This is a genomic window from Argonema antarcticum A004/B2, from assembly GCF_023333585.1.
In the GTDB taxonomy this organism is placed as follows: Bacteria; Cyanobacteriota; Cyanobacteriia; order Cyanobacteriales; family Aerosakkonemataceae; genus Argonema; species Argonema antarcticum.
Map to the genome: position 1 here is coordinate 1 of NZ_JAIQZN010000009.1, position 56,496 is coordinate 56,496.

The window sequence follows — 56,496 nt, forward strand, 5'->3', positions numbered from 1 at the left end:
TTACTTCCTTTCTGTTTTTTAGCCAGCTTTTGCTGCTTGCGTTTGAGGTTTTTCTCGTGTTTGGCTAGATGCTTAGGGTTGTCATACTTGGAGACTTTGCTGCCATTGCTCGTAATGGCAAAATGAGTCAATCCCAAGTCAATCCCGATTACTTTACCTTCAGTTGAAACAGCCGGATTGTCGATCTCGCTTTCCGTCAATATTGAGGCAAAGTATTTCCCAGAAGGTTCTAAGCCGATTGTTACGGTTTTAATTGTTCCTTCTATGTTCCTGTGCAGCTTGGCTTTAACTTTGCCGACCTTACCCGGAAACTGAACAAATCCATCAAGTATCTTGACATTTTGAGGATACTGAATTGATTGCTTACCGTGTTTTGACTTGTAACGCGGGAACTTTGCACGACCTGCAAAAAAGTTTTTATAGGCAGTTGTGAGGTTGAGCGTTGTTGCCTGCAAGATTTGGCTATAGCATTCAGATAGCCAGAGTGTTTCTTCGGCTTTTTTTAGTTTTGGTAAAAAGGCATTGAGTGCTGACTGACCAAGGCTTTTACCCGTTTCTTTATAAGTCTCTATTGACTTGTTTAGAGCATAGTTCCACCACCATCTGGCACAGCCAAAGTGCTGAGACAGTAGGGCTTGTTGCTCTAATGTTGGATAAAGTCGAACCTTGACGGCAGTATGCAGCATCTCCTTACCTCCTTACTGCATTATACACATTTCAGTAAAATATCCACAAAGATAAAGATTTGGAGATTTCCGTACCGTTCGGCTGAGGCGGACGGTGAGCTTGTCGAACTGCACGGCGAAGCCTACAATCTCCCTGCCTTTCTGTTACTGAGCCTGCCGAAGTATCCCGCCGCTAAACTGAGTACAGTTATAGCGGGGGACAACAGGCGAGTAGTTAAATGCCAGTTTTCCACAAAGTCGATGAGAAGTCGATGAGATCTCGAAGAAGTCAGTCAAAAACTCAGGTAATCACCAGTCTCAATAGTAAATAGCAAGGGTCTGCTTGGTGTGGATCTACTTTACCAGGAGGTAAATGTGTTGCTGAGTCCTACCCTAATTTGGTCAGTAATTGGGCCGTCCGTGTTCTGGTTCCTAACAGGAGTTATTCTTTGCCTGACTGAGTTGTTTCTAGGTAAAAGTTTGGGAACAAAACTTAAACTTGTACCCCTGATCGCGGGAGTTAGTTCTCTGATAGTAGGGCTGCTTTTATTGGGGCGAAATTCTCTGCCTCTGTTTAGGTTCCAAGTTATGTACTGGATGGCGGTATCCCTAGCTTCGGTTATCTGGTTACGTCCTATGTTTCTGAAGCGCAAAAAGTTTATCGTTCGTGATGCAACTGAGGCAAAGACGATTACGGAAATTTTGGCGGGACAAACAGGGCGAGTTATTTATGAAGGCTGTTTCTGGCAAGCCTGCTGTGAGGATCGCTCAATTGCGATCGCACCTAACCAAAAAGTTTACGTTCTGCGCCGCGAAGGAAACACGCTGATTGTAGCGCCAGAAAGTATTTTTCATTCGTAGGCTATAACTTTTCACCAAATTCGACCATTTTTACTTAACTAATCGGAGCATCACGATGGATCTATTCCAATTGATTTTTATAGCATTTTTAACGGCAAGTGGAACCACGATTGCCAATAGCGTCAAGATTATCAAACAAGGTGACGAAGCCTTAGTAGAAAATCTTGGTAAATATGATGGAAAAAAACTAGAGCCAGGTCTTACCTTTCTTACTCCATTTATCGAATATGTGGCTTATAAAGGAACGCTGCGGGAACAAATATTAGAGATTCCACCCAAACAATGTACCACTCGCGACAGGGTTTCCATTACCGTTGATTTTGTGGTGTACTGGCGGATTATGGACATAGAAAAAGCTTTTTACAAAGTGCAAGATCTGAAAGCAGCGATGATGAATTTGCTGGTGACTCAAATTCGGTCTGAAATAGCCAAAATGGAACTCGACGAAATTTTTACCGCTCGCGCTGAAATTAATGACGTGCTGGTGAGTGAGTTGGATATTGCTACTGAACCTTGGGGGGTGAAGGTGACGCGGGTGGAATTGCGCGATTTTACGATTGGAAATAAGGTGGTGCATGAAGCATTAAAAAATCCATCTAAAAGTTTAAACACGGTAGCTCATCGTTAGCTAAAGTAATTATGCGATCGCTCTGGTAAGTAAAGGGCGATCGCTTCGCTATATCATTCTCTAAACTCTAGCCTTTCTTAATGTTTGTCTTTAGCAAAGGAGAGTCAACATATATCACCCAATTCTCATCAATAAATTGCATACTTTCATCGTAAATGAGAATCAGTTCACCAATTTTTTCCGGCTTATCTTGAGAAGCAATCCCATCAGCTTGTAAGGCAAATTTCAGTTGAATCCAACGTTTTCTGCGCGTAACACCAATAGAACTGCTAATTAATTCAGCAGACAAAAAACGAGGCAAGGCAATCTCTTCATAGAATTCATCCGTTTCATCCCAGTAACCGCCTATTTTATAATTGCATGATTCTAGATGTTCTTGTACAAGTGCATCAGCATCTACATATTCTAAGATTTCATTCAAATCCTGCCAAAGTTGGTGAGTTTTTAATTCAATTTGAGTCATAATAGTTGTTTTATGTATGATTAATGTTCTGTTACGAAACCGGGAAAATGTAAAACTCCATCTATTATTTTTCCATGAAAACGGCGATCGCCTCCTTTCCCCAAAACTTTTGATTTCAAATCGTAACCCTCTACTTCGGAAGGAACAAGACCAATATTACCGCGAGGAGATACTTGTCCTTTTTCAATTGCTTTTAAATGCTTGTTATTTTGGTCATATTTTATTCCCAATTGGATTTACTCTTTGCCAAAACATACTATCTGACCATTTGTTGTTTGATATACAGTATCAGGCTGAATATCTGCCCAGCTATTGGGTAGAGTTTCCATTTATTTTACTGCTGCCCAGAGTGGTAAACATGATTATAACTCAATTCGTCTGCGATAGGCCGATCGTCCTACCGATGTTAAACTAAAGCACATCGAATTTGCACAACTCAATTTCCTAAAAGTCTTGTGGGATGGGCATCTTGCCCGTCCCATCGATTTTATCTGTCTGAGGTTATCCAAAAAGTCGAACAGAAGTCAGTGAAAAGTCGAAGAAGTCAGTCAAGAACTCAGTGAAGCATCTGTCTTAATAATAAACAGGAAGATGCAATTACCACCGATCTTTCAGGAGAATAGCCATGCAACTTAACCAAAAAATTGATTCATCCATCGTTACCGTGAATAATTCTGCACTTGCAATTCGCAGTTCGGGCAGAACTATACATCAGAAAAATTGGCAACCTTTAATCAAAGCTACTTTAGGTGCTTTTTACTTACTTCTGATTATTGCTTTACCAGCAACAGCTTGTGGTGGTGGATTTGCCAATACCAGCAAGTTTGAATTTGCTAATCAGCTTTTCTTCCTTCCCGCGATCGCAACAATTTTGCCTTATGGAATACCTCTCGTTGCAATCGTTGTCATCGAAGCTTATATTCTGTACAAACGAGAAGATATTCCTTACCTGAAAGCTTGTGCATTCACTACTTTAGCCAACATATTTTACCTAATTTCTTGCTCGATCAGCGCAGTGTGTTTCAGTATATTATTTCCGATTTCACTGATTGGTTCAGCGATATCTGCGGCAATGTGCGTTTCCTTTTTTCAGCGCTGGGGGTACTTAAGAAATATTAGCCAAAGAATGTTTATTTTCTTGGTTTATCTATTCTTCATGGGATTAGGTTTTGCCAGCTTATTTCTGGTGGAATCGATCAGTGGCTCAGCCGATCGCACTCTTCTTTATGCAGTCACATCAGGAATATTGCTGATTGGGTTTATCTTTGGATTTGTTGCTAAAGGTTTTGCGATCGCACGCCTTCTTCGAGAAAAACGTCCCACCCTTGCCAGCACTGTTATGTCAATGCACGTAGCTTCATTTCCGATTGTGGCGATCGCATATTCCCTGATGAAGTCTTACCGCTGGTTTTAGACTATCTGCCCTCAAAAGGAAAATTTAAAAATGCAGAATAAAAAGTTTAAAAAAGGCATCGATCGTTATTTACGCCCTTTACCAGTAATCCTTTTTATCAACATTGTCGGTGTTAGTTCTGTTACTTTAGCAGCAGTGGTTAATCACATGGATGTTCCAACCTTTATCGCCAGTTTGAGTGCCAAAAAAGTGACCGTTTCCGAATTGAAGCAGGGAAAATTGAAAAATGCGATCTTGATTGACGTGCGATCGCCAGAAGAATACGCCGAAGATCGTATTGCCAATAGCCAACTCGTACCCCTAACAGATATTCAGTCTGGATTCGGCGTGCATCAGATTCAGGTTATTGCCCAGAAGTATATCCAAACTAATCATACTCAGCCAACAATCGTACTTTATTGCACAAGAGGCCCGCGTTCGGTCAAAGCATACAAAAAATTGGAAAAAACCGGACTTAATTTGGTGTTTCTAGAAGGCGGTATCAAAGCATGGCGGCAACTTATACCTGTCTCAAAAGATGTAGAAACATTAGCACCTATTACCGCACCTGTGAAAAAGGTTGTCAGGGGTAAGTAGGTAGGCGTAAATAAAGTGAACAGCCAGAAACCCGGTTTCTTAGAGAAACCGGGTTTCTTGGAGCCCTTTCTTTGCGATCGCAAAAAGTTGATATACTGTTTTTGGTAGATAAATCAAACAATGGTTATTCTAGAAAACACAAAAAAACACCTAAAATTTCGACATCGACCCTATTCGCTTTGGCTAGGTACAACTGGCTGGATGGGAGGCACTTTTTTGCTCATCTTGCTAATTTACCACAAACTTGGATGGTTAACTTACGTCTTGTGGATACCACCTCTTCTTTTATTAAGTCTTGTGGCGAGTGGTTTAGTGCTAATTTTAGCCGGACGGGTGGTTATCTGTCATTTTGATAAAGATTACAACAGCTTCACTATCAAGCGATGCGGTTTGCTTAAGACTAAGGTGATTTGGCATTCCCTTACCGATGTTTTAGATGTGCAGCTTCAGTCACCAAGCTGGCATCATCAGGAAGCGGTTGATTATCAGATTACGCTCTTTTTGAAATCCGGTGAAAGCTTAAAGCTCAACTTGGGACTTAAGTCGAACGCACAAAAATTAGAAACTCTTAATCTGATTCGCGGCTTTCTGGGTATGCCGCCGGAAAAATGGGGCTAGGGAATCTAAACTCACATCTTGCACAATATGCTACTACAGACGCTGGTAACGCTAATTTTGGGTTCTTGGATGTTCGTTATAGGACAACGCATCGGACGAGTAATGTTGCGAAAAGGAGCAACTGCAAACGATATTTTTAAAGGTAAAACACACTTATTAATCGCATTTTTAATGGTTTACTTGGGTTTGGTATTACTAGCTCGTTTAATTCCGGAAATGCAAGCTTTACCAGTAGAGTGGCGTTTCTATAGTTTGCAAGTCACTTGGACAGTTATGCGCCTTTTGCTGCTATTTATTGGCGGGGTAGCTTTCACCATCAGTCGGCATACTTCCCGCATTCAGGTAGTATCTGTACTTTTGATTTGCTCGCTAGGATTGGGAAGTTTTACTGCTGCTGAAGCTTACTTTTTATCTCCTATTTACGCTTCTTTAGAAGATAACTTGCAACCCAACGGTGTTTTTAAACAAACTTCCAATAGCAGTTGTGGCCCATCCGCATTAGCTACTGTGCTGCGTGTTTGGGGAATAGATGCGACAGAATCAAGCATTGCTCGTTTGGCGGGAACGAGTCGGTTAGGCACTTCTATGGCGCAGTTGCTGATAGCAACTCGATCGGTTGGTATGGATGGAATTGAATTAGAAGCAACTTGGGAGCAAATGCAACTAATCAATCGTCCTGGTGTGTTGGGGGTTTGGTTTAGAGATGGGGTGAGCGTCATTCCTCATGCCGTAGCCTTGTTAGGTTTAAATGGCAATAATGCTATAATTGGTGAGCCAACTAGAGGGAAAATTTACTATGTCGCTCGCCAGCAATTTGAAAGAAATTGGCGCGGACAATATCTCCCCATTTTTCGCAGTCAAGATATCTCGATAACGGTTTCTCAAGCGGTGTCTTATCTTCAGCGATCAGGCCAAAAAATCCAAAATCACGCTGAGTTAGAGCCAGCTATCCAAGACTTTCAAAAAAAGTTGGGTTTGAAAGTTACTGGCAAATTAGACCGTCAAACAGTCTTGCTTCTTAGCGGTTCGTTTCTGGAAAGAGTACCTACTCTGAAAAGTAGATAAGTTAGATAAAATCCTTACATTTTCATGACAAATTATCTCTACCAAATCGGCGGAAGTTTACCGGAAGATGCACCAACTTATGTGGTGCGACAGGCTGACAATGAACTTTATGAAGGAGTGAAAAATGGCGAATTTTGTTATGTACTCAATTCTCGCCAAATGGGGAAATCCAGTTTGCTGGTGCGAACGATACAAAGGCTAAAAACTGAAGGAATCGCCTGTGCCACTATCGACCTTTCAGATATTGGCAACCAGCAAGTTTCTTTGGATAAATGGTATGGAGGCGTCGCCTACAAGCTACTGACAAGTTTCGATCTCTTTAATGCGATCGAGTTTATGACTTGGTGGCGAGACAGAGAATTAATACCCCCTGTTCAGCGCTTGGGTGAATTGATTGAAGAAGTGCTGCTGGCGAAAGTTTCTGAAAAAATTGTGATTTTTATCGATGAAATTGATAGCGTTCTCAGCTTCAAAGATTCCCTTGACGACTTTTTTACTCTGATTAGATCTTGCCATAACAAACGCGCCCAAAAATCAGAATATCAGCGACTTACATTTGCTCTGCTGGGAGTCGCCACACCAAGCGATTTAATTTCCGATCCAACTCGCACCCCGTTTAATATCGGTCGTGCAATTGAACTGCATGGTTTTGAATTGCCGGAAGCTCAAGCATTAGCAAAAGGATTAGAGGGAAAGGTAGATCGACCCCAAGAAATTTTCAAAGAAATATTGGAATGGACAGGCGGACAGCCATTTCTAACTCAAAAACTTTGTAAATTAGTAATTACTGATTCGCTCTTGACAAATGACCAAGGACAAATGACAAACTTGGTAAAATCCCAGATCATCGACAATTGGGAATCCCAGGATGAACCAGCGCATATCAAGACAATTCGCGATCGCATCCTGTCCAATCAGCAACGCGCCAGTAGATTGCTGGGATTATATCATAAAATATTGCAACTAGGAGAAATTCCAGCCGATGACACCCCCGAACAAACCCAATTAAGACTATCCGGTTTAGTGGTTATGCGATCGGGAAAATTAAGAGTTTACAACCGCATTTACGAGTCAATTTTTAGCGAAACTTGGGTAGAAAAAGCTTTCTTCGATTTGCGTCCCCATGCCGCAGCATTATTAGCATGGATAACCTCTAATTGTCAAGATGAATCGCGATTGTTGCGGGGGCAAGCATTGCAGGAAGCACTCAACTGGTCAACAGGGAAAAGTTTGAGCGATCGCGATTATCAATTCCTAGCAGCCAGCCAAGAAGCAGCCTTAATAGAATTACGCAACAAAGAACAACAAAGTCGCACTGAAATTGAGAGACTTAGTAGAGAAAAAGATTTACTCGAACAACTGAGTAACGAGCAACAGCGACGAAAATTAACAGAAGCAAAACTAAAGCACGAGCGACAAATGAAAGTCGCAATTAATATTAGAGCAGTTGTAGTTTTGGCGTTATTTTTCACCTTAATCACGGAGATATTTTGGCTAAAAGCGTGGACCGATCGCAGAAACATGGAAATCAACGCTCTCACTTTATATTCAGAAGAACTTTTTCAATCAAATCACAAATGGGATGCTCTGACACAAGGTATCCGGGCAGGCATAAGAATACAACGGTGGCCGTTTGGAATTAACTCCGATACGCGGATACGAGTTTTGATGGCATTGAATCTGGCAGTTTACTCTCTAAAAGAACCTCATTATTTGCAGCATAATCTCAGTAAAATTATTTTCCTAACTTTCAGTCCTCAAAGTAATACCTCCGCTTCCGAAATAAAACAAGGAAAAACTTTTACGATCGCCACGGCTAACGATGATGGATCTATTAAACTTTGGCATAGTGATGGCACTCTGAAAGCAAAATTTCCTATTGCTAGTAATATAATTAGGAGCCTCCATTTCAGTCCTGATAGTCAAACTCTTGCATCAGGTAGTGATGATGGAACTGTCAAACTTTGGCACAACAACGGTAAATTGCTCCTTTCTTTCAAGGCTCATACTGATAAAGTAACAAGCATAAGTTTTAACCCAGATGGCAAGACATTTGCCTCTGCAAGTGCAGATGGCACAGTCAAACTTTGGAGTTTCAACGGACAAGAACTGAGAACATTGAAGGGACATCAAGGTTCGGTGACTTGCGTGAGTTGGAGTCCCACTGGCAGAACGCTTGCTTCAGCTGGTGCAGATGGTACAGTCAAACTTTGGAGTCGCGACGGTGTGTGGCAAAAAGACTTGAAAGGACATAACGGTTCGGTTACTAGCGTAAGTTTCAGTCCAGATAGTCAAATGCTTGCCTCTGGGGGTGCTGACAAAACGGTGAAACTTTGGCAAATTGACGGCACGTTGTTGAGTATTTTAAGGCATAGGGGTAAAGTTACTAGCATTAGTTTCAGTCCTGACGGTCAGACGCTTGCTACGGCAAGTACAGATAAAATGGTGAGACTGTGGCATATTGATGGAAGTTTGCTAAAAATTTTGAAGAATCATCAGGGTGAGGTGTGGAGTGTATCTTGGTCGCCGGATGGTGAGATGCTTGCTTCAGCAAGTTCGGATAATAAAGTAATATTGTGGAATTTGAATCTCGACGATATGTTAATTCAAGCTTGCAATTCGGCGCGGAATTATTTGCAGAAAAACCAAAATGTTAGCCAGAGCGATAAACATATTTGTGATGGCATAGGAGAGGGTAAGGAAAAGTCAAAAGTCAAAAGTCAAAACTTATTGGAGAATATTTACAAGCTATCATTTCCCAAGGACTAAGGGTTTGTTATGCCTATTGGATTAGTGGCGAGTGAGTGCAATAATCAGGGCATCAACTTTAAGGATGGCCAACACTATGCCGCAAAATAGCGATCGAGATCGCCTCAGTCCCAAAGATGTAGCGCCGCACATCTATAAGTGGAGTCGTGAAGAGCTCGAACAAATGCAGGCTATGATCGCAGGGCAACTACAGACAATAAGACAATCTAGTGCATCAGAGGTGAAAAGGTGGCAAGACACGGATGAAGCTGCCGATCGAGGCCCAGTCGAGTGGAATCCTTTCTAAGATCGAAAGCTGGATAATGCGATCGCAGAAAATACCATACCACCGCTCAGATGTGTAATACCAAATTTGGTTGCTCAAAATAGAGAAAAAATCCGTCCCTTATGCTCTACAGCCCTCGTGTTGCTCTGCGATCGTAACGATTCCCAATGACCATAAACTATATAATTCTAGGGCTGCTGCTGCGTAGTTCCCTCTGACCAGCTTATAGCTAATTTGGCAAGCAGTTGACCCCTGAGCCGGTAAAACTTTCTCACAAATCTTAACTAAGAGCCTGATTGCTGTGCGAGTATTTCGCCAAACTGCAAGTTACGGGCAAAATCATCTTTTCTAGAAAAAAGCATCCTATTTCAGGGTAACCGTTCGCTCCTGCTGACGTTTTAACGGGTAACGGTAGTTTGGTTTTGAGGGGAAACCGTAGGAAGCAAAGCTTCCGAGCTACCCATGCGGTGGTGAGGAATTCGCCAACAAGAACTTATCCCTGCCGCTACATGAGCTACAATTACCAATCCAGAAAAGAGCAATATTACTTACAGGGCGTACTTGGCGAACACGATCGGTATTAGGCATTCCCAAAACAATTCAGTCTAGTGGTTGATATTTCATGAACGATATTATATGGTTCAATAATGCAAAAGAAGTTAAATTTAGTCAGAGGCAATTTTATGGCTGAAACTGCAACAGCGCCACTAACAGGGAAAGGACTACTACAAAAAGTCAAAGAGCTTTCCCATTTGTCGCGCCGGGAAACCGCTAAGGCTTGCGGGTACTACTCCAACACCAAAAACAACCAGACTCGCGTCAATCTGACAGACTTTTACGATGCTGTGCTGGCAGCTAAAGGTATTGCTCTGGAGCCAGAAAGTGAGAAAGATGGTCGGGGTCGGGAAGCGACTTACCGGGTGAGCGTTCATAAGAACGGTCAGATTGTGATTGGATCTGCCTACACTCAGGCAATGGGTTTAAAGCCAGGTGATGAGTTTGAAATCCGACTCGGATACAAGCATATTCGTTTGATTCAACTTGACCGCGATATCGATGCCCCCGAAGAAGAAGACGAAGAATAGATTGTACTTGTACAAGACAAGTTAGCTGTTCTGCTCTCTTAAGTAGCGCCAGACAGGGGAGGATGAAGGATAAAGGATTGAGGATATTGGATCGAGCGTGCGGATAGCGTATAGAATGAAAATTTCTCCCCGCCTCTTCGCATTCACCCCCCCATTACTGTTCGGATTTGGAACTTTCGTAGGTTGGGTTTTGTTACTTCAACCCTAACTCGCTCTTGGGTAGGTTGGGTTTTGTTATCTCTCAACCCAACCTACAATTGTTTTTAACCGAATAGTATTGCCCCGCTCTCCCATCCTCAGTTCCTTGCTGTGAAGCTTACTTTGCCCTGAACTTTTTTACCTTAATGTCGCAATTCATCTCCCGTTATAGTTCGTAGAACTTAACGGGAGAGTATGTCAAACTCCAGTTTGAGAATAAGCCCGATCGCTGTGGCCATCGAGTGCGATCGCATCTCCACTTTGCTCAATAGGAATGGCTACAACAAACTCCGACCCCTTTGTCAATGTTGAGTTGGCGTCTAGCGTCCCGCCGTGCTTTTCTACAACTATTTGATGGGCTATAGATAATCCCAGTCCAGTTCCCTGACCTACGGGTTTGGTGGTGAACAGATGGTCAAACACTTTTTCGAGAACTCGATCCGACATACCGATCCCGTTATCTTTAATCCGAACCAACACCTGCTTACTATCGCTCAATTGCTCGGTTCGGATGATAATTCGATTGGGATTGGTCTTAACTTCCTCAAAACTACGCCCCTGGTTGGACTCTTCTAAAGCATCAATGGCATTTGCCAGCAGATTCATAAACACCTGATTGATCTGTCCGGGAAAGCATTCAATGGGAGGCAGTTGACCGTAGTCTTTCTCCACAAGGATAGCGGGGCGCTTTTCATTTTCTTTCAAGCGGTGCTTCAAAATCATGAGAGTGCTATCAATGCCTTCGTGGATATTGAAGGGGGTTGGTCGATCGCAATCTCCTCTGGAAAAGGTGCGTAGACTGGTGCTGATATTGCGAATGCGATCGACCCCTTCCTTCATCGACGAAATCAGCTTGGGAAAATCGTCTCTCAAATAATCTAGCTCGATGGATGCGATCGCATCTTGAATTGCACCAACAGGATTAGGATAGTTTTGTTCATAGATCTCAATTAAAAAAAGTAAATCTTTCACATATTCTTCAACATAATCGAGATTGCCACTAATAAAGCCAACTGGATTATTAATCTCGTGAGCTACCCCTGCCACTAATTGCCCCAGCGCAGACATTTTTTCTTTCTGCACAAGCTGCACGTGAGACTCTCGCAAACTCTCTAATGCTTGGGAAAGTTCGGCTGTTCTGGCCAAGACTTTTTCTTCTAGGTTTTTTGTCAAAAACCGCAGCTGAAGATGTAGTTTGATTCGAGCTAATATTTCGGCTTCTTGAAACGGTTTTGTGATGTAATCAACTGCTCCTGAATTTAGTCCTTTAACCTTATTTTCTGGATCGGAAAATGCGGTCATGAAAATTACTGGTATGTCGCAGGTTTGAGGATTTACTTTTAACCGCTTGCAGGTTTCAAAACCATCGATTCCTGGCATCATCACATCTAGCAAGATCAGATCTGGTAAACTGTACTGGATTTGCTTAAGTGCGCGATCGCCATCCGTAGCGATCGCAACTTCATAACCTGCATCGGTCAATGCCTCAGAGATAACTTCCAAATTGGCAGGAGTGTCATCGACAACTAGGATTAAGGCGGGGTCTTGCATGAGTGGTATCTCAAATTCCTTTAAGAGCGAGGAGTTTAAAATTTTAGGATGCAAAAATTTTAGCAGCTTTTGCCAGTGCCTATTTTGATACTCAATCCTCAAACTCCTGCACTTCTAATTCTAAGCTTTTTAACGAATGTTTTTCACCTGTTTTGCTCATCTATGCACTTCTTGATTAAATCCTCAATTTTTTCGGCTTGAAATTTTTGGGCTAATGGGGTAACCTTTTCGATAAAAGAGGTATACTTTAGATCGAGCTTTTGAATTTTTTGCGCTTCCTCAATGAATTTTTTGAGACGCCCTTGTTGAACCAATAAAAGCAACTTTTCCAGATCTTCTCGATGCGGAACCGTAACTTCCTTATCTAACTCAGTTAGCTCTGCTTTTGTTGAGAATATCGAGGGAGTAGAGATTGTTTCTGAAGCCTTTCGCTCATATTGCCATGCGATCGCCAAATGTTTTTCTAACAAGCGGAACAACTCGTCTGCTTGGACAGGCTTTGGCAGAAAATCATCTGCTCCGGCTTTCAGGCTCTTTTGCCGATCGATCTGCGATACCGACGCCGATGAGACGACCACCCTTGTGGCTTTTAGCGTTTCTCTCTGGCGCAACTGCTGCAACAATTCATATCCATTCATCACAGGCATGAGGATATCCGTGATAATTAAATTGGGGTTCAACTCGATCGCTTTTGCCAACCCTTCCTGACCGTTCTCTGCTTCCAAGACTTTAAAGCCGAGCGGCTCTAACAAATTCACCAGCACCGATCGATTTTCCCACTTGTCATCCGCAACGAGGATCGTTCGTCGCGCCCCCTCGTAACCGAGAATTTTTTTTCCATTTGTCGTAATTGCGTCCTGTATCCACCCATCTGGTAGGGACAGATCCACCTCAAAGGAAAAGGTGCTGCCCACACCCGCTTGGCTTTGCACCCGGATTTGACTGCCCATGAGGTTAACGATCTTATTGCTAATGGCCAGTCCCAGACCCGTACCTTCAGCGCGATGCCTTCGATCTCCCACCTGTTCAAAAGGGAGGAAAATTTTTTCTACTTCTTCCGAGCCGATCCCAACGCCCGTGTCCTCGACTTGGAAGCAGACGCTACAAAAGTTTTGAATTTGTTCTGACTCCTGAGTCTGGAACTGTCGAACTCCCAAACTCCTGACTTCTACTTTGAAGGTAACACCGCCTTTTTGCGTGAATTTAATGGCATTGCCCAGGAGATTGATCAACACCTGGCGCAGGCGTATTTCATCAGCCTGAATGGCTGACGGTAGATTAGGTGCAGGCAAATAATTGAAATCAATTCCTTTTTGTTCGGCTCTGATGCGGCAAATTTCCTCTACGCATTGAAGGAAGGAAGGAAAGTGAAAATCGCTATTATCCAGTTCCATTTTCCGCGCTTCAATTTTAGACAAGTCTAAAATGTCATTGATTAAGGTTAGTAAGTGAGATCCGCACTCGTAAATAATATCCAAGCCGTCCTGTTGCTTGGCTGTCATATTGCGATCGCGTTGGAGAATTTGGGCATAACCCAAAATGCCGTTGAGGGGGGTACGCAGTTCGTGACTCATGTTTGCCAGGAATTCACTTTTTGCCTCGTTAGCAGTATCTGCTGCTTTTTTAGCCGCCTCAGCAATGAGCTTTGACTTTTTTAGTTGGGACTGCTCAAAGGATTGCACCTGCCAGAGAACGGCAATCATCGTGCCTGCCAGTCCTACCATAACTATTGCCATCAGGTCTAGGGGTCGCAGTTGCGCTTCAATATTTTGCCGAGGAATCACCAAGGCAACAGACCAGTTTGCTTCCTTAAGCGGGATGTAAGCAACATACTGCTGGGTACCCTCAATAGGGATTAGCTGGATGCCTCGTTCCCGGTTTACCATGTTTTGAGCGATCGCAGCCAAACTTCGATCTGGCAGTTTGAGAAAACTAGGGGCAGGTTTCTCCAAGGTAGACATCAAAGCTAAATTAGGATGAACAATTGCTTCTCCCTTAGAGTTGAGAGCAAAGGCATAGCTGCCGTCCCCATAGTGCAAGCCATTGACCACAGCAACAACCTGGTCGATACTAATCACGCCATTGATGACACCGATTACCTCTCCTAAAGGCTTTCCGGGTGCTGAAGATCCCGATCGCACAGGAACCGCATAGGCGACAACCCTCGCTCCTGGCGGGACACGGGCAATTAGCGGGTCAGACAAACTGCTCTTTCCGGCCATCGCCCCCTGAAAGTGTTGACGGTCTTTCAAGTTGATGCTTCCTTGGGGCTGATTCTTCAGAGTGGTGTACAGAAAACCATTAACATCAATCATCCCGAAATACGTAAATTCTCGCAGGCGCTGTTCTTCTGAAACCAGATACGGCTCTATCTTTGCCCAGTCCATCGTTCGGAATGTTGGGTTGTTAGCACTGGACTCTAAAGCAGCTTTGTATTTTCCAATCCAGTTATCAATTTCTTCAGCGCCTTGCTGCACCTGCAAAAACGCTTTGTCCTTCAGGTTCACCAACAGCAGCTCCCGCACTAGCTGATAGCTATAGTAAGCAGATAAGCTGACGATTAAGGTTGTACCGCCAATAATCAGCCGCACCAGGAAGTTTTGGCGCGAATACTCCGCGTTTGGGCGTTTTGGCTCTCGACGGTGCCACCATTGAGTGAGCCTCTGCCAATTTGTGAGTTGCTGAAGTTGCTCAGGTGCAGTCATAGCTTGTTGATTTGCCCATGACCATGATTATACCGACAGGCGCAGCCGGTCAATTTAGGGATGAGATTTCTAGCGATCGATCACTTAGCCGCTACCACTTCGATTTCCACCAACCATCCTGGTCCCACTAATTGCGTAACTTGGGTACGAGTCCGCACAGGAATTTCAGGCTGTTTGCTGTTGCCAAAAAACTCTGCGTATGCTTCCTGAAACGCTCCGAAATCGGCTTTACCGTTGAGAGCGGGATCGCCCACCAGGTATCCATGCACCTTGATGACATCACTCATGGAGTAGCCGCGCTTTTTAAGAATTGACTCGATATTTTTGAGGATGTTTCTGGTTTGAGTCTTTGTGTCCCCATACGCTTTGGGCGTATTGGGATCGGCGTTGGGATCGATCGCAGGCGGAACCATGCCGCTCAGAAATAATAAGTCTTTATTACCAGGAACTGCAACAGATTCTAAAAATTGGTTGACATAAGGCGAACTAGGGTCAAGCCGATAGCGTATAATGTCTGCTGCATCTACTCGCCACGCGAAAGTTACCAATATTGCAACTATTCCCAAAATTAGCAGAATTGGCTTAACTCTGGTGATGTTGTTCATTAGATAAATTCCTTATTGATTCAAATCATGATATCAATCAGTTTGCCCGTAAACTGCCACGCCCTAACGGTACGATGGATTAATCGCATATTTTGTTACAAAATATGTAATGGAACTTAATAATTAAGAGGTGTCAAAAGCTCGATCTGTGCTAAAACAGAAAGTGGATTGGAGCGAAAAAATTATCTATATCTTTATTAATTAGGGGATTATATCCTGTCCGGTTGCATCGGTATTCTATGCCTGTTCATGGTTCATAGTTCATGAATCTTCGATGAACTATGAACCATGAACAATCTAAGGACTGCCAAAACCACCCAAAGCGGCTTGACTGAAACTTGCCGCGCCAACGCTAGCACGTACAGCAGATTGGGAAAAGATTTGAAAAGCCTGACGAATTTCGGAAGTGCTGTTACTTGGCGTCAGTATCCACTCATCCCGCAATCCCATTTCTTGAAACACTTTGCGGAAATTTGTGCTGCCATTGTCAATACCCATTGCTGCGATAATATGGTTTTCGGCCATCAGCATATCTTTAACAATGGAAGCAACATTTTTGGCAGTAGCTTTTGTAGAATGTTCGTCAGCACCATCGGTAATAATTAAAGTGATAGTGCGAACGGGAACGCCGTTATCGGCAAATTGCTGAGACTTAGCTAAAACAGTTCCCAACAACACAATAGTTTGGTCATATAAAGGTGTACCTTCGTTGGGTTGGTAGTTACCCGCATCCATTCTCACCGCTCGATCGATCGGACAGTAAGGATACAAAACATGACCGTTTAGATATCGATTGTGAGCTAAAATGTTGTCTCGCTGTTTGGAATTTTTGAGAGCGTCGAGTACAGCATTATGACCGTCTCGCACGGCTTGAGTATTGCCAGAATAAGCAATAGAACCGGAATCATCGGGCATGATGGTTAGGAGTACAACTTCGCTCGCCATTACATCATCTACACTCACTCCCAATCCTGCTTGGATTTGTGTACCGATGTCAATCACATTTAATGCTTGTAAGGATGCGGAGGAAAGCAATCCTTCTTCTTGAGCTGTTTGGAAAAGGTTGTTGAGGTTGGGTGTTTGAGTCATATTAATTGGGGAGGATGAGGATCGAGGAACCACAGATGAACACAGATCGCAGATGAAAGGACTGACGCACTATGAGGCTAGAAACCCGGTTTCTTAGTCGGTTGTTAGGTGTTCAACCCCCGATTTGGCATAGAAACCGGGTTTCTTTGCCATTCGTTCTAGATGAAAGAGAAATATCTGCGTTTATCTGCGGTTAATTTTCAAAGGGTAATGTCAGCCCAAGTTTCGATCGGCTGAGTTGATTTTACTATGTGCATTCCCGCATCAGCAAAGCGTTTGAAAGCTGCGTCTGCTGGATCTGTGAAGTCGATTACTCCCGGAACGACGACGGGTGAGGTGCAATCTTCTAACAGATAGACTTTCTTTGCCAAGTTGGGATCTTGTGCCACAATTTCGGTTAGCAAATCGTCAATTGTCCAGGCGACGCAATGACTTTTTGCTTGACCTGCAATAATGACAGCATCAAATTCCATTAATTTCTGAATGAAACGGGCGTTTTTTTGGGCGATCGGTCGTCCATCCGCACCTTCTAAAACTTCGGGACGCAAGACGGAATAGTTCTCTGTGAGGGGATTTCCGCCTTTGATTTCAAATCCAGTTTGGCTGTTGCGAGCGATCGCATGGAAAAATAGCGCTTCTTCGACAGATGAGACAAGGGCGTGACCAATTCCCCCCAACATGGCATGATAAGGCCAAATAATCAAGGGATATTTGCCGCCGTCGCTGAGTTTATCGACGTAATGCTCGGCGTGGCGCATCAATCCGAGGTAATTGCCAGCAGCTACGCTGTGTGCGATCGCAGGATTTACTTTCCAAACTCCTTTTTGCACATCATCTAAGGAGATAATTGTCATTGGCGCTGGGTGTTCCCCTGCATCATTCACCCAAAACAATGAATGAAAAATTTGCATCGCCGTGTGGGTGTCCATCGTCGGGTAAATCGCCGTTATTAAACCCAAGTTGCGATAGATAAATTCGCACAGCCGCACGTTATCATCAACCGCACCCGTACCGGAACGACCACCAACAAATAATTCAAATTTGGGAATGGAAAAGGTATTTTGGGCATCGATTACCATCAGACAAATGCGAGTTTTATCTTTGGCTGCGGGTGGAATGTTGTGCTTTTTCGCCCAAGCTTGAGCATCATTGGCACGTTCTTCGTACAAAACGCGCCACACTTCTCCAACTTTTTTGGCATCGAAGTGAGGAGGAATCGGTAATTGTTTGGTTGTTTGCGTACTCATAGTAATTTGGGATTGTAGATATCGAGAAAAGAAACTTCAGGTAATTTTCAGCATCAAAATTTGCTGAGATTTCACAACATACAGTCCTTGCTGACTCGCAAATAGGTGGCTATTAGCATCAACAAAAGGTTCTGTATCCGGGAATTCTTTAGTTTGGATAATTTGACCGTTTTGGGATGCAACGCGGACAATCCCATCATCCGTAGCCGCTAATAAAAAGTTACCAGCCGCAAATTTTCCGTGCAATGTAGAAAGCCAGGAATTATCTCCAGCTTTAGCCGCAGCAGTTCCTTCAATCGAACCATCGGAGCGAATAATGTAAACATGATTGATAGTTTGACCTTGTTCTTGAGTGGAAATAAAGAACCAGCAACGGTCAGCAGTACAAGTGCAATTAGCATCTATTAACTGTCCGGTAAATGAGGGAATTTTGACCGTATCGTTGATGCCGCGTTTGTTGGCATCGAAGACAAAAGCAACATTCAAATTACCCGCACGGTAGAAGCCAAAACCGAAGTGGGAACCAACCCAAAAGCGAGTTTGTTCGGCTAAGACATCGCCAATATATTCCGAACCTAACTGACCATTTCGCAATAATTGACCGCTATAAGTCCAGTAATGGTTAGTTTCATTTACATCAAAGGTTTCTACGGCTAAACGACTGGGAGATTTGCCGGGATTTAGGGTGATGACTTGTCCTTGTTTGCCGATTAAAGTAGATTTACCTTGGATGCGAAATTGCAAGTGAGGATCTAAGTTACCGCTGAGAATAACGGTATCGTCTTCGCGTTTAAATTTTCCTTTTTCATGGTATAGCCAACATAATTTATCTCCTTGTAATGCCGTAAATAAAATAATCCCTTCTGTGCTGAAAATTCGCGTGGCTGTGACTGTACCTCGAACGATCGCTTGTTTGGGAAGTGAAGATACTGGGATTGTTTGGCTACAGTTGGGACAGCTATTTCTGGCGTGTTCTGCGCCGCAGTTTTTGCAGGTTGTCCATTGCAGGTTATCGAGGAGCGATCGCGCAAATTCACCTCTCTTATCTTCTTCAAATACCTGATAAAAATAATGCAGCAATTCATCTGGTAAAACTTTGTAAGGTATCGCTGGTTTGGGATACTTTACCTCTGGATTAAATATGCTAATTCCTTGTAGCGATCGCGCTTCGTGAGGAATCCGTTTAGACGGGTCTTTCGGTCGGTAAACGCCGCCGTAAGGGTCAACAAATAGCAGACTTTGCATTAGCATTACGCTGTAAGCATACCAATCTGAATCGGTTGAATAAGTTTCAACTAAGATGGGTTTTGAAGATTGGCGATCGCACAGCAGCGGATCGACAAACCGAGTAGTAAAAACCCGACAGGGAAACGAGACAAATTGAAACGAGTCAGCATCAATTAAATAAGCTTCTTTCTCCTTAATTAAAACATTCAAATCGTTGAAATCGCCAACTACCACTCCAGCTTGATGAATAGTCGCAACAGTTGTGTGCAAATCCCTGAATATTTCTACAACAATTTGGTTGGCAATTCCCGATTGACGGAAAGTGCGATCGCTATATTTCAATAAAACTTCCGCACCAGCAACCATTTCCATTGTGTAGCCCAAAATTTTAATTCCCAGCGCATCATTTACCAACTCTTGCGGACAAATAACTCGCTTCGGCAAGTTGCTAGGAAACAGACGCAACTTAAACTGATGTTCGTCTAAGCGTTCTTGCGCTGTGCGTTGTTGCTGGGAGTTATTCTGATAATCGGAATGATCCGGTTGCTTAAATAACTTCAGTGCTTTACCATTGCCAATATCGTACACATCTGCTTCGCCGCCTTTGCCGATTGCTTTGTTAGGCTTGAGACGGATTTTTTTGTTCTTGATGTAGACATCCATTTGCTGAAAAGTCAGGTTTAAAGATTTTTAACCGCAGATGAACGCAGATAAATGCAAATTCTACATCTACGGATTTGAAAGAAGTTTTTTTCGTCGAATTACGAGTAAGGTTGTGTCATCTGGTAATAAGCCTCCTTGTTTGAGCAAGCTGCGTTCTTCCCAGTTGGGATAAGTTACTTCGCGGTTAATTAGGGATAACCTGCGTCGGATATTGTCAGAGTTCATAAAATAGCGGTCTTCTCTCCAAAATTGGCTAATTTCTCCCACCATTTCTGACTTTCCTGGCAAGTTGAGCGATTCTGATTTAATCAGACCCGAAACCCCATCTGTACCGATTAAAATCGATTTTACTTCACTAATAGGTAGAGTGCGATGTACTTGAAATTGCCAGTTTTGATTTACCTCATCTAAAATACCGTACCCTAGATAGGGTGGTGCATTGTTAGCATAAGGCCCCAACTGCACAACTTCACGGTTAATCGCAAATACTCCATCTCCTATGGCAAAGATAAACGCTCCTTCTGGTATTATTAATATTCCGACAACTGTAAACAGAAAATAATCATTTACGATGTCAGCTAAATTATCACCAAATCCTTGCGCGAAATTTCGCAACTGCATCAGCACTTTGGCGTGGATATCTTGCCAAAATCCTTCCCGATATGGCAAAGAACGGCGTATGGTTTCTACCAGCAACCTCGCCCCAATTTTTGCTCCCACTTCGCTGTGCTGACCGCTACCGCATCCATCGCAAACAACAGCAATTAAGTTCTTACCTTGTAAATTGATACTGTAATATCCATCTTGGTTGTTTTTGCCAAGCCGCTGATGTTCTGTACCTTTTACAGAACCAGCCGCTAATTCAAATTGCTCTTGCATGGCTGTTAGTGTTATCTATACACTAACTTAGTGTACAAAAAACACGATGTCAAGCCCTATAGTGTTTGGATCGGGCGAACCTACCCCCCTAACCCCCCTCCCTGCAAGGGAAGGAGGAAATGTCAATCCCCTTTACAAATTGAAATGTCTTATAGCTACGAATTCCCCAGACCCGCACTGACCGTGGATTGCGCGATTTTTGGTTTAGATAAAGAGTCGATGCAGCTTCAGCTGATGCTGATTCAGAGGAACCTTCCCCCCTTCCTGGGTATGTGGGCGCTACCGGGAGGGTTTGTCCGCCTCCAAGAATCGTTGGAAGAAGCCGCGAGGCGGGAATTGCGGGAAGAAACGGGCATAGATTCCGTATATTTGGAGCAATTGTACACTTTTGGGGATGTGGGGCGAGATCCGCGCGATCGCATCGTCACCGTCGCCTACTACGCACTGGTAAACTCGTGGGAACACTCCCTTAACGCCACCACAGACGCCAGCGACGCCGCTTGGTTTCCCGTCACCCAATTACCGCCATTAGCCTTTGACCATTCAAGCATTTTCGAGGTAGCTTTAACCCGATTGAAAGGCAAAGTTCGCTATCAGCCAATTGGATTTGAACTATTGCCCAAAAAATTTACCCTTACTCAGTTACAAAGGCTCTATGAAATTATCTTAGGAACCGAGCTAGATAAACGCAATTTTCGCAAAAAAATTATCAACATGAATTTGTTAGTCCAACTCGATGAAATCCAGAAAGATGTATCGCATCGAGCCGCCCGACTCTATCAATTTGACGAACAAAAATATCTCGAACTTAAACAAATGGGATTCAACTTTGAAATTTAAAATTGTAGTTCTGTAGTTCTGTTAGAATGATCTGAGATTACTATTAAACTTTAGCGCTAAAGCGCAACAACGTACCTGAAAATCAGCAATAACTTGATTCCCCTAACCCCCCTTCAAAGACTTATTAACCGGATTCATCCAACTTTCCAGAAAAGCAAAAGCACGCGATGATAGCAATGTCAATACCAAATAAATTATAGCAACAGTCGCAAAAATTTCAAAAGAACGATAATTATTTGCGATAATCAACCTTCCCTCTTGCAATAGCTCTTGATAACCGATTACCGATGCCAAGCTAGTATCTTTAAGCAAGGTGATAAACTCATTTGCTAGCGGTGGCAACATCCGCCGCAATGCTTGGGGAAAAATTACATAACGCATAGTTTCTACCGCTCCCAAACCCAGCGACTGGGCAGCTTCTGTTTGTCCTTTTTCAATAGATTGGATACCGGCGCGGACAATTTCAGCGATATAGGCGGCGCTATTGAGACTTAGGGCCAACACAGTTGCCGTAAAAGGGTTCAGACTGAATTTTATCCCAAATCCTTGCACTAGAGCAGGTATGCCAAAATAAATCATCAGAATCTGCACCAGCAAGGGTGTACCCCTGAAAAAGTCAATATACGCTGTGGTTGCCCAGCGCAATGGAGTTATTGATGAGAGGCGGGCAATCCCAATTAGCGAACCGCCAATCATTCCCAAAAATCCGCACAATATTGTTAGATATAGCGTTACTACTACGCCCTTCAACAAGTTGGGTAGAGCGTTTGAAATGATGGTAATAGTATTAATGGAGCTAGTGGCATTATCAATGGTTGTGGTTTCGGGTAGTTGTGGTGGTTGGGCGTTAAACCACTTGCGATAAATTTGTTCGTAGGTGCCATTGTTGAGGATGGTTGTCAGTCCTTTGTTGATGTCTTCTAAATTGGGAGAACCTTTAGGAGTAGGGATGCCATAGTATTCTTCAGTGAGTAATTGGGATGTAATTTTTAGTAGTTTCAGATTATTTTGTTTGATAGCATAGAGAGTTGCGGGAGCATCATTGATGACGGCATCCACATTACCGTTGAGCAATTCCTGAAGGGATAGAGGTGCGTTATCAAAAGTCCGAATTTTAGCGCCGGTAATTTTTTTAGCTTCTAAAGCGCCAGTTGTGCCGATTTGCACAGCTATGCGCTTGTTTTGCAGACTTTTTAAAGAAGTGATATCTTGGTTGTTAGCTTTAACGGCGATCGCTAATCCAGCTTTGAAATAAGGACGCGAAAAATCTACGGCTTTCTGACGTTCGGGGGTAATTGTCATTGCACTCACCGCAGCATCCACAGTTTTTGCCTGCAAAGCCGGGATCAGGCCATCAAATTGCATATTCTGAAATTGAACTTGGAAATCAGCGGCTTTACCAATTGCCTGGATCAAATCAATATCAAAACCTACTAACTCCCCGTTCTTACCCTGAAACTCAAAGGGCGGAAAAGTTGGCTCTGTGGCAAACTTAAGCGTTTTTTGGGCTTTGATAGGACTGGTAATGAAAAGGGAAAGGCATAAGATCGACAAACACAAGCTGAGAACCAAACCCCAGCCTAGCTTACGAGATTGAAATAATCTGTGCATTTGCGATACCTTAAAATAAGCTAAGTAGAAATATACTAAACTCAGTTATGCAGGATTATACCCCAGCGATCGCATTTGAGGGCGTTGAGAAAAATTTTGGTTCTCTTAAAGTTCTACAAGGAATTAGCGGCTCTATCAATCGCGGGGAAGTGGTGGCGGTGATTGGTTCGAGCGGTTGTGGGAAAAGTACGCTCCTTCGCTGTTTCAACCGCTTGGAAACGATTAACGGCGGGCGTTTGACGGTCAATGGGATGGATTTGTCCCATGCCAAAATTAGCCAAAACCAATTACGCAGATTGCGATCGCAAGTTGGGATGGTTTTTCAGCAGTTTAACTTGTTCCCTCATTTAAGCGTACTGGAAAATTTAACCTTGGCTCCGCGTCAGGTATTGGGGAAATCTCGCTCCCAAAGTGAGGAACAGGCGCGATTTTATTTGCAAAAGGTTGGTTTAGCCGAAAAAGCCGAAGTTTATCCAGAACAACTTTCTGGCGGACAAAAGCAACGAGTTGCGATCGCACGCAGTTTGTGCATCAACCCGCAGATCATGCTCTTTGACGAACCCACCAGCGCCCTCGATCCCGAATTAGTCGGGGAAGTGCTGCTAGCGATGCAGCAATTGGCTACTGAAGGAATGACGATGGTGGTGGTAACGCACGAAATGCAGTTTGCGCGGGATGTGGCGCATCGGGTCATATTTATGGATAAAGGGCAGGTGGCGGAAGAAGGGGCGGCAAGGCAGGTGATTACGGAGCCAAAGTGCGATCGATTGCGTGCTTTTCTGAGTAGGATGAATTTTGCATAGCACCGACACGGATTTTTTAATTCCAGGCGGGGACGCCTGCACCACAAATGTAAGGATAAATAAATGATTATTACGGCCAGGGATTAAAAGATCCTGTTGGTGAATTGATGAGCGGGGAAGTGTAAATAGAGTCAATAAGTTCGCTGTCTGCCCAACAGGGATATTATAATAGTATGAATCAGATTGTACCGTTTGCCAAAAAGGAAACTATGTATCAAGTTACATCTGAATACGCCAAAAATAACTTCAACGAAGTGATAGAACGCGCTGCTACCGAACCTGGAGGCGTTGTAATTGTTCGGGAAAATCAAAACTTTATCCTAATTAGCCAAGAAGAATTAGACGCATCTGTGAGAATTCCTCAACCTCAACCTGCGAAAATTCCACCTATTCCTCCTGCGGTCAATATTCCTTCTGCTTACCCAGATGATTTGAATTCTGATGTGGAGGTAGATTATGGGAAAATGCGGGATTTGTTAGCAGCAGGAAAGTGGAAAGAAGCAGATATAGAAACTGGGCTTGTTATGCTTAAAGCAGCCAGAAGAGAAAAAGAAGGCTGGCTTGATTCCAAATCTATCAAAAAGTTCCCTTGTGCTGACCTCCGCACGATCGACCAACTTTGGGTAAAATACAGCAAAGGGCGCTTTGGCTTTTCCGTACAAAAGCGCATCTGGCAAGAAGTGGGCGGCAAAGTAGACTTTAAAACAGAATGTCGCTTAGGCGATCGCGTAGGATGGCGTAAGAATGGCAAATGGCAAGAATACGATCGCCTCACCTTCTTCCTGAATGCCCCGTTGGGGCATCTCCCCTTCGTAGACCTATGGCGATTGGGCTTTATTCCCGCTAACGAGGGGGTGTGGAACTCTTTTTTGAGAGGTTATTATAGTGGTCGTTCACGAATGGAAGTATTCTCTTCTCTCGCGTCGAGACTTGTAAAATGTAACCTATAAAGGTTTCGGAAAATTATTAAGAATTGCCACAGAGGTAATTTCCACGAAGCTATGAGGATTCTGGCTTTCCAATACCCAATCGATTTTAGATTTTAGATTTTTACCTAGTTAGTTTCAGGGGTTAAAATTGTCTAAGAAAAAGTTTCGTAAGTCTGTTGAGAGTATTCGACAACAGATTATCAAACACCACCAAAAGATTGCGAATGAGCAGCAAAAACCAATTCCCGATGAAAACTTAATTCAATACTGGCGAAAAGAGATTGCCGGATTAGAAAAAAGTTTAGCAAGAGCAGAAAAACGATTGAGGCGCGGCTAATGATTTCCAAACTTGAAAAACCATTAAAAGTTAATTCTACTTTGTCAGTTTTGTTAAACGAATTAGCAGAAGAATGCGAAACAGTGCTGTTTCTGCTAACGCAGCTAAAATTACCTAATCTAACAGACGATCAAAAAGGCGATATTCTAGCCGAACTAACTGGCGCTGTCTCTCACTTGCACGTACATACGGAAGATTTACCCGATTTAATTGCGGATGAAATTGAAACATTACCAGATGAGAAAGAAGATTAAAAATGTCAGTTAAGTACAGAGATACCCGACTTCTTGGAGAAGTATTCGGGGAGTTCATGGTAGGTTCCACTCTATTTGGATCTTTGTGCGCTCGCATATGAGGCTACTCCCCTAGCAATCGCTCCATAATTGTATAAATATCCCTTTTATCACCCTCTTTTCGTCTGCCAACTCCTACTACCAAAACTACCACTCGCTCTTGCACAACTCTATAAATAATCCGGTAACGCTGACCGACAGCCCGCACGCTAAAATAACTTTGAAGCTGATCTACTAAAGGTTTACCTTGTTTGTCTGGCTCGGCTTTTAGTTTATCGATGCGATCGCTCAAAGCTTGCTGTTCGCGACGATCTTTCACCTCTGCCAACATTTCCAATGCTAAAGGAGTCAGTTCAATTGTGTATTCCGAATTGCTTGGGGGTGGACTTGTCATAGTCCTAATTTCCTTTTAGCTTCCTCCCAAGAAATCGTCTCTCCTCGTTCTGCTTGGGCTATACTTTCTTTCAGCCGATTTGCAAACTCAGAATCAGAAAGAATGTCAAGAGTTTCTAAAAGAGATGTCAGCTGCCCGTAGCTAATAACTGCCATCACAGGTTGACCGTTCTTGGTGACGATCGCGAGATCGTCGGTCAATTCCTCTGGCAACTCTGGCAGTTTTTCTTGTGCTTCACTAATAGTTAAATATTTAGCCATTTATTAATTTTAGCAAACTTTTGACTAAATAGCAATACTAGGGTAAGAAACCGGGTTTCTTCAGATGGGATGAAAGAAACCCGGTTTCTCAGATCGCACTCAGCTTTAACCCACAGGAACAGTCGATTTTACCGACTCCCGTTCGTGCAAACTCTTAAACCATTCTCCCAATTTCGGATAATGCTGTTGCCAATCTTCACCAAAGCGAAGATTGTAGTAACCAAGGGTAGACAATGCTGCAACATCTGCCACCGTCCAAATATTACCTAACAGATAATTCGATGCGGTTAATTGCCCATCCAAAGCCGGTAAAAGCCGATCGATCGCACCTTGGTATTTAGCGACATCTCCAGAATCTGCTCGATCGCCTTTGCGCTTTTGTAACCACAAAGCTACAATATTATCTGCCAAAGTATCTGCCAAATCTTCCCATTTCCGACATTCTAGGCGTTCTTTGCGATCGCTTGGATAAAAACTCGGCTCTGGATAAGTTTCGTCCAGATACTCCACAATCAAGGTAGAATCCCAAAGCGTGGTGCCATCTTTATCTACCAGCACAGGCACTTTGCCGATCGGAGAAACTTGCAGGAATTCCGGCTCTTCCGTACTTAGTGTGCTAAAATCTTAGACAATTGTCGCAAAAAGAGTCGAGTGGGAATCAATTATGAAAAGGGTAATGACAAAATTACTAAATTTACCTGGTGTGATAGTAGAAGATAGCAAAGAAACAAAAGAAACCTTAATATTATCTGTAAGAGTAGAGAAAAAAACAGCCTTTTGCCCCCGTTGTGGTCAGACTTCTCATCGCCTTCATCAAAATAAAAGCCATTTAGTAAGAGATTTACCTATGGGGGATAGAGAACTTATTCTAAGAGTAAATCGGCGACGATTTAAGTGTGAAAATTGCCAAAAACCTTTTAGCGAAACTTTGGATTTTGTAGGTAATAGAAAAAGTTTTACTTATAGATATGCCCAAGCGGTGACTGAGCAAGTTATTCATAGTGACGTGAGCAATGTAGCCAAAAATAATGGATTAACTGAAGAAGAAGTCTGGTCAATGGTAATAGCTGTAGCTAAAAAAATCCTGCCTGTTGATGTAGAAGATTTAAAAATATTAGGAATAGATGAAATTAGTTTAGTAAAAGGACAAGGAAAATTTATAGTAGTTTTAGTAGACTTATCAACACATAAGTTAGTAGGATTAGTATCATGTCGAACACAGTCAGAGATAGAAAAAGTGATGCAGCAATGGGGAGAAAAAGTATTATTTCAAATAGAAGAAGTAAGTATGGATATGACTGGTAACTATAAATCATTAGCACATAAAATTTGTCCAAATGCAGAAGTAACAGTGGACAGATTTCATCTGACAAAAATAGTTCATTCAGAGCTAAACCAAGCGAGAATTGACCAAAAGAAAACGGCAGAATCACTAAACACTAAGTCAAGGGCGAAACTCTTTAATAGCTTGAAAGGAAGTAAGTATACATTACTGAAAGCCGAGGATAAGTTATCTAATCAGCAAAAAGAAAAATTGAAACAAGTTAAAGAAGCTTCACCGAAAGTGGCAATTATGCACGACTTGAAAGAGGAATTCCATCTTTTATTTGAGTCAAGTAAAACTTTGGGAGAAGGCACATTAAAATTAATTGATTGGTTAAAGAAAGCTGAACCATATTACCGAAATAGTGTCTCAACGATTAAGCGTTGGTTCCCGGAGGTAGTAGGTTACTTTGAAAGAAGAATAACCAATGGGGTAGTAGAAGGCATTAATAACAAATTAAAATTGTTAAAACGTTGTGGATTTGGCTTTAAGAATTTTCATAATTTTGAGATAAGGGCTTTACTTCTCTGGCATTTTCCTGACAATTTAGCACACTAAGTACGGAAGAGCCAGGCGATCGCTGTGCGTAGTACAAAACTCTGGTCATAAACTTGTCTATTTGGTATCGAAATCAACAGTTTTAGAGTTTAGTCTATGCTGGTAAATACTACAATCCGTATGAATTGAAGAGATATTGATGATGAAATTGAAGCGCCCGCCCGGTCTTATTTTCGTTTTAATCACCTTGTTCATAGACGTGATGGGGGTTGGTCTTAGCGCTCCCATTCTTCCTAAACTGATTGCTGGATTTATCGGTGATGTTTCTACCGCTTCCTACTATTATGGGGCCGTCACGACTAGCTACGCCCTCATGCTATTTGTATTCTCGCCTATCCAGGGCGCTCTCTCCGATCGGTTTGGCCGCAAACCAGTACTGCTATTTTCCCTCTTTGGAACGGGGCTAACCTATATCGGCCTGACATTTGCCCCCACTCTGCCTTGGATATTCACCGCACAAATCCTTAATGGTCTTACTGGTGGCAGCGTCGCTGTTGTTTTTGCCTACATTGCAGACGTCAGCACCCCGGAAGAACGACCAAAAAATTTCGGCTTGGTGGGAGCCGTCCTTGCTTTGGGATGGGTCGTAGGGCCAGCTTTGGGCGGCTTGCTGGGCGCTTGGGGATTGCGTTTTCCTTTCGCAGTTGCAGCTATAATCACATTCCTGAATCTGCTGTATGGAATTTTAGTTGTATCGGAGTCTCACTCACCAGAACACCGCCGTTCCTTTTCTTGGTCTCGTGCTAACCCAGTTGCTTCTCTGGGGTTGTTGCGAAAAAATGCGATCGTCTTTGGTTTGGCAGCAATTATGTTGTGTACCGATATTGCTCTGCAATGTTTTATCAGTACTTGGGTGTTATTTACTACTTATAAGTTTGCATGGACAACTGTCCAAGCTGGACTGTCTCTGGCGTTGCTGGGAGTGATGACGGCGGCTGTCCAGGGAGGTTTGATCCGACCGCTAATTTCTCGCTTCGGTTCTAGAAAAATAATTATCGTAGGGCTAACTTTTAGCATGATTGGCTATCTCCTCTACGCTTTTGCCACTGCGGGATGGATGTTGTACTGGATTATTGTGCTGAATGGGTTTGATTTCACTGTTAAACCAACAGCTCAAGGATTGGTTTCCGCTCAAGTGAGTTCGCAAGAACAAGGCGCAATTCAAGGTGCTTTGTCTTCTCTGACGGCTTTGGCAAGTATTATCGGCCCGCTGCTAGCTACTAATTTGTTCGGTTACTTTACATCCGATCGGGCCTTAATTCGTTTACCGGAAATACCCTTCTTCTTAGGTGCTTTTCTGTTCGGTTTGGCGTTATGGTTAGCGATCGCAACTTTTTCTAAACGTAGGTTGGTTTGAGGAATGATATCGTCAAATTTTTTGTTGTTATCTTTGGTTAAATTTTTACCACAGATGAAGACAGATGAACACAGATGAACACAGATAAGATAAGAATAAGAACACGATTTTTTTAGGTGACCGATGCGTAAGGACATGATTTGCGATCGAAAATTTGTTGGGTTGATTTGTCGCTCAACCCAACCTACAATTTTAGGGATTGGGAATTGCTTATTTTAGATTGAATTAAAATCTAAAATCTGTTTACCGCGTTTCCTGTGTTTGAGTGTCGATCACACCACTCCAGTCATCGTTTTTAACTGCTTCTTCCAGGCGACGACGTTGCTCATCATCAGTTATATTAAGTTTTTCGGTTTCTGTTTTTAGTGTCGTATCCGCGATCGCTTTTCGCAATTTGAGTTTTTTCTCTTCGTAAGCTTGGCGTTCCGCTGCTGACATCGCCGCCTTTGCCACTTCACCGACTGTAGCAGCCCACATTTGGCTCATTTCGCCGTTTCCTGGGGGAATATAGTCAAGTTCGGATAGCCACGCATCCCGCAATTCTTCCATTGCTTCTCGCTTGGGAAATTTGAACGGTTGTACCCGCACGAGGGCACAAGTTTCTGCACCGTTTTGGGTAACATGACCTTTGAGGGATAGCAGTACGTTGCGCGAGTAACCGATGTACTGCGTCTCGCGATTGGCGGCTAGTACGGCGTACACGCCTGCGATTTTAGTGTTTTGGGTGCGATCGCACCAAATCTCCAACGGTAGCACTTGCGAACCATCACTCACCGTCTCAGGAGACGCCGTTACCGCCGTGACAGCGTGTTCCTCGTCCGAACTATACAAAAAACTGTGCAGTCCCTGATGTTCGACGGGTACATTTTGATGCTCAATTTGCAAATTATTCTCTGTTTCCACCAGTTTTTCTCCGCGCTCTAAAACCTACTCAAATCTAACTATAGCTAGGGGCTAGGGGCTAGGGGCTAGGGGCTAGGGTCAGAAGGGTCTAGGGGCTAGGGTTTCAGGAATTAAGAACGTCCTAACTGACTTTCATCGGTTGCTATATATTGCAAATGGGATCTTGGTGATGTCGTTAAACGGATGCCATCTCATTTATAAATGGTGTTATGGCATTTATAAATTCCGTCGGTTCTTCGTAAGGTAAAACATTTCTTCCCTTAATTTTTACCCCGCGACATGAAGGCAAACACGCCAAATAGTCAGCCAAACGTTCATCTGGAGTTTCTTTTTTTCCTGATCGACTGATACTGGATGCTGTCTCTCCCATCACTACTAAAGTTGGTTGGTAAATTTGCGCGATCGCATCTTGATAATCCTGTCGCCAAAACCCAGCCAAAAACGAAAACACAGCATAGCGACTGGCAGCATTTTTCGCACCCACTTTCAACATATCCAACCACTCACCATCCACTTTCTCATCCTCAGCAAAAAGTTGCCGAATTGAGAAATTACGCAAAAACTTGCGGCTTCTGGCATATTCAAAAAAAGCTCTCCCAAAGGGAGAATCAAAGATATTCCAATTTATTTTATGCCGCCGATCAGATGTGTTAGTATCGAGCAACCTCAAAGCTGGTGGCCCCGATAATACCAATCCCCGAATTAAATTAGATTCTTTCGCTAATTGCACTAATTCAACTGCTACAGGGAATAACGCGCCTTGCACTACTAAAACTACTGGTTTGTTTACCACATTTTGCAGAAAATAGTACAACTGTTTTGCCCAATCACTAGGATTATAAGCCACACGCGGCATATCGCTTTCACCGCATCCCAATAAATCGGGATTATAGATGGGATTGCGCTTGCCTGTAGCATACCATTGGCGACAGAATCGTTGCCAAAAATTTCCAGACAACCCAACACCGATCGGATGAATCAACAACAGGGGAATCCCATCATTACCGCTTGGGTTATAAACTTCGTAGGCGCAGCGATAATTCTTCCAAGTGTAAAACTGAGTTTGTGTATTTTCCGTTAAACCTGTTTGCATAGTTACCCCCTTCAAATTTGATGAAGCTGCTGCAATTGTTTTACTCCAGTTGCCGCTGCTGTTGTTATCTGAATTCAACCTATCGGTGAAAGGTGAATTTCAGTTATTATATCATCAGCCAAGTACTTGGTCAATAACTTGTCGCATTTTGTCATAATGAGAACCTTTCCAAAAGATTTGACTGCAATCTTTACAGCGATGGAATTCTATTATGCTTTCCGTGTCTTTCGGAATCCGGCCTGCTAATGTTCCTTCTGAACATTATTGTAGGGACACGGCATCATAAATATGTCGGTCATACAAAAGATTTAATTATGCCGTGTCCCTACAGGTTATGTGACACGAAAGAACCGAAAGCCGCTAACCTTCCTAAGTGAACATCAAGCACAATTCGATCGTGTCTTTGATTGAGGGTGACTCTGCAAAAACATGACTAAATCTGATATTTCTTCTATTGGATGGCAGAAAGAAATTCAGTTCGGCATGAAACGAAAAATTAACTGTTGGCATTGTTCGATTTGAGATTTTAGATTAACTGATGCTGAAGGCAGAATCTGGTAACGAGAAACTTGGATGCAGAGTATCCAGATAAATTGGGAGTGGAATATACTGATAGAATCAGCATCTTTTGAAGTTGTTATGCTTTTGTTCAAAAAATTACATTTTTATGCCTCTGCCCCTCTGCTCCTCTGCCCCTCTGCCCCTCTGCCCCTCCGCTCCTCTGCTTCCTGCTCGTCTCGATCCGGGACTTAATTTGACAGCGCTTGCTCCCATGCAGGATGTGACGGATTTGCACTTTATGAGCGCTCTGGCTAATTATGGCAGTCCCGATTATTTCTTTACTGAGTATTTTCGCGTCCATGTTAGTTCTGGTCTAGATAAAAATATCCTCAGATCGATTACAGAGAACTCCACCGGACGCCCGATCTTTGCTCAGATCATCGGTGAAAGTATTCTCGACCTAGTACGCACTGCTAAAGATTTGAGTGGCTACCCAGTCGCGGGAATCGACCTCAATATGGGATGTCCTGCTCCCAGAATTTACCGCAAAAATGTGGGTGGAGGGCTGTTGCGCGATCCTGAAAAAGTCAGCCAAATCCTTGGTGAATTGCGGGGGGCTGTTGATGGACTTTTGACAGTTAAAATGCGAATTGGCTTTGAAAATACCGCTAACTTCGATCGCATCCTCGACTTGATTAACCTGCACAACATCGATTTGCTGAGCTTGCACGGTCGTACTGTTAAGGAGATGTATCATAGCCCTGTGCATTACGATCTGATTGCCCATGCCGTACAGCGGGTTAATTGCCCGGTTTTAGCAAACGGTAACGTAACATCTGCCGCCAGCGCCGCAGCCGTCCTGGACACTACAGGAGCCGCAGGGGTGATGATCGGTCGCGCTGCGATCCGAAATCCCTGGATTTTTAAGCAAATCCGCCAATATCTGAGCGGTCAATCTGTGCAGATCGTTACTCTGGCTGAAGTTCGCGACTACATTGAGTTATTGCGTCGAACGATGACAGCGCCGACTGTACCGGAGCGTGCGCGTGTTAACAAGATGAAAATGTATCTAAACTTCATCGGTCAAGCTGTAGATGCCGCTGGAGGTTTCTTAAAGGATATGCGCCAATCCCAGACTGAAGCTGAACTATTCGGAATATGCGATCGCTATTTATTAAGCGGCCCAGACCAAGAATTTGCCTTGGAGCCTTATCCTGGACTTGTGGCTCGTCCTAGCTGCGAGACTGCCCACTCTGCATCCACATAAATCATATCGTGTCCGGTTGCATCGTTAGTACATGAGTGATGTCGTCAAATTGTCTGTTTTCATCGTTGGTTAAATTTTTACCACAGATGAAGACAGATGAACACAGATGAACACAGATAAGAAGAAGAACAGGAGTTTTTTAGATAAACGATGCTACCGGACATGATATCAAACGCTGTCGGTGATACTGCTAAAATTAAACTCCTTCACCCGCACACCTGGCACTACACTACTGCCAAAGCGTTGTACGGTACTAATAGCATCAACATCCCGCAACATTTCTGGTATACTTTGGTTGAAACGGAAGTTTTTAATCGGGTAACTAATCCGACCATCTTCTATCCAGAATGTACCATCGCGAGTCATGCCTGTTACCTCTAATGTTCGAGGATTGACATATTGCACGTACCAGGCACGACTTACCAAAATTGCTCGTTCTGTTTGGGCAATTAATTCGGCTAAACTTCGCTCTGTACCAGACATGACAAAGGGATACATTGCACCAGTTGGTTCTTGGGTTTTTTGTAATGCCCAATAGCGACTATAGGACAAAGTTTTAGTAGCACCATCTTTGATGATTTCTAAGTAGTTATTGCTCAAACCATCACCAAAGAAGGTGCCGCTTTGTAGCAGGGGATGCGCCGGATTTCGCTGCACCTGAATTAATGGGCTAAACATTGTTTCACCCAAACGGTTACCCGCCGGTTTACCTTTTTCATCGGTGCTAGACATGAACGATCGGCCCTCATCCGCCGCCCGCGCATCGAGATTCCAAATTACCCAACTTAGTAAATCAGCAAAAGCAGCTGCATCTAAGATTACTGGATATTTACCAGGACTCAGTTCGCGGGGTTGGCGAGAGCTAATTGCTTTTTCAATTAACTGCTCTGTTAAAGTTTCAATCGGCAAAGAATTGATAGCCCAAGCGGTGCGATTTCCCCAGGATGAACCGTCATCAATCCTAGCAGTAAAGCTAAAATCTGCTTCTGTTCCTTGATTGCAAGCCCGCAAACCTTTGGAGTTGCCGATCGCTATCAGGGAAGCTTCTGTACTCAGTGTACCGGAACCATCGACGCCAGTTGTTCCACTCAGAAGACACACCCGCTGGACAATTTTTCCTCTTTCTAAAGGTGAAAGATTTGCGGTAGTTTCATCAAAAGCTGGAGTGCGTTCTTCGTAGTTTTGCGGTTCTAAAAGTGGCACCCATTCTGGATCTTCGGGAGCAATTCTGGCTAGTTCTTCGGATCGACGGAGGGTAGATGCGATCGCATCTGCATCTAACTCTGTTGTGGAACTAGACGCGCTCTTTTTGCCGAAATAACTGGTGATATTTAGGTTAAATTTAGTGCGACTAATGTTCTGACTAATTTGATTTTCTGAAAAGCGACTAAGCGATTCCGAGTTATTGCTGAGACTGACAAATACTCCCTCTGCTTCAGATTGTTTAATCACTGAATCGATCAGGGATAATGCTCTGTCTTCGCCGATCAGATTTGATGCTGTTGCTATCATGGCTATTGGTAATTTTGGATTGACGATTTTTTAAGTGAGCGTTGTTTCTGCTAAGAAACTGTTTCACATAGACGCTTCAGGATTCGCAGAACATCATATAATTCATTTCCTGGGTTAAGAGTTACAAATGTCTTCGATAGACTATATTGCGGTCTTTCTCCTTTGATTAATTTGAGGAAGATAAAACTTCCTCCAGTCGTTATCATACCATAGCTGGGTTTTTCTGGGTGAGGATTGGCTAACATATAGGCAAGGATTTGGGCGCGTCCGGCTTCTATGGAAAAATCAAATTTTTTAGATTCGATAACCATTACCCAAAATTGGTCTTTTAGCACTAGAACATCTAGACTACCAGTAATGATAACACCTTCATCTTCTTCGGCAATGCTGACCGATTGTTCTGCTTTGACGTGAAAGGGAGCTAGATAAAAGTCACCGATAAATAAAATCGGGTCTAGCATTGACATTTTCACTACATTTTCGAGAACAGGTGGGTAGTTTAGTAGGTTAATGTAGCCTGCTTTGACTTTATCTAATTGTTGTTTTTCTAAGTCTGTGAGGTCGGGTAAATTCTCTTGCCACTCTCGAAAAAATTGCAGGTCTTCTACAAACTGAAGACTAAATTTGTCTATCAAGTCGCGGATGGTTATATTTTTAGCTTGGAATGTTTGAACCATTTTAAATTTCTCCGCTGTTGGTGGTAAATGAAAATAACTGACTACCCCCAATCCTTGGGGGTAACTGTGTCAATTTATGATGCTCCTCCAATATGGATATTTCTCACTCGTACTGGTACGCAAGCATGAGTCATCTGTGCTACCTGCATTGGCTCACCTTTACCACACATATTTGTACCGCATTGTTGACGCTCGGAAGCGGGGCCGATCGCATCAACGCTATTCCAAAAATCAGTAGTCATGGAGTGGTAAGTCACATCTTTTAACATTCCCACTACTTTGCCTTTTTCTACTTTCCAAAAGGCATCGCCGCCGAATTGGAAATTGCGTCTTTGTTGGTCGATCGAAAAACTGCCAATACCGTCAATTAAAATCCCTTCTTCGGTATCCGCAATCATCTGTTCCAAAGTAGCAGTATGTTTACCACCATCAGGACCCGGTTGTAATCCTAAATTGGGAATCCGCACCATCGGTACGCTAGACCAACTATCGGCGTAGGCGCAACCGTTGCTGCTGGGACGACCGAGGCGATAAGCTGTTTCGCGATCGGTGAGATAATCTACTAAGATGCCATCTTTGACGACGTACCAATCTTGCGCGGGAACGCCTTCATCATCGTAGGCTATTGTGCTGCGTCCTCCCGGTTGGGTGCGATCGCATTTAAAATTCACCCAAGGTGCAGCATACTGGAGTTTGCCCAATTTATCGGTAGTGGCAAAACTGGTTCCGGCAAAGTTAGATTCGTACCCATAAACTCGATCGAGTTCGGTAGGATGTCCGACAGATTCGTGGATGGTTAACCAGACATTTGTTGGTTTGAGAATAAGCGTGGTACGAATACCAGAAGGACTTTTTGGCGCGTGAACTTTTTCGATCGCTTCTTCTGCAACCCGATTTACTTGGTTTAGCAAATCTTGGGTATCAATATATTCGTAACCTTTATTGAGGGGATGACGTTCGTAATTGCGACTTTGTGCATCGCCGTTGGCAACAGCAGTGCAGCTAAATCCCGGATAGCTGCGATAGATTGTCTGTTGAATTAAAGAACCTTCTGTAGATGCAAAGGTTTTGTCTTCACGGGTGAATCGCAGAAAAGAATACGCTTTTTTAATGCCTTTGTCGCTATATTGAAGCAACTGGTCGTTGATTTTTAGCAACAGTTCGGCTTTCTCGATAATGGGTACAGTGAAAGGGTCAATTGCGATCGGAGTAATGTAGGTATCGCGGTAAGCTTCAACTGGTGCTAATTGTACCTTTGTTTGTTGGCTGAGGCGACTGGCTTTAGCGATTTCGATCGCCAAATCGACAATTCTTTCTACTTCCGCTGGCGTTTGGTTGTGACTGGCGGCGAAACCCCAAGCGCCATCCAGCAAGACGCGCACCCCAAACCCAGAACTAATATTGTCTGAAAGGTTTCCTAAAGAGCGATCGCGTGCTGTGAAGTTCTGAGAACGGTATGTGCAAAAGCGCACATCCCCGTACTCACAACCAGCACGGGTGATGCGATCGATCGCCAAGGTAGCTAAATCAGTGGTAGTGATGGAAGCAAGCGCCTGTGCCATAACAAGTCCTACGCTAGATCAAAAATCTATTCTAGCGATTGAGCAAGGCTACCAACTATCGCCGGGACAGTAGAACCCCACCCCCTTGCCCCCTCCCCTCCCCGCCACAGGGAGGGGAGTATTTCTCCCCCTCTCCGAGGTCGGAGAGGGGGTTAGGGGGGAGAGGTTTCTCCCGGCGATAATTGGTAGACGTGAGCAACTTGCAAATATTACGTGAAGTACACCGCTGTAAATTATCGAGTAGTAGCGTTCCTAGCACTACCAAGCATGGCATAACCAAAAGTTGCGTTAGCCATACGGCACCATATAGCCACAGATTTGAAGTTTGATATATTGATGGCAGCAGGAATTGGGTAGCGTTGTGTACCGCTGAATTTTTGTAATTTACCCAGATTCACATAAGTGCTTGGATCTTGATAGGACTGAGGCGGCTTATCAGCAGTTTCTAAGAGAACATGGAGATCGGGCCCTTGATCGCTTGTCCGAAAAGCCCCATCCAACTCTAAGTAGCGTCGCCCATTTTCTCTGACAATTCGAGCTGTTCCAGTGGTAGGTTTTTCTGCTGCAACAAAAGTGCCAGACATCATAACTGCTGACATATTTTGGGCCATAGCATCTTTAGTAAGCGTTAAGTTTGCCCCCGGATTCATTGCATTAGAAGATGGATTTCCCGATACTCGCGCTGCATACCCCGAAATTGAGAAAGCGGAGGCTAAAAAAGAAGTAGCGCCTAGTAATACCAATTGTTTGAATTTCATCGATTTTAACTCCTCAAGACAATTTTTGCCTTGCGATATGTAGGTTTTTGATTTGGCTTTAAAAGTATTGTTGCTCAATAACTTTGGTTTAAAATGATTTTGAACTGATAATTTTGCTAAAAAATGCTGAGATTTCCCTGAGAAATTCAACGAATTTGCCAAAATATATCAATTCTGGGATGATGGGAAACCCTTAACGTGCGGTACGGGAGGGTTTAGCCGATCGTCATTGGTGCTTTCCCGATCGCCAGCAATCAAAACCCGCCCAAAAGATGATATTTTTTACAGGGAAATTCCTAAGTAACTTTTCGGGATTCAATTATACACATCAAACATAGCTCAGTATATTTACGGCTTTCACAGCCGTTGGTATAGCTAGGGACTAGGGGCTAGGGGCTAGGGGCTAGGGAAGAGGGAAGAGGGAAGAGGGAAGAGGTTACTCCGTAAGGGATTATGGACTTCATGTAACAGTTGGAGTTGGCTTAATCGCCCTGGCGGTTGCTATATGATTGTGACTGTAGCAATTTTGTGTTTAAATTAAAGTAACTATTGCAATTTGTTCAAAATTTTTGACGCCCAAACCTGAAAGTATAATGCAATACAGCATGGTGGGCTGTCAAACAGGAAGCGGGTGCATCTACCTTCGGTGACCAGACGATCGGCAAGTCAAGCGTGAAGCTAGCTTCAGAAGCTAACCAACAAATACTGCGAAATTTGTCTGATGCAGCCGGATCTTGGGAGAAGATTAAATGGCCGATCGATCTTAGGCGCAAGTGTCTGCGATCGAATCGTGCAGTCAATTTAAAGTCAGATTTATGCAGAATCGCCCGCCCCGCATTCTACTGGTAGATGACGAGCCGAATAACATTCGCTTATTAGAAGCGTTATTGCAGTCAGAAGACTACATAACTTTGGCTGCGTCTTCTGGAGTCGAAGCACTGGCAATTGCCAACGCATCGCCGCCGGACATCATCTTGCTGGATATTATGATGCCGGAGATGGATGGCTTTGAGGTATGCAAGCAACTGCGAGCCGATCCGAAGTGCCAAACATTACCCGTGATTTTCCTGACAGCTTTGGATGATGACCATTCCAGGCTGCGAGGATTGGAGTTGATGGGAGATGACTATTTGACGAAGCCGATCAAAAGTCAGTTGCTGCTAACGAAAATCGCTAGCATTTGGCGGCTTCAACAAATGCGATCGCAACAAATTCAGCAACAAGTTAGCGAAGAACTCAGGGAAAAAAACAAACTGCAACTCTGCGCTGCTTGGAACATTAATCAAGCGCTTTCAGAAAAATTGCGGCTGTTTGTGCCAGATCAATATCTCCGCCGCATTGCGCCCAGCGGTGTCGAATCTATTCAGTTAGGTAATGCTAAAGAAGAAGAAATTTCTGTTTTATTCGGGGATATTCGTGGGTTTACTACTATTTCAGAATCCCAGTCAGCTAGCGAAACTTTTAATTGGTTAAATGCTTTCTTTACGCAGATGAACTCTTGCATCATCGCCCACAACGGTTTTATTGATAAATACCTGGGTGATGCGCTAATGGCCGTTTTCGATCGCAGCGGACACCACGCGCAGGATGCCTTAAGTGCGGCGGTGATGATGCAAGAAAGTTTGAGCGAGTTTAATGGCGGACGCGATCGCTACAATCTAACTCAACCGCTCAAAATCGGCATTGGCATTCACTCAGGAAAGGCTGTGATTGGTGCGTTGGGTGCCGACTCGCGTCTAGACTCGACGGTAATAGGAGATGTGGTAAATACAGCGGCGCGATTGGAAGAATTGACAAAACATTACAATTGTGGTATCATTACCAGCGAAGCATCAATCGCTCAATTAAATCAACCAGAATTATTTCATCTGCGCTGGATCGATCGCGTCGTTCCGAGAGGCAAACAACAAGCGCAAGACATCTACGAAGTGCTGGGAACCGCAACACAGCCGCTTAACGTTGCGCGAGTCCTAACTTAGGGATTTCCTACTCTCTTGAGCCACTCTCCCGTTTTCTAAACGCCCCTTGTGGGCGAAACAAATCTGAAATCTGAAATTTGCAATTATAGCAACCGATGAAAGGCGGTTAGGACAACTCCAACTCTTACCTCTAGTCCTTCTATCCCTTACTGCGTAACCTTTTTCCCTCTTCCCTAGCCCCTAGCTATATTTTACGATCGGCCCGACTGTACCATCCAAACGAGAAAGCCCAAGATTTGCTCAACTGGAGGGAGAGGGTAATCTGTAAGGTCAATGGACGCGCATTGCCCTTCCAACTTAAGAAACCGCCAAACCGTGCCACTACTCACCGTTCCGTAAATCGTCGAGATAGGCTGTTGTTTTTGTTGGTTAAAGCGTTGAGCTGCCACCATTTCCGCGAGGCATTGCCCTAGAGCAGGTTTAAGATCTTCCTTCTTGGCTTCCACCACAATAACCGCAGGGGCTTTGATAAATAGCTGCTCTGGGGAACGACTAAGGAGAAAGTCAACATAGCCTGTGAGTTCAGCCTCCGGTTCCACATTGAATTCCTCGCCAGAGAAAACGCTAATCTGTCCTTTGAGTTGGCGTTTTACCTCTAATAACACAGGATTAATGATACCTTCAGAACGGGCTTTCTCGCTACTCACCGCGATCGCCCAGGGAATCGTTTCCTTAAGAATATCTTGAAGCAAAGGAGTAGGAGTGACAGAGGGAATTTCTGGCAGGAAGCGCCCCCCTTCAACGATTGTGAGATGGAAATCTTCTACAGCTTTGCTGAGAGTGAAATTACTGTAAGGCATAGGTTCGTAATCTTTTTTCCCCGCTGCTAAGTTACTAACGGAATTTCTAAGGGGCGCTAAACTGAATTATACAGCGCCCCAAGCGATCGATCTGGTGCGGGTGTTAAGTTAATTGATGTTTGATTGACATGAGGTAAAGAGAAACCGGGTTTCTGGCGTTGACTTCATTCATCGGAGGTCAGTTATAGATAGTCAAGCAAATACGGATGTTTGATTTTTTGGGTTTATGTTCATCTATCTTCTGGTCGCCAAATAGTGGAAACAGACTGAGGTTGGGGTGCGTCGGTGGAATCGATCGCAGTCGGGATCTGGTTTTGGCTAGCCTGGAATTCCGACATTTTACCACGGAACGGCCAGCCCGATCGCTTATCGTAGTTGGATGCTAGAGCCAAAAACACCCCACCCACAATAAACACCGGCAATGGCAGCGCTAAGTGTTTCATCCATTCAAAAAGTTGTGCCAACGCAAACAAAAGTAGGAAACTGGCAAGCCAGACTCTCATCTTTACACCTCAAGCACTCCAACAACTCTAGCAGATTTTCGCTCGCAGATTTTAAATTTTTGCCAGATATTTTTTTCTTGGGTAGTCAATTTAGCAATTATTTTTTAAATTAGTATTAACATGGCTTGATATGCGCCCGTACCTTAAAAACCGTGGGAATGTCTTGAAATTATGACAAAATTTGCTACCTACTTACATCCTCATACCTGCTATACATCTAAACCAAGTAGTAACCTTTCTTTCGTCGGACACTCTTTACCACATTACAGCAAAATCAGGCACGAACTTGAGAAAGCACTGGCTGATTATCCAACCCTAAGCGTGAGAAATGTTGAATACACCGAATATCTTCGAGTACACGCAGATAGGTATCTCATACAGTTAGCTCTAATGGCATTGGATAAACCTTTAAAGAAGAAGCCAAAATTAAGTATTGAATGCCAAAATCTAGAATATTGCCTACCAGGTTATTTATATGGTTTAGGAGGAATGATCGAAGCCATAGACAATATGAAAAAAGGCATTTTAGAACGCGCCTACTGCTTCAGTTTAGTAGGTCATCACGCACACAAAGATTGGGGACACGGATATTCTTTGCTCAATCCTTTGGCCGCTGCCGCCCGGTATGCTCAGTCTCAAGGTTTTCATAAAATACTAATTGTAGATTGGGATATTCATCATGGAGATGGAACTCAGTCGATTTTTAGCCACGATCCGAGCGTTTACTGTATAAGTATCCATAGCGTTGCCGATTTATATATGGCTAAAGCATCTGACCTCAAAGCAGGTACAACAACACAAGGAGAAGAAGTTGGACACTGCAATATTCCTATTCTATCTCAAACATTTAAAGATGACTTGTTTGATAAAATTAACTTGAATGGTAAATTTTATAGAGGTAAGGAAAGTTTGCCTAGATTTCAATTAGCGCTGGAGCAGCTACCCTGGAATCCTGATTTAATATTGATATTTTCAGGATACGATTCTCATAAAGATGATTGCGGTCAAGGAATTACAGATTGGACAAATCAAGACTTTAAATTATTAACCGAATATGTACTAAATTTAGCTACAAGAGTCTCTTGTCCTGTTCTATCCAGTCACGGTGGAGGGTATAAGTTACCTGTGACGATATCGGCAGCAGTCAGTCATGTAGGAGTTTTAGCTAATTATTAAGTAAATTTATCACGTGGGGCTTTCAGGGTTTGTTGGCAATTGATAACCAAGATGCTGAAAGTCTGGGATGGCGTCTCGATCGCCTTCCACTCAAATTAACTTATAATAAAGATCGTACATTCATTCTATAGCAGGATAGACAAAAATGATCGCGCTGATTCTAGAAACCCGGTTTCTTTAAGAAACCGGGTTTCTGGGTGGGGAATAAGGGTGCGATCGCTTGTCAAATAGGAAATTAAAACTCCCATTGATGGTTTGGATCGTCAAGGGCTTCTCTAACAGATGATAAATCAGCGAGGTCTTTGAATGGGCTAGACTTGGCTATTTCTGTGATGGAATTCAGGGCTAAAGTTAACTGGTTATTATTACCGTCTGCTATTGCCATATCTACTTTTTCAAACAGAAAGCAAAAGTTTTCGGCACGTTCATCAAAGGATCGATCGAGATACTTTATTAGAGCGTCACGTTGAGCGTTAACTTGAGCGATTGTTGCTTTTTCCCAGGCTTCAATTCCACGCCGCTTAGTTTGCTCTTGCTCAGCAACTATTTTGTACTCGGTGTAGGCTAACACAATATCACGCAAGCATTCAGCCGGATTGGTGAATACAGTAACACCTTGTACAACGCCTTGTGCAACCACTTCTACAGGAACTTTTTTGGCTGTCATATCTATTTACCTGGTAAAATGTGGTATTTCTCTAAGATAGTTACAGTGCCAAGGTTAAGCTTACCTTCGCTGTTTAAGACAGGGGTTTTCAAAATTTCTACAAGTCCCTTCATCAGAAGTCCTACTTCTTGAAACTTCTCGGCATCCCTTTTTGAATCAAAAGGTTGAGATTCCAGTTGGTTAAGACCTAAAATAGCACGAGTGTTAAGAGATCCAAAGACACCCCTCAATTCAGTAATCCGTCGTTTAACCTCTTGCGAATAATCTTTGGCAAGGTTAATCTCAGCGATCGCTTTGTTGACTTTGGCTTCATGTTCCCGCGCCTTTGTCATGGCTTTCTCACCTTCACGTTTAGCCATAAAGCCCCCAATGAGCAAAGCCGGAGCAATAGTTATACCGCCCAGTACAGCAGCACCAACAGCCATACCACCGCCACCCGCTGCGATCGCTCCACCGCCAAACCATGCTAAGGTTGCGTTCCAAGCTGCTGCTCCGCTAAGGGTTGAAATGGCTGTTCCAGTGCTTGCTGCTCCTATTGAGGTAGCAACACCTATGGCTCCACCATATCCCGCTGCTGCCGCCCCAGCCGCTTTAACGCCACCTTCAAAAAACTTTTCTGCTCCTATAGCCGCAGCTTTGTACTCATTGATTTGCTGAACTGAAAAGTCCATCCCCTCTAAAAGTCGCTTTTCGCTTTCAGAAGCCCGCCGCCCATTGCTTTCAAGGAAAGCAATAAAACGCCCAATTGTATTTCTTATAACACCAAGTTGGAATTGACCATACTCTTCTGCCCATTTGTTTGTAGCTTCTTCGTCTTTTTTCAATTGTGCAACAGCACGTTCATATCGCTCTTGAGCTTGTTTTGCAAGTTCATTAGCTTTTTGACCTGGGTAGAATGAAGGCATAAAATACTCTTAATGGTTTGTAGTTTTTAGCAATTTTAAGAACAGGCGATCGCATTATTTCTGTTACTGCATCCGCAAAAAGCAAATATCCTAGTGATTTCCACCAGAAATCATGCCTGAGCCTGTTTTACCTCATACTAAGCCATCTATACTTAACCAAAAACTAATAAGCACTAGGTATTATGCTAGAATTCGATTAGGAATTTTCTGAGTACTCCCGAAAATGGCATCTACTGAGCAGTTTACCCAAGCGGCAAATGAATGGGACTTAGAAACCCTCTACGCAGACCTCGCATCTGCCAAGGGAAAGCGTCTGACACCAGTGGAGAAGCTGCACCTGCGGGCATTGCTTTCTGGCTACAGTCCTACTGAATTAGCTGAAAAGCTGAATAAGAGCGTCAAGGGAGTTGGAGTAGATCTTTGTAACACTCTGTATCAGTATGTTAAAAACCTTGTAGGTAAAAGCGATGAAAAGATAGAAAACTGGAGAAATATCTACGAATGGCTTGAGGAAGCGGGATATAAAACTCAATTAGCTGCTGAATGCGAATCAAGTGATTGTTTAGCAGGAAAATTCTTAGTAAAAAAAGCTAATATAACTGTTGATAAAAATCAAATAATAGTTGACCTTCATGTCCGAATAGTAGCTGTATCACCTTTAGAAACTCCAACAACAACAGAAGAAATAGATACTAACGGTAAGGTTTGATGTATAAAAAATGCAATTAATGTAATTCCAAATAGAATAAAATTCACATATCCACATCGCGAATTTTAGTTAGTGCGAGGTGAATAATCTGGTCTTGATATTCGCCCTCAAAAGAACCTTCGGCAATCACAATTAACTCATCAATATTTTGACCTATACTTAAATTGGAATTGAGAATAAAAATACCTGGAACGTGATGATCTTGGGAGATATGATCCGCCAAGTGTACAGGCATGGATTTACGGTTATTTGTCACTAAAATAAAGTTATACTCTTCACACTACAGCATAATTTCTGGGTCTAATGTGCCTTTGGCAGGAGTCTGAATTTCCCCTACTGCCCGAATTGGTAAATCTGATTTCCGTCGCCGCAACTGAGTCGGATAAATCGGATCGACGTTTTCATCCATTAGATATTTGAGCATTATTTGCCTTTTTCATTGCTTCGCGTTCGTCTCTGAGTTTCTGTAATCGCGCAACTGCTGGGTGAGGGTTCAATGCTTGAACTTTGCGTTGCTGGTGTCCCCACTCTAGCCAGTCAACGATATACTTGCCAACTGCTTCTTTGTTTTGTAAGTAATAAAGAATTGTGGCATAGACTTGATCTAGAGTAAGAGAAGTGTATATTTGAGCGATTTGTTCGGGAGTGCGGGCCCGATAGATATATTCATATAAAATAGTTTCAATACCTATCCGCGAACCTTTTAGCCGAATATCATCAGGTGCAAGGAAGTTGAAATACTCTTCTAATTGCATAGTTTAATCCTCCTGGGGCATAATTGTGTTTACACTCAGCACTCAGCACTCAGCACTTTGCGATAATACTGAGGACTGAGTTAATTAAAACTCAGTCCTCAGCAATCATACGTCAATCATAACTTTGGCTAACAGCTATTTCCTAGCAGGTTGAGCGGGTGGCGCTTTTGGCTTTGTATTCTCCACACTAATGCCAAGTACCCACACAGTTACCAGCACAACGCCGAGTACTTGGAGAAGTACCAACTTTTCATTAATGATAAAGAAAGCCATGATTACTGTTAGAGCAGGGCCACTCGCTCCCACAACCGAAGCAAGGGCAGGGCCGATCATAGGCACGCCAAAGTTATTGAGTAGATAACCGAAGAGGGTAGTCACAGTCAAAACTAACGCTCCCACCCAGAGCCCTGGCCACATCGTCGGTTTAACTGTAAATCCGAGCCCCGGCACTGCCGAGCCTACTAGGAGAACTAAGCCGGAAAAGAACAAGATTGTGGTAAAGTTCACCACACTAAAAGGAATGGGATGAAGCTTACTAACTTTGATCAGAATTACGTAGACGGCAAAAGCTATTCCCGATGCTATTGCTGTTATTGCTCCGAGCGTATAATTGCCTTTAGCGCCAGTAGTCAAGCTAGGAATGGTCAAAAAGCCACCTATATAGATCGATATCGTTGCCAAGATGAGCAGAAAGGTGGGTTTATCCCGAAAAATTAGCCAAGCTAACAGAATGGTAACCGTGGGATAAATAAAGAAAATCGTTGTGGCAACACCTGTGGGAATGTTTCCCAGCGCAATGTAAATGAAAAATTGAGATAGGAACAGAAAGAAGCCACTTCCAACTACACTGAAAAGCCGACCGCGCTGATCTGGATTGCCAAGTTGTCTGATATCGCGGTATGTATTTGGATAACGCCACGGGGCTATGATAAAAGCCATCAGCGGTGCCACAATTATCATCCGCATCGCCAAAATCAATAGGGAGTTTCCAGGACTGGGAGTAATAAATCCTCCTAGTTTGATCATTCCCAAAATTGACTGCTCCTTCAAAATCACCCTGGTCACCACGTTTTGGAATGAGAGGGTGAGAGAAGAAAGCAAAATTAGCAACAACCCAGTTTTAAAGTTTGTTTGCTGGGGGGTTGGTGGAACGCTGGGGACTGGCGAAATTTGTTGAGAGGGTTCCCGGTCATTCGGTTGTTCTGGAAGATACTGTCCCGGCCTGCTTGGCAAACTGCGTGTAGAAGGCTGAATATTTTGTTGCAGTTGAACCTTGATGCGACTGACTAACGCCTCTAAAATCGCTTCTCCTTGCTGTTCGAGAGTTTGCATCCGGCCCAGCTGCTGGGATAGGGCGCTTTGATAGCTGCTGATATCCTGTTGGAGGGTTTTTAAGGTTGTACTGAGTGTGGCATCGAGGGATAAGAGTAAGCTGTTGGCGTTATCGTAGCTAGGAGGCTGGTCAGCGCCAGCACCTGACGGGTCGAATTGCTGCCGCAATTGCTCTTGCAGGTGGGTAGCCAGTACCTGGGCTAGTTGCTGTGCCCATTGTTGCTGTTGCTCTATCTGTTCTTGAGATTGCACTTGGCGATATTGCGATCGCAGCTCTTCGATCTCGCCAGACAGGCGGGATTTCTGGGATTGTAGCTGCGTGACCTCTTGATTCAACTGCGCGAGCAGATTTTGCTGTAGACTTTGCAGTCCCTCGGTCAAGAGGTTCAGCGTATCTTGTGCTGTTTGTGGATTATTTCCACCCTGAGTTTCCATGTCGTTCTCCGGTTGCCCCATTAGCGTCTAACCTCTAGTCAGTTGGCTATAAAAAACGTGGATCGCTAGTTGCTTTGTTATTGGTATTCCTAAGTATTTTGTCAAATGCAGCCGCAAATTGTAATCAAATAGTCTCAAAAATTGTATTTTAAAATATTATGAATTTTTACGAACTTTAGGTTAAGTTTTCTGAATAATGGTTTTGTAAGCTGCTCTGTTCCGGCTTACAGGCAAAACAGGAAGCTAGATTTTCTGATAGTTATGGATTCAGAATTTTCTGATTAAGTTGTTTGGACTTCGAGGTCGATCGAGATTGCTTTCACCTCAAGAACACTTTAATTAGAAGGGATTTTCCCAGTACAGGCTGGCGCTTTAGAGGTAGAGTACATCCCAATGGCGGGAATTGCAAGGTGGATTTGCCCCTCTGGGTCAATATAACTGAAGGAGAACCAAACGAGCAACAAGAAAGATGATAGCGCCTAGAGTGGCGGTAATGGGAATGGTGATGACCCATGCCCCGGCAATGCTTTGTAGTGTGCTAAAACGTATAGACCGCCAACTTTGCACTAAACCGATGCCAATAACGCCGCCGACGAGGGCGTGAGATGTGGAGATGGGCAAACCCAGTCTGGAAGCGACTAAGACGGTGGTGGCGGTTGCCAGTTCGGCGCAAAAACCGCCGCTGGGTTGGAGGGGTATGATGTTTTCTCCGACTGTGGCGATGACGTTTTTGCCCAAAACGGCTAATCCGGCGACAATTCCCAAACCACCAACTACTAGAATCCAGAGGGGTACGCTGAAGTCTGCTAAGGGAACCGAACCTGTGCGGCGGATGTAGGCGATCGCAGCTAAAGGAGCGATCGCATTTCCGACATCGTTGGAACCGTGAGCAAAGGCGACAAAGCAGGCGCTGAGAACTTGAAATCTTCCTAGTTGACGTTCGATCGGATTTTGGATTTTCGATTCTCCCCCACTCCCCCACTCCCCCGCTCCCCTGCTCTCTAACTGTCGCCAACTAACCAAGGAGAGGCTAACGGCTGCTAGAGCACCAATTGCCAGGGGGATATCATGAGCGGGGAGAGTCAGTCCCCAGCGGTTTGTGAGAAACACCTGCAATGGTTGAGTTAGGCTCGGTAGGACAATGACGCCAAACACACTCAACAAAGCTGCACTCAACCAGGGTATCCATTCGCGCAGTTGTTGTAGGGGATTGGGCCGATCGAGAATGAAACGCTTGACAATTGTGTAAAAAGATGATGCTACGATACCGCTGATAACGGGGGTCAATACCCAAGCGATCGTAATTGTGCCAATTGATGACCAGTCTACAGAATCGATCCCAGCAGCGACCCAACTGAAACCTGCGATCGCACCTACTACAGCATGAGAAGAGGAAACTGGCAAGCCCAAACTGGTAGCAATTTGCAACCATAAACCGCAGGATATCAGTACAGATACCATTCCGATTAGTAAAGTCTGTGGCGTTGAAGCGAATATAGCTGGGTTGACAATTTCCGTTGCTAGAGTTTCGGAAACGGCACCGCCAAATAGTACAGCACCCGTGAATTCTAAGATCCCGGCAATTATGATTGCTTGCCGCAGGGTGACTGCTTTGGAGCCTACGGAGGTTCCCATCGAGTTAGCGACATCGTTTGCGCCTAAGTTCCAGGCGAGGTAGAAGGCGAGTAGGGCGACCAAAATTATCATGTCGTCTGTATTGATGGTGACATGGTTAGTTTATCTGGTGAGGGATGTGGGGGTGTTCTAGCTGAGGAGGGAATCAGATTTTGAACCACAGATTAACGTTTGGTGAGTATCCTAAAAGCGATCGCATTCTCTCTGTGCCACTAAAATGAAGTTCGATATGCCTCCGGCACGCTTCCCAAACGCACCTTCTCAAACCTCATCTGGATCGATATTCAAGTCCCGCAATTTTGCTGCTAATCTTTCAGCGCGTTGTTCCGCTTCCATCGCTCTAACTATAGCAGCGTTAGCTTCCTCACTGGGAACTGGAATCAATTCTCCTTCTAGAGTGAACCAACGTAACCACAAACGGTTAATTCCCTCATACTCACCTTGCCATAAAGCTAAACTCAATCCCAGTTCTTCAATGAGCAAACGTCCATCAGTTAGGGATGCTCTTTCGTATTGACTACCCACTAGGTGAAATGCCTGAATTTCATTCGTATAGCGACTGAAAACAATATAGTAAGGAACGCGCAGAATTCGCTCGTAAACTTGCCACTTTGTGGGTGGATTCCCTCTTTGTCGTACTGTCCTACCTAAATCTTCATCTTCCGTACCTGGGGATAATAATTCAACTACTACAAAGGGACTAACTTCCTCTTGCCAGATGACATAGCTTAAACGCAAGTCGTAACCGTCGTAAAGTCGAGAAACTCCGACTACAGCAAACCAATCTGGGCGTTTGTACCAATTGAGATGACGGTTATCGTAATAAAGATTGATGTCAGCACCGATGAACACCTCCGCTGGGCTATAGTTAGAAGGTTTGAAGGTGGATCGCAATAGCGATGGTTGATGTAGGTGATATTCGTCAGGCAAACCGGGTTCCTCTGGATCTTCGCTAGGAAGATCGTACATTGTTGGCAAGGTTTGTCGAGGCGAAAGGGGGGGATCTGTTTGGGAAATGTGGTGAGGAAAGCTTGTCACGATCGATCTCCAGAACGGATTAATTATTAGCATAATCGATAAAGCCCGCCTACGCGGGCTTTGTTTGTATAGCCGCGACTTTAGTCGTCAGTCAGCTACTAATTTTTCGGAATCAACCTACCAGTGGGTGAAGTTGCTACAGGTTCTTCAGCAGCAATTTCTGCCACCGCAGCAGGAATTTCTTCGAGTGACTTAGTTTTAGCTTTATTGAAATCGGTGATGAGTTTTTCCATCATTTCTCCCCGCCGATCGTACAATCGTTTCAGTTGCCGAGGTTCGCACTGGTCGATCGTGTATGCAGTTATGATGGGTACAGCGATCGTACTATCTGTGTAACAAACGATCGTGCTGGGTAACTCTTCTGGATCGATTTTGCCCCAACTTACCGCTTCGCTAGGCGTTGCACCAGATAAACCACCCGTATCGGGACGTGCATCGGTAACTTGCACAAAGTAATCGTGTCCCCGTTCTTCTAATCCCAATACTTCGTGCAGTTGTGGTTGTGTTTGCAATAGGAAGTTTTTCGGACTACCGCCGCCAATAATTACTGCTGCACTTTTGCCTTCTGCACCAGATATACCAGATTCACGGGCACAGTATGCGATCGCAGCTGTCTCGTTGACATCCAACGCTGGATCTAATACTAACTGAGAACCTTCCAATGCGATCGCTGCTACGTTCATCCCGATCGAACTATCCCCAGGCGAAGAAGTATAGATGGGAACACCACACTCGTAAGCTGTGGCTAGCAGGGACGAATGCTTAATTCCCAGTTGCTTTTCCACTTCCCAGACATACTTACCCAGCAGATAGTGAAACTCTGCCGTACCCATTCGCTTCTGGAACTCTTCTGCTTGCAGAATCTTGCGGATAAACGCATCGGTTTCCAGCAGCACATCATACCCAAAGGTAATATCGTAGATGCGAATAGTACCTTCCTCACGCAGCTTCACATCATCGACAAACGGACTGTTGGAATAGAGATCGAAACCCAAACCGAAGTGCATATCGTGGTAAAGATTTGCACCCGTACTGATCATCCAGTCAATAAAGCCGTTGCGGATTAGCGGCGCGAAAGCAGCAACCCCCATCCCAGCAGGTGTCATCGCACCGGAAAGGCTGACTCCCACCGTCACGCCTTCCTGGAATACCTCGCGACTCAGGAGGTGGCAGATTTCCCGCAGCCGAGCAGAGTTATATGCGGTAAAATAATTATCGACCAAATCTACCACGCCAATTTCCTTCGGCATTGGGGCAGGTGCGATTTTACGACCGGACTTTTTTGACATTTTTGCACTCCTAAAAAATGAGCAGTAAACGTGCCGAATCTTATGTTACCTAATACTGCTCGGTAATCGCTTAATTTTCAACCATGTAGGTTTTACATTTGTAGGGGCAATTCATGAATTGCCCCTACAAATGTAGATATTTTTAACCACAGATGACCACAGATAAACACAGATGAACACAGATATTTTGAGGATTATGGTAATGCTTACCACCCAATTAGTGGAATTTTGCGATAGACTCTAAGCGTTACCTTTAACTAATTTCTTTCATGACTCGCAGGTAACAATCGTATGCGCTTTTGCTAAAGCAAACCAAGATTACCTGTTCAACAGAAGTGTTTCTTTCCAGAAAACTACTGATTTCGGTAACAGCGATTTTGGCGGCTCGTTCTAGCGGGAACGCATACACGCCTGTGCTGATAGCAGGAAAAGCGATCGCGCGAATGTTGTGTTGCTCTGCTAGCTCCAGACATCGACGATAACAACCAGCTAACAACTCATCTTCGCCATAACTGCCACCCTCCCAGACTGGGCCAACCGTATGGATTACCCATTTAGCTGGGAGTTTGTAGCCCTTAGTAATTTTAGCATCACCTGTCTCGCAACCATTCAGTTTTTTACATTCTTCCCAAAGACCCTCACCAGCCGCACGGTGAATAGCTCCGCATACTCCACTACCAGGCATCAGAGCTTCATTTGCAGCGTTGACGATCGCATCCACTTGTTGTTTGGTAATATCTCCTTCGATAACCGCTACTTTGTTAAGTACCATTTGAGGTTTTCCCACTTCTGGATTGTAATTGTCATTGGTCATTTGTCAAAAGTTAGTTGTTATTTGTTCTTTCTTCAAACCCAATGAACGATGACTAATGACTTATCGCATTATTAAACTCAAGCCAAACAGACTGATAAAAACTGCTGAAGGTATAACCGCCTGCCCGAAAAACTTTGCCGTGGTCAAACCAAACCAATAATAGAGTAGCACTGAAAAACAGGCGGTGCAATAACTCTAGACAGACTAATTGCCAGTTCGATCGCTGTTGACGAATTTTCGTCAACTGTTCGGATTGAAAACAAACGTGCTGAGTTTCATCCCGGAGAATTTGCTGGCAAAGGTGATTTAAGATGGGCGATCGCGTTGCATCTCCCAGTGCCTTATAATAAACTAAAGCCATCAATTCCGCTGTTAACAGGACTACAATCGCTAATTCCAGGTTTGCCAATTTTCGGAGCTTGCGGAATATTGTATCTGTCCAATGACGCCGTGCTAAAGGAATTTCCTGCTGTTTCATAAACCGCGCCAAATCTGCGGCGTGTCGTTGCTCCTCAGCAATAAAAAGCTTTAAAGCTTCCACATAAACAGTATCTCCAGATACAGCAGCATAGACACGAGCTGCCTTCAATAAATTTGTACCTTCGGAACTTTCGCCCAATTGAAAACTGCGGATAGAATTGGAGATAGTTGTTTTTTCTGTGTCGCTGAGGCGGTAGGAAGATTCCCAGGGAATGGGTAGGAGGTTTTCCCGGTTGAAACGAAAGTGTTCTAACCATTCTACGGAGGTTTTAGTGTCCTCCCGCCAGCGTGTCCCTGGGATATCTCCGCGTTTGGTACTATCAAGCGATCGATCGCTACCTGAGTTCTGTCCTTTGCGCCCAAATGTCTTAGGGGTCATCATGGGGTTGATCGTCTCCTGTTTTGGCAGTTGTGTATTACTACGTACTGCAAATCAGGCTTTCCAGATCCATTTGTAGATAGGCATCTGTGTTCATCTGTGGTTAAAAATCTCTTTAACTCACATCATTTCTGTTAAAATGATTACCTCTCGACGCAAGCAATTTTTAGTTATAGCAACCGCTCTCGTCGGTTACGACGTTCTTAATTCCACCAAACCGTTCGGCTGAGACGTTCGGCTCGCGCTCAGTCGAGCCGCGCTCACGGCGAAGCCCTTGATTCTAGACCCTTTTTCCCTCTTCCCTCTTCCCTCTAGCCCCTAACCCCTGTTTTCTTTTGACTTTTGAATGAGTGACTTTTGACTTTTCTAGCCCCTAGCCCCTAGCTATATGCCCAAGAAACCTGACTTGTGCAACATCGGTAACGATCGATCGATTCAGCGACAGCCTGAAGAAAAATGCCACAGTTTTCAGGAAATTTTGCGGCGGCTACACGCTGAAGGTATTTACATTCATTCTGAGCAATTAGCCGAATTTTTACTAGCGCATGGACTACCTGTAGACTTGCACTATGTGCCAGATCGTTTAAAGGAAAAAGCTACTTATGTGAATAAAAATTACCAGGGTGATATGGTTCTTGTGGGTGAAGAGCAAGATGAGCAGTCTTGGGATTTTAGGGATCTGTGGTGAGATAATCTATTTTATTTAGACAAAATTGATGAAAATTACTAGCAATCTAAATGCAGCGGAAACGCCAAACGCTAGCAACCTAACTGAGGAGGCGTCATCCTCGCTGACATCGGAACAGTATAAGCGAAAAATGCAGCGGCGCAAGGAAGTGCAGTCAGAACGTCTAGCGGAACGAACAAAAGAGAAAGGCTTAATAATTGTTCACACTGGGAACGGTAAGGGGAAAACTACTGCTGCTTTGGGTATGGTGTTGCGATCGCTAGGTCACGGCTATCGGGTGGCGATCGTACAATTTATCAAAGGAGCCTGGGAACCTGCCGAAAAAGCTGCCTTCGGTCGCTGGGACGACCTGCTAGAATTTCATGCTATGGGAGAAGGCTTCACCTGGGAAACTCAAGACAAAGAGCGAGATATCCAGAAAGCGCAGCTCGCTTGGGATAAGGCATTAACTTTTATCCGCAACCATGAGTATAAACTGGTGCTTCTTGACGAAATTAATGTCGCCTTGAAGTTGGGATACTTGAGTGTCGAGGAAGTTGTAGCAGGACTGGAGCAAAAGCCAGATCGGACTCATGTTATTCTTACCGGCAGAGGCGCACCAGCAGGTCTAATCGAAAGAGCGGACTTGGTAACTGAAATGACACTCATCAAGCATCCATTTCGCGAACAAGCCGTTAAGGCTCAAGCGGGAATCGAGTATTAATTTTAGATTTGAGATTTTAGATTCAATCCAAAATCCAAAATCTCAAATCTATCAATAGTTAGCCTTACACATACTCAAAATGCGTTGGTCGTTCTCGCTAACTCTGGGAATCTGGTGATAGTTTTGCAGTTTTACGGATAAGGGAAAGGTAACTGCATCGAATCTATTGCCGCTAGGAGGGGAAGTACTACCTACGGCTACGGGCTGAAACTCTTGCTTTGGATCGGGGCTAGATTCTGCTATTTCGCTGTCAGGGTTGGCTAAAGTCACGTTCAGCTGCCGCGCCCGGAGGGTGCCTTGAAAGCAACTAAACTCCGATCGAGGCATATATAAGGCACCGATCGCGCGATCGCCCCGCACCTCAAACACAATATATTCTTGACCGATCTGTTCTGGCTGTGCGGACTGACCGTATAGGTAAATACCATCAGAGATCTGTTTGACCGATCCTGTTGTTCTGGTGTTGGAACTGGCTACTTCTGGTAGAGATGCTGACTTAGCCTCAATCACTCGATTTTGATGGGATGTGGCGGCATCCCCCGAAACGCTAGTCTGTATTGCGTTAGCGTTCCCACTGGAGATCCCCACCATCAGCATCAACCCAGCTAGCGGGATTTGCAAATAATTAGGCCGTTTATTGCAGTGGAAAAAGGAATGAACTATAGTGTTTAACATTGCTGATTTCCCCTGATGTATTTAAATTGAAACTGAAATATTATTTAATTCCAACTTAGCCCAAACTCTGGCGTTCTGAGTTCCCTCAACTGGCAGACTTTCTCTATTCCCAGAGATGGCTTTGTGGATTTGGGTTACCAAAATTTTTTCTGGCTGATTGAGGGTTGACAATTGACCCCCATATTTCCCCCGATCTACCTTTACAGGCTTAGTTTTTATACGCAAATTCTTCACACTTCTCACAGTCACACTCTCACCTCTTGACTGTTAAGTGGATTCACTTACGAAAGTAAAGATTTCCAATTCAGTTACAAATCTTTACAAAAAAGTCAGTGGTCAGTGGTCAGTGGTCAGTGGTCAGTTGTCATTGGTCAGTTGTCAGTTGTCAGTGGTCAGTGGTCAGTTGTCAGTTGTCAGTTGTCAGTTGTCAGTTGTCAGTTGTCATTGGTCAGTTGTCATTGGTCAGTTGTCATTGGTCATTGGTCATTCTCCCCCACTCTCCCACTCCCCCACTCCCCCACTCTTCCCCTTTTGACTTTTGAATGAGTGACTTTTGACTTTTCTAGCCCCTAGCCCTTTGATAAAAAAATTCGGAACGGGTAGCAAAGAATTGCCGCCCGTCCCGCGAGGTATTATTTAATTGAGGCTCAACTGGCGAGGTATTCCCGGACATTGGCTCGGTGACGGCGCAGTTGATCCAGAGCTTGACGTTCTAATTGGCGCACGCGCTCACGGCTGAGATTGAGCTGTTCACCCACTTTGGCGAGGGAAAGTGCGTTACCGTCCTGTAGACCAAAACGGAGGGTGAGAACTTGGCGCTGCTGAGGTGTAAGTTGCTCCAAGAGGTCATCGAGGTCTTGACGCAGTGACTCTTGGGTGATGTAATGCTCTGGAGACGGGCCATCATCTTCCAGCAGATCGGAGAGTTCTGTGTCCTGATTATCCCCGACTCGTACATCCAGAGAAACTGGCTGGCGAGCGATCGTCAGGTACTCGCGGATCTGGGCTGGTTCTAGTTCCAGGGACTCGGCAATTTCAGCTGGCGTAGCGCTGCGACCGAGTTGCTGGGCGAGTTCCCGTTGCACTTTCTTAATTTTGTTGAGCTTTTCGGTGATGTGGATGGGTAGCCGAATCGCACGACCTTGCTGAGCGATCGCACGGGTGATCGCTTGACGAATCCACCAGTAGGCGTAGGTGGAAAACTTGTAACCCCGCATTGGGTCAAATTTCTCCACACCGCGCTCTAAACCCAGGGTGCCTTCTTGGATCAAGTCTAAGAATTCCAGATTGCGCTTCTGGTACTTCTTAGCGATCGCCACTACTAGGCGCAGGTTGGCCTCGATCATCTTCTGCTTAGCTCGCTGTCCCCGGCGCAGCGCTTCGGAGAGAGCTTCTTCGCTCATGCTGACGCCAAGGGCAAACTCTGTTTGAGTCGGTTCGCGCTTCAGACTGGTTGCCAAGGCATCCTTCGCTTCCAGCAGGGTCATCATTTGCTGCACCTGCTTCCCAAAAACGATTTCTTGCTCGCGGGTGAGCAGGGGCACTCGTCCAATCTCACGCAGATAGGTACGAACCATATCCGCTGTGAACTTGGCATTGGTATTATTGGTTTGGGTAGTAACAGTCGGCATGGCGCGTGGTAACTATGTAGACAAACAACGAACTGGTGACTGGAGCGAAAGGTCAGCGGAACCAGGAAACTTTCAATTCTAACAAAAGCTTAGCTGAACCATCTGGAAGAAATCCTCTTGCCATAGGTGTATAGCCTGCTTTTTAATCGCCAATCTTAACAACTTGAAGTCGGTATGAGTTTATTTATCTTCATTGTAGTACAGAAACGGTATGAAAAAACCGATTTCTTTGGCAAGATGGGGATGAGAGGGACGCTTTGGTGAGTGGCATTTCAATTAGCTATAATTGCTCTGGATGCAAGCGAAAAAAGCTATCAAAGATACCGTAGCCGAAAGATTCCACCCGTGAAG

General features: G+C 44.0%; 62 protein-coding genes and 1 pseudogene. 23 read left to right on the top strand and 40 right to left on the bottom strand.

Going from position 1 to position 56,496, the window contains the following annotated elements:
* A partial coding sequence (locus LAY57_RS05785) for an RNA-guided endonuclease InsQ/TnpB family protein (protein ID WP_249065377.1) occupies window positions 1-686 on the bottom strand: 686 nt, incomplete at its 3' end.
* 327 nt (window positions 687-1,013) lie between these two features.
* Here LAY57_RS05785 and LAY57_RS05790 point away from each other — a divergent pair.
* Together LAY57_RS05790 and LAY57_RS05795 are read left to right on the top strand one after the other, a co-directional pair.
* Entirely contained in the window at window positions 1,014-1,526 is a 513-nt protein-coding gene (locus tag LAY57_RS05790; RefSeq protein ID WP_249065378.1) for an NfeD family protein, read from the top strand.
* A 55-nt stretch (window positions 1,527-1,581) separates the two neighbouring features.
* On the top strand, window positions 1,582-2,154 hold the full coding sequence (locus LAY57_RS05795; protein ID WP_338022359.1) for a paraslipin: 573 nt from the start codon (window positions 1,582-1,584) through the stop codon (window positions 2,152-2,154).
* A 67-nt stretch (window positions 2,155-2,221) separates the two neighbouring features.
* Here LAY57_RS05795 and LAY57_RS05800 read toward each other — a convergent pair whose 3' ends face one another.
* Both LAY57_RS05800 and LAY57_RS05805 read right to left on the bottom strand, forming a co-directional pair.
* Complete coding sequence (locus LAY57_RS05800) at window positions 2,222-2,617, bottom strand: hypothetical protein (protein ID WP_249065379.1); 396 nt, start codon at window positions 2,615-2,617, stop codon at window positions 2,222-2,224.
* Between the two features lie 20 nt (window positions 2,618-2,637).
* Window positions 2,638-2,847, bottom strand: a complete 210-nt coding sequence (locus tag LAY57_RS05805) for a hypothetical protein (RefSeq protein WP_249065380.1) — start codon at window positions 2,845-2,847, stop codon at window positions 2,638-2,640.
* A 395-nt stretch (window positions 2,848-3,242) separates the two neighbouring features.
* On the opposite strand from LAY57_RS05805, the gene LAY57_RS05810 reads away from it, so the two are divergent.
* The 7 genes from LAY57_RS05810 (at window position 3,243) to LAY57_RS05840 (ending at window position 10,409) form a co-directional block, all read left to right on the top strand.
* Window positions 3,243-4,031 carry a hypothetical protein gene (locus LAY57_RS05810; RefSeq protein WP_249065381.1) on the top strand — a complete coding sequence of 263 codons (789 nt, stop codon included), beginning with the start codon at window positions 3,243-3,245 and terminating at the stop codon, window positions 4,029-4,031.
* Between the two features lie 30 nt (window positions 4,032-4,061).
* Complete coding sequence (locus LAY57_RS05815; protein WP_249065382.1) at window positions 4,062-4,607, top strand: rhodanese-like domain-containing protein; 546 nt, start codon at window positions 4,062-4,064, stop codon at window positions 4,605-4,607.
* A gap of 120 nt (window positions 4,608-4,727) precedes the next feature.
* Window positions 4,728-5,225, top strand: a complete 498-nt coding sequence (locus tag LAY57_RS05820; RefSeq protein WP_249065383.1) for a hypothetical protein — start codon at window positions 4,728-4,730, stop codon at window positions 5,223-5,225.
* A 27-nt stretch (window positions 5,226-5,252) separates the two neighbouring features.
* The gene (locus LAY57_RS05825; RefSeq protein WP_249065384.1) at window positions 5,253-6,290 is read left to right on the top strand and encodes a cysteine peptidase family C39 domain-containing protein; all 1,038 of its coding nucleotides are present in this window, start codon (window positions 5,253-5,255) and stop codon (window positions 6,288-6,290) included.
* A 24-nt stretch (window positions 6,291-6,314) separates the two neighbouring features.
* The gene (locus tag LAY57_RS05830; RefSeq protein ID WP_249065385.1) at window positions 6,315-9,059 is read left to right on the top strand and encodes a WD40 repeat domain-containing protein; all 2,745 of its coding nucleotides are present in this window, start codon (window positions 6,315-6,317) and stop codon (window positions 9,057-9,059) included.
* A 64-nt stretch (window positions 9,060-9,123) separates the two neighbouring features.
* Window positions 9,124-9,345 (top strand): hypothetical protein, encoded by a 222-nt coding sequence (locus tag LAY57_RS05835; protein ID WP_249065386.1) that lies wholly within the window; start codon window positions 9,124-9,126, stop codon window positions 9,343-9,345.
* 662 nt (window positions 9,346-10,007) lie between these two features.
* Window positions 10,008-10,409 (top strand): AbrB/MazE/SpoVT family DNA-binding domain-containing protein, encoded by a 402-nt coding sequence (locus tag LAY57_RS05840; RefSeq protein WP_249065387.1) that lies wholly within the window; start codon window positions 10,008-10,010, stop codon window positions 10,407-10,409.
* 396 nt (window positions 10,410-10,805) lie between these two features.
* On the opposite strand, the gene LAY57_RS05845 is transcribed toward LAY57_RS05840, so the two are convergent.
* The 7 genes from LAY57_RS05845 to LAY57_RS05875 all read right to left on the bottom strand — a co-directional run bounded on the left by LAY57_RS05845 (window position 10,806) and on the right by LAY57_RS05875 (window position 20,573).
* The gene (locus LAY57_RS05845; RefSeq protein WP_249065388.1) at window positions 10,806-12,158 is read right to left on the bottom strand and encodes a hybrid sensor histidine kinase/response regulator; all 1,353 of its coding nucleotides are present in this window, start codon (window positions 12,156-12,158) and stop codon (window positions 10,806-10,808) included.
* Window positions 12,159-12,301: 143 nt separating this feature from the next.
* On the bottom strand, window positions 12,302-14,863 hold the full coding sequence (locus tag LAY57_RS05850; RefSeq protein WP_249065389.1) for a hybrid sensor histidine kinase/response regulator: 2,562 nt from the start codon (window positions 14,861-14,863) through the stop codon (window positions 12,302-12,304).
* A gap of 80 nt (window positions 14,864-14,943) precedes the next feature.
* A complete protein-coding gene (locus tag LAY57_RS05855; protein ID WP_249065390.1) occupies window positions 14,944-15,468 on the bottom strand; it encodes a RidA family protein in 525 nt (174 codons plus the stop codon).
* A 297-nt stretch (window positions 15,469-15,765) separates the two neighbouring features.
* Entirely contained in the window at window positions 15,766-16,557 is a 792-nt protein-coding gene (locus tag LAY57_RS05860) for a hypothetical protein (RefSeq protein ID WP_249065391.1), read from the bottom strand.
* 200 nt (window positions 16,558-16,757) lie between these two features.
* Window positions 16,758-17,804, bottom strand: a complete 1,047-nt coding sequence (locus LAY57_RS05865) for a cysteine hydrolase family protein (protein ID WP_249065392.1) — start codon at window positions 17,802-17,804, stop codon at window positions 16,758-16,760.
* Window positions 17,805-17,840: 36 nt separating this feature from the next.
* Window positions 17,841-19,694 (bottom strand): hypothetical protein, encoded by a 1,854-nt coding sequence (locus LAY57_RS05870; RefSeq protein WP_249065393.1) that lies wholly within the window; start codon window positions 19,692-19,694, stop codon window positions 17,841-17,843.
* Window positions 19,695-19,760: 66 nt separating this feature from the next.
* Entirely contained in the window at window positions 19,761-20,573 is an 813-nt protein-coding gene (locus LAY57_RS05875) for a protein phosphatase 2C domain-containing protein (RefSeq protein WP_249065394.1), read from the bottom strand.
* Between the two features lie 144 nt (window positions 20,574-20,717).
* Between LAY57_RS05875 and LAY57_RS05880 the strand changes: the two genes are divergently transcribed.
* Window positions 20,718-21,413: an NUDIX hydrolase gene (locus tag LAY57_RS05880; RefSeq protein WP_249065395.1), complete on the top strand. Its 696-nt coding sequence runs from the start codon at window positions 20,718-20,720 to the stop codon at window positions 21,411-21,413.
* A 102-nt stretch (window positions 21,414-21,515) separates the two neighbouring features.
* Here LAY57_RS05880 and LAY57_RS05885 read toward each other — a convergent pair whose 3' ends face one another.
* Window positions 21,516-23,024, bottom strand: coding sequence for an ABC transporter permease subunit (locus tag LAY57_RS05885; protein ID WP_249065396.1), 1,509 nt, complete (start codon window positions 23,022-23,024; stop codon window positions 21,516-21,518).
* 47 nt (window positions 23,025-23,071) lie between these two features.
* On the opposite strand from LAY57_RS05885, the gene LAY57_RS05890 reads away from it, so the two are divergent.
* The 4 genes from LAY57_RS05890 to LAY57_RS05905 all read left to right on the top strand — a co-directional run bounded on the left by LAY57_RS05890 (window position 23,072) and on the right by LAY57_RS05905 (window position 25,347).
* Entirely contained in the window at window positions 23,072-23,827 is a 756-nt protein-coding gene (locus LAY57_RS05890; protein ID WP_249065397.1) for an amino acid ABC transporter ATP-binding protein, read from the top strand.
* A gap of 173 nt (window positions 23,828-24,000) precedes the next feature.
* A complete protein-coding gene (locus LAY57_RS05895; RefSeq protein WP_275993650.1) occupies window positions 24,001-24,777 on the top strand; it encodes a GUN4 domain-containing protein in 777 nt (258 codons plus the stop codon).
* Between the two features lie 127 nt (window positions 24,778-24,904).
* Entirely contained in the window at window positions 24,905-25,093 is a 189-nt protein-coding gene (locus LAY57_RS05900) for a hypothetical protein (RefSeq protein WP_249065398.1), read from the top strand.
* Complete coding sequence (locus tag LAY57_RS05905) at window positions 25,093-25,347, top strand: hypothetical protein (RefSeq protein ID WP_249065399.1); 255 nt, start codon at window positions 25,093-25,095, stop codon at window positions 25,345-25,347. Before LAY57_RS05900 ends, LAY57_RS05905 begins: the two co-directional genes overlap by 1 nt.
* 103 nt (window positions 25,348-25,450) lie before the next feature.
* Here the strand turns inward: LAY57_RS05905 and LAY57_RS05910 are convergent, their stop codons facing one another.
* The 4 genes and pseudogenes from LAY57_RS05910 to LAY57_RS35730 form a co-directional block, all read right to left on the bottom strand.
* Window positions 25,451-25,780, bottom strand: coding sequence for a type II toxin-antitoxin system RelE family toxin (locus LAY57_RS05910; protein WP_249065400.1), 330 nt, complete (start codon window positions 25,778-25,780; stop codon window positions 25,451-25,453).
* On the bottom strand, window positions 25,777-26,040 hold the full coding sequence (locus tag LAY57_RS05915; RefSeq protein ID WP_249065401.1) for a type II toxin-antitoxin system Phd/YefM family antitoxin: 264 nt from the start codon (window positions 26,038-26,040) through the stop codon (window positions 25,777-25,779). The genes LAY57_RS05910 and LAY57_RS05915 overlap by 4 nt, the downstream gene beginning before the upstream one ends.
* A 105-nt stretch (window positions 26,041-26,145) precedes the next feature.
* A complete protein-coding gene (locus LAY57_RS35725) occupies window positions 26,146-26,550 on the bottom strand; it encodes a glutathione S-transferase family protein (RefSeq protein WP_338022364.1) in 405 nt (134 codons plus the stop codon).
* Window positions 26,530-26,637: pseudogene (locus LAY57_RS35730) on the bottom strand (glutathione S-transferase family protein); the annotation flags it as partial. The pseudogene LAY57_RS35730 and the gene LAY57_RS35725, both read right to left, overlap by 21 nt.
* Window positions 26,638-26,716: 79 nt before the next feature.
* Between LAY57_RS35730 and LAY57_RS05925 the strand changes: the two are divergent.
* Window positions 26,717-27,922, top strand: a complete 1,206-nt coding sequence (locus LAY57_RS05925) for an ISL3 family transposase (protein ID WP_249065403.1) — start codon at window positions 26,717-26,719, stop codon at window positions 27,920-27,922.
* Between the two features lie 139 nt (window positions 27,923-28,061).
* Window positions 28,062-29,279, top strand: coding sequence for a TCR/Tet family MFS transporter (locus LAY57_RS05930; RefSeq protein ID WP_249065404.1), 1,218 nt, complete (start codon window positions 28,062-28,064; stop codon window positions 29,277-29,279).
* 243 nt (window positions 29,280-29,522) lie between these two features.
* On the opposite strand, the gene LAY57_RS05935 is transcribed toward LAY57_RS05930, so the two are convergent.
* The 4 genes from LAY57_RS05935 to LAY57_RS05945 form a co-directional block, all read right to left on the bottom strand.
* A complete protein-coding gene (locus tag LAY57_RS05935; RefSeq protein WP_249065405.1) occupies window positions 29,523-30,182 on the bottom strand; it encodes a GIY-YIG nuclease family protein in 660 nt (219 codons plus the stop codon).
* 175 nt (window positions 30,183-30,357) lie between these two features.
* A complete protein-coding gene (locus tag LAY57_RS05940; RefSeq protein WP_249065406.1) occupies window positions 30,358-31,275 on the bottom strand; it encodes an alpha/beta fold hydrolase in 918 nt (305 codons plus the stop codon).
* A 114-nt stretch (window positions 31,276-31,389) separates the two neighbouring features.
* Window positions 31,390-31,509, bottom strand: a complete 120-nt coding sequence (locus LAY57_RS36420) for a Mut7-C RNAse domain-containing protein (protein WP_420839067.1) — start codon at window positions 31,507-31,509, stop codon at window positions 31,390-31,392.
* Window positions 31,510-31,644: 135 nt separating this feature from the next.
* The gene (locus LAY57_RS05945; RefSeq protein ID WP_249065407.1) at window positions 31,645-31,785 is read right to left on the bottom strand and encodes a ubiquitin family protein; all 141 of its coding nucleotides are present in this window, start codon (window positions 31,783-31,785) and stop codon (window positions 31,645-31,647) included.
* 157 nt (window positions 31,786-31,942) lie between these two features.
* On the opposite strand from LAY57_RS05945, the gene LAY57_RS05950 reads away from it, so the two are divergent.
* Window positions 31,943-33,043 (top strand): tRNA dihydrouridine synthase, encoded by a 1,101-nt coding sequence (locus LAY57_RS05950; RefSeq protein ID WP_249065408.1) that lies wholly within the window; start codon window positions 31,943-31,945, stop codon window positions 33,041-33,043.
* Between the two features lie 168 nt (window positions 33,044-33,211).
* Here the strand turns inward: LAY57_RS05950 and LAY57_RS05955 are convergent, their stop codons facing one another.
* The 5 genes from LAY57_RS05955 to LAY57_RS05975 form a co-directional block, all read right to left on the bottom strand.
* Window positions 33,212-34,555 (bottom strand): TldD/PmbA family protein, encoded by a 1,344-nt coding sequence (locus tag LAY57_RS05955; RefSeq protein ID WP_249065409.1) that lies wholly within the window; start codon window positions 34,553-34,555, stop codon window positions 33,212-33,214.
* A 50-nt stretch (window positions 34,556-34,605) separates the two neighbouring features.
* Window positions 34,606-35,232, bottom strand: coding sequence for a PD-(D/E)XK nuclease family protein (locus LAY57_RS05960; protein WP_249065410.1), 627 nt, complete (start codon window positions 35,230-35,232; stop codon window positions 34,606-34,608).
* A 74-nt stretch (window positions 35,233-35,306) separates the two neighbouring features.
* Window positions 35,307-36,794, bottom strand: a complete 1,488-nt coding sequence (locus LAY57_RS05965) for a TldD/PmbA family protein (protein ID WP_249065411.1) — start codon at window positions 36,792-36,794, stop codon at window positions 35,307-35,309.
* Window positions 36,795-37,027: 233 nt separating this feature from the next.
* On the bottom strand, window positions 37,028-37,552 hold the full coding sequence (locus LAY57_RS05970; RefSeq protein WP_249065412.1) for a DM13 domain-containing protein: 525 nt from the start codon (window positions 37,550-37,552) through the stop codon (window positions 37,028-37,030).
* 560 nt (window positions 37,553-38,112) lie between these two features.
* Window positions 38,113-38,352 (bottom strand): hypothetical protein, encoded by a 240-nt coding sequence (locus LAY57_RS05975; RefSeq protein ID WP_249065413.1) that lies wholly within the window; start codon window positions 38,350-38,352, stop codon window positions 38,113-38,115.
* A gap of 15 nt (window positions 38,353-38,367) precedes the next feature.
* Between LAY57_RS05975 and LAY57_RS05980 the strand changes: the two genes are divergently transcribed.
* Window positions 38,368-39,531: a response regulator gene (locus tag LAY57_RS05980; RefSeq protein ID WP_249065414.1), complete on the top strand. Its 1,164-nt coding sequence runs from the start codon at window positions 38,368-38,370 to the stop codon at window positions 39,529-39,531.
* 191 nt (window positions 39,532-39,722) lie between these two features.
* Here the strand turns inward: LAY57_RS05980 and LAY57_RS05985 are convergent, their stop codons facing one another.
* Together LAY57_RS05985 and LAY57_RS05990 are read right to left on the bottom strand one after the other, a co-directional pair.
* Window positions 39,723-40,331 (bottom strand): CBS domain-containing protein, encoded by a 609-nt coding sequence (locus tag LAY57_RS05985; RefSeq protein WP_249065415.1) that lies wholly within the window; start codon window positions 40,329-40,331, stop codon window positions 39,723-39,725.
* Window positions 40,332-40,561: 230 nt separating this feature from the next.
* Window positions 40,562-40,834, bottom strand: a complete 273-nt coding sequence (locus tag LAY57_RS05990) for a hypothetical protein (protein WP_249065416.1) — start codon at window positions 40,832-40,834, stop codon at window positions 40,562-40,564.
* A gap of 171 nt (window positions 40,835-41,005) precedes the next feature.
* Here LAY57_RS05990 and LAY57_RS05995 point away from each other — a divergent pair, with 171 nt between their 5' ends.
* Window positions 41,006-42,010 (top strand): arginase family protein, encoded by a 1,005-nt coding sequence (locus tag LAY57_RS05995; protein WP_249065417.1) that lies wholly within the window; start codon window positions 41,006-41,008, stop codon window positions 42,008-42,010.
* Between the two features lie 235 nt (window positions 42,011-42,245).
* On the opposite strand, the gene LAY57_RS06000 is transcribed toward LAY57_RS05995, so the two are convergent.
* Complete coding sequence (locus LAY57_RS06000; RefSeq protein WP_249065418.1) at window positions 42,246-42,677, bottom strand: hypothetical protein; 432 nt, start codon at window positions 42,675-42,677, stop codon at window positions 42,246-42,248.
* A gap of 2 nt (window positions 42,678-42,679) precedes the next feature.
* Window positions 42,680-43,582 carry a hypothetical protein gene (locus tag LAY57_RS06005; RefSeq protein ID WP_249065419.1) on the bottom strand — a complete coding sequence of 301 codons (903 nt, stop codon included), beginning with the start codon at window positions 43,580-43,582 and terminating at the stop codon, window positions 42,680-42,682.
* Between the two features lie 223 nt (window positions 43,583-43,805).
* Here LAY57_RS06005 and LAY57_RS06010 point away from each other — a divergent pair, with 223 nt between their 5' ends.
* Window positions 43,806-44,291 carry a helix-turn-helix domain-containing protein gene (locus LAY57_RS06010; protein WP_249065420.1) on the top strand — a complete coding sequence of 162 codons (486 nt, stop codon included), beginning with the start codon at window positions 43,806-43,808 and terminating at the stop codon, window positions 44,289-44,291.
* Window positions 44,292-44,334: 43 nt separating this feature from the next.
* Here the strand turns inward: LAY57_RS06010 and LAY57_RS06015 are convergent, their stop codons facing one another.
* The 9 genes from LAY57_RS06015 to LAY57_RS06055 form a co-directional block, all read right to left on the bottom strand.
* Window positions 44,335-44,526: a hypothetical protein gene (locus tag LAY57_RS06015; protein ID WP_249065421.1), complete on the bottom strand. Its 192-nt coding sequence runs from the start codon at window positions 44,524-44,526 to the stop codon at window positions 44,335-44,337.
* Between the two features lie 45 nt (window positions 44,527-44,571).
* The gene (locus LAY57_RS06020) at window positions 44,572-44,715 is read right to left on the bottom strand and encodes a hypothetical protein (RefSeq protein WP_249065422.1); all 144 of its coding nucleotides are present in this window, start codon (window positions 44,713-44,715) and stop codon (window positions 44,572-44,574) included.
* Entirely contained in the window at window positions 44,693-45,046 is a 354-nt protein-coding gene (locus tag LAY57_RS06025) for a DUF433 domain-containing protein (RefSeq protein ID WP_249065423.1), read from the bottom strand. The genes LAY57_RS06020 and LAY57_RS06025 overlap by 23 nt, the downstream gene beginning before the upstream one ends.
* Before the next feature lie 135 nt (window positions 45,047-45,181).
* Window positions 45,182-46,813 carry a DMT family transporter gene (locus LAY57_RS06030; protein WP_249065424.1) on the bottom strand — a complete coding sequence of 544 codons (1,632 nt, stop codon included), beginning with the start codon at window positions 46,811-46,813 and terminating at the stop codon, window positions 45,182-45,184.
* A 429-nt stretch (window positions 46,814-47,242) separates the two neighbouring features.
* Window positions 47,243-48,520 (bottom strand): inorganic phosphate transporter, encoded by a 1,278-nt coding sequence (locus tag LAY57_RS06035; protein WP_249065425.1) that lies wholly within the window; start codon window positions 48,518-48,520, stop codon window positions 47,243-47,245.
* Between the two features lie 189 nt (window positions 48,521-48,709).
* The gene (locus LAY57_RS06040) at window positions 48,710-49,486 is read right to left on the bottom strand and encodes a Uma2 family endonuclease (protein ID WP_338022360.1); all 777 of its coding nucleotides are present in this window, start codon (window positions 49,484-49,486) and stop codon (window positions 48,710-48,712) included.
* 98 nt (window positions 49,487-49,584) lie between these two features.
* A complete protein-coding gene (locus tag LAY57_RS06045) occupies window positions 49,585-50,775 on the bottom strand; it encodes a homospermidine biosynthesis protein (RefSeq protein ID WP_249065426.1) in 1,191 nt (396 codons plus the stop codon).
* 253 nt (window positions 50,776-51,028) lie between these two features.
* Window positions 51,029-51,589 (bottom strand): O-acetyl-ADP-ribose deacetylase, encoded by a 561-nt coding sequence (locus LAY57_RS06050; RefSeq protein ID WP_338022361.1) that lies wholly within the window; start codon window positions 51,587-51,589, stop codon window positions 51,029-51,031.
* A 52-nt stretch (window positions 51,590-51,641) separates the two neighbouring features.
* A complete protein-coding gene (locus LAY57_RS06055; RefSeq protein ID WP_249065427.1) occupies window positions 51,642-52,451 on the bottom strand; it encodes a ferritin-like domain-containing protein in 810 nt (269 codons plus the stop codon).
* A gap of 385 nt (window positions 52,452-52,836) precedes the next feature.
* Here LAY57_RS06055 and LAY57_RS06060 point away from each other — a divergent pair, with 385 nt between their 5' ends.
* Together LAY57_RS06060 and cobO are read left to right on the top strand one after the other, a co-directional pair.
* Window positions 52,837-53,136: a hypothetical protein gene (locus tag LAY57_RS06060; protein WP_249065428.1), complete on the top strand. Its 300-nt coding sequence runs from the start codon at window positions 52,837-52,839 to the stop codon at window positions 53,134-53,136.
* A 28-nt stretch (window positions 53,137-53,164) separates the two neighbouring features.
* Window positions 53,165-53,839 (top strand): cob(I)yrinic acid a,c-diamide adenosyltransferase, encoded by a 675-nt coding sequence (gene cobO, locus LAY57_RS06065; RefSeq protein WP_249065429.1) that lies wholly within the window; start codon window positions 53,165-53,167, stop codon window positions 53,837-53,839.
* Window positions 53,840-53,890: 51 nt separating this feature from the next.
* On the opposite strand, the gene LAY57_RS06070 is transcribed toward cobO, so the two are convergent.
* Window positions 53,891-54,514, bottom strand: a complete 624-nt coding sequence (locus LAY57_RS06070) for a hypothetical protein (RefSeq protein ID WP_249065430.1) — start codon at window positions 54,512-54,514, stop codon at window positions 53,891-53,893.
* 21 nt (window positions 54,515-54,535) lie between these two features.
* On the bottom strand, window positions 54,536-54,763 hold the full coding sequence (locus LAY57_RS06075) for a hypothetical protein (RefSeq protein ID WP_249065431.1): 228 nt from the start codon (window positions 54,761-54,763) through the stop codon (window positions 54,536-54,538).
* A gap of 83 nt (window positions 54,764-54,846) precedes the next feature.
* Here LAY57_RS06075 and LAY57_RS06080 point away from each other — a divergent pair, with 83 nt between their 5' ends.
* A complete protein-coding gene (locus tag LAY57_RS06080) occupies window positions 54,847-55,056 on the top strand; it encodes a hypothetical protein (RefSeq protein ID WP_249065432.1) in 210 nt (69 codons plus the stop codon).
* A 105-nt stretch (window positions 55,057-55,161) separates the two neighbouring features.
* Here the strand turns inward: LAY57_RS06080 and LAY57_RS06085 are convergent, their stop codons facing one another.
* Window positions 55,162-56,145, bottom strand: coding sequence for an RNA polymerase sigma factor, RpoD/SigA family (locus LAY57_RS06085; protein ID WP_249065433.1), 984 nt, complete (start codon window positions 56,143-56,145; stop codon window positions 55,162-55,164).
* Window positions 56,146-56,496: the final 351 nt, after the last annotated feature.

Coding starts and splice junctions, on each gene's coding strand:
- LAY57_RS05950 (WP_249065408.1), top strand. CDS start 31,943: ATGCCTCTGCCCCTCTGCTCCTCTGCCCCTCTGCCCCTCTGCCCCTCC.
- LAY57_RS06010 (WP_249065420.1), top strand. CDS start 43,806: ATGGCATCTACTGAGCAGTTTACCCAAGCGGCAAATGAATGGGACTTA.
- LAY57_RS05860 (WP_249065391.1), bottom strand. CDS start 16,557: ATGACTCAAACACCCAACCTCAACAACCTTTTCCAAACAGCTCAAGAA.
- LAY57_RS06085 (WP_249065433.1), bottom strand. CDS start 56,145: ATGCCGACTGTTACTACCCAAACCAATAATACCAATGCCAAGTTCACA.
- LAY57_RS05885 (WP_249065396.1), bottom strand. CDS start 23,024: ATGCACAGATTATTTCAATCTCGTAAGCTAGGCTGGGGTTTGGTTCTC.
- LAY57_RS05925 (WP_249065403.1), top strand. CDS start 26,717: ATGACAAAATTACTAAATTTACCTGGTGTGATAGTAGAAGATAGCAAA.
- LAY57_RS05820 (WP_249065383.1), top strand. CDS start 4,728: ATGGTTATTCTAGAAAACACAAAAAAACACCTAAAATTTCGACATCGA.
- LAY57_RS05890 (WP_249065397.1), top strand. CDS start 23,072: ATGCAGGATTATACCCCAGCGATCGCATTTGAGGGCGTTGAGAAAAAT.
- LAY57_RS05830 (WP_249065385.1), top strand. CDS start 6,315: ATGACAAATTATCTCTACCAAATCGGCGGAAGTTTACCGGAAGATGCA.
- LAY57_RS05850 (WP_249065389.1), bottom strand. CDS start 14,863: ATGACTGCACCTGAGCAACTTCAGCAACTCACAAATTGGCAGAGGCTC.
- LAY57_RS06020 (WP_249065422.1), bottom strand. CDS start 44,715: ATGCTCAAATATCTAATGGATGAAAACGTCGATCCGATTTATCCGACT.
- LAY57_RS05960 (WP_249065410.1), bottom strand. CDS start 35,232: ATGGTTCAAACATTCCAAGCTAAAAATATAACCATCCGCGACTTGATA.
- LAY57_RS05910 (WP_249065400.1), bottom strand. CDS start 25,780: ATGACAAGTCCACCCCCAAGCAATTCGGAATACACAATTGAACTGACT.
- LAY57_RS05945 (WP_249065407.1), bottom strand. CDS start 31,785: ATGCCAACAGTTAATTTTTCGTTTCATGCCGAACTGAATTTCTTTCTG.
- LAY57_RS06005 (WP_249065419.1), bottom strand. CDS start 43,582: ATGCCTTCATTCTACCCAGGTCAAAAAGCTAATGAACTTGCAAAACAA.
- LAY57_RS05985 (WP_249065415.1), bottom strand. CDS start 40,331: ATGCCTTACAGTAATTTCACTCTCAGCAAAGCTGTAGAAGATTTCCAT.
- LAY57_RS05895 (WP_275993650.1), top strand. CDS start 24,001: ATGAATCAGATTGTACCGTTTGCCAAAAAGGAAACTATGTATCAAGTT.
- LAY57_RS05855 (WP_249065390.1), bottom strand. CDS start 15,468: ATGAACAACATCACCAGAGTTAAGCCAATTCTGCTAATTTTGGGAATA.
- LAY57_RS06025 (WP_249065423.1), bottom strand. CDS start 45,046: ATGCAATTAGAAGAGTATTTCAACTTCCTTGCACCTGATGATATTCGG.
- LAY57_RS06035 (WP_249065425.1), bottom strand. CDS start 48,520: ATGATAATTTTGGTCGCCCTACTCGCCTTCTACCTCGCCTGGAACTTA.
- LAY57_RS06000 (WP_249065418.1), bottom strand. CDS start 42,677: ATGACAGCCAAAAAAGTTCCTGTAGAAGTGGTTGCACAAGGCGTTGTA.
- LAY57_RS05845 (WP_249065388.1), bottom strand. CDS start 12,158: ATGCAAGACCCCGCCTTAATCCTAGTTGTCGATGACACTCCTGCCAAT.
- LAY57_RS05880 (WP_249065395.1), top strand. CDS start 20,718: ATGTCTTATAGCTACGAATTCCCCAGACCCGCACTGACCGTGGATTGC.
- LAY57_RS05815 (WP_249065382.1), top strand. CDS start 4,062: ATGCAGAATAAAAAGTTTAAAAAAGGCATCGATCGTTATTTACGCCCT.
- LAY57_RS05795 (WP_338022359.1), top strand. CDS start 1,582: ATGGATCTATTCCAATTGATTTTTATAGCATTTTTAACGGCAAGTGGA.
- LAY57_RS06050 (WP_338022361.1), bottom strand. CDS start 51,589: ATGACCAATGACAATTACAATCCAGAAGTGGGAAAACCTCAAATGGTA.
- LAY57_RS06030 (WP_249065424.1), bottom strand. CDS start 46,813: ATGGAAACTCAGGGTGGAAATAATCCACAAACAGCACAAGATACGCTG.
- LAY57_RS05825 (WP_249065384.1), top strand. CDS start 5,253: ATGCTACTACAGACGCTGGTAACGCTAATTTTGGGTTCTTGGATGTTC.
- LAY57_RS05980 (WP_249065414.1), top strand. CDS start 38,368: ATGCAGAATCGCCCGCCCCGCATTCTACTGGTAGATGACGAGCCGAAT.
- LAY57_RS05915 (WP_249065401.1), bottom strand. CDS start 26,040: ATGGCTAAATATTTAACTATTAGTGAAGCACAAGAAAAACTGCCAGAG.
- LAY57_RS05835 (WP_249065386.1), top strand. CDS start 9,124: ATGGCCAACACTATGCCGCAAAATAGCGATCGAGATCGCCTCAGTCCC.
- LAY57_RS06045 (WP_249065426.1), bottom strand. CDS start 50,775: ATGTCAAAAAAGTCCGGTCGTAAAATCGCACCTGCCCCAATGCCGAAG.
- LAY57_RS05865 (WP_249065392.1), bottom strand. CDS start 17,804: ATGAGTACGCAAACAACCAAACAATTACCGATTCCTCCTCACTTCGAT.
- LAY57_RS05965 (WP_249065411.1), bottom strand. CDS start 36,794: ATGGCACAGGCGCTTGCTTCCATCACTACCACTGATTTAGCTACCTTG.
- LAY57_RS05875 (WP_249065394.1), bottom strand. CDS start 20,573: ATGCAAGAGCAATTTGAATTAGCGGCTGGTTCTGTAAAAGGTACAGAA.
- LAY57_RS05955 (WP_249065409.1), bottom strand. CDS start 34,555: ATGATAGCAACAGCATCAAATCTGATCGGCGAAGACAGAGCATTATCC.
- LAY57_RS05810 (WP_249065381.1), top strand. CDS start 3,243: ATGCAACTTAACCAAAAAATTGATTCATCCATCGTTACCGTGAATAAT.
- LAY57_RS05840 (WP_249065387.1), top strand. CDS start 10,008: ATGGCTGAAACTGCAACAGCGCCACTAACAGGGAAAGGACTACTACAA.
- LAY57_RS05970 (WP_249065412.1), bottom strand. CDS start 37,552: ATGAAATTCAAACAATTGGTATTACTAGGCGCTACTTCTTTTTTAGCC.
- cobO (WP_249065429.1), top strand. CDS start 53,165: ATGAAAATTACTAGCAATCTAAATGCAGCGGAAACGCCAAACGCTAGC.
- LAY57_RS05870 (WP_249065393.1), bottom strand. CDS start 19,694: ATGGATGTCTACATCAAGAACAAAAAAATCCGTCTCAAGCCTAACAAA.
- LAY57_RS05930 (WP_249065404.1), top strand. CDS start 28,062: ATGATGAAATTGAAGCGCCCGCCCGGTCTTATTTTCGTTTTAATCACC.
- LAY57_RS06070 (WP_249065430.1), bottom strand. CDS start 54,514: ATGTTAAACACTATAGTTCATTCCTTTTTCCACTGCAATAAACGGCCT.
- LAY57_RS06055 (WP_249065427.1), bottom strand. CDS start 52,451: ATGATGACCCCTAAGACATTTGGGCGCAAAGGACAGAACTCAGGTAGC.
- LAY57_RS06060 (WP_249065428.1), top strand. CDS start 52,837: ATGCCCAAGAAACCTGACTTGTGCAACATCGGTAACGATCGATCGATT.
- LAY57_RS05905 (WP_249065399.1), top strand. CDS start 25,093: ATGATTTCCAAACTTGAAAAACCATTAAAAGTTAATTCTACTTTGTCA.
- LAY57_RS06015 (WP_249065421.1), bottom strand. CDS start 44,526: ATGCCTGTACACTTGGCGGATCATATCTCCCAAGATCATCACGTTCCA.
- LAY57_RS05940 (WP_249065406.1), bottom strand. CDS start 31,275: ATGCAAACAGGTTTAACGGAAAATACACAAACTCAGTTTTACACTTGG.
- LAY57_RS05990 (WP_249065416.1), bottom strand. CDS start 40,834: ATGAGAGTCTGGCTTGCCAGTTTCCTACTTTTGTTTGCGTTGGCACAA.
- LAY57_RS05800 (WP_249065379.1), bottom strand. CDS start 2,617: ATGACTCAAATTGAATTAAAAACTCACCAACTTTGGCAGGATTTGAAT.
- LAY57_RS05995 (WP_249065417.1), top strand. CDS start 41,006: ATGACAAAATTTGCTACCTACTTACATCCTCATACCTGCTATACATCT.